This window comes from Kitasatospora sp. MAA19 (assembly GCF_029894125.1).
Taxonomy (GTDB): Bacteria; Actinomycetota; Actinomycetes; order Streptomycetales; family Streptomycetaceae; genus Kitasatospora.
This window is the reverse complement of record NZ_JARXYZ010000026.1, coordinates 1-57,068: the sequence shown is the minus strand read 5'-3', so window position 1 is coordinate 57,068 and position 57,068 is coordinate 1. Positions and strand designations below refer to the sequence as shown.

The following is a 57,068-nucleotide window of genomic DNA, read 5'->3' as shown; positions in this document are numbered from 1 at the left end:
GACTACGCGAGCGCGGCGGCGACTTGGTCGAGGCGCGCCCCGCGGGATGCCTTGACCAGTACCACATCACCGGCGGCGAGGCGGTCGCGCAGCCAGTCGACGGCCGCGTCGTTGTCGGTGAGGACCACTGACCGCTCTCCCGCACCGTCGGCGATCGGCCGGGCTCCCTCACCGACGGCGACCACCACGTCGGCCCCGGCGGCGGCGTACGCCCCGACGGCGCGGTGCTCCGCCTCGCTGTCGTCGCCGAGTTCGAGCATTTCGCCGAGTACGGCGATGCGGCGCCTGCACTCGATGGCCGCCAGTGCGTCCAGGGCGGCGCGGGTCGAGTCCGGGTTGGCGTTGTAGGAGTCGTTGATCAGCGTTGCCCCGCAGGCGAGGTCGCGCGACTCCATCCGCCACGGCGACAGCGAGGCGGTGGTCAGCGCCGCCGTGGCCAGGTCGAGGGGAACCCCGGCCGCAAGTGCTGCCGCCGCGGCAGCCGAAGCGTTGAGGGCTTGGTGGGCCCCGACGAGTGGCAGCGCAACGTGAGCCGAGGTGGCGACGGTCCGCAGCGTGCAGGACGGCCGGCCGAGCCGGTCGAGTGCCAGGTCGAGTGCCCGTACGTCGGCGTGGGCCGCCCGGCCGAAGGTCAGAACCGGACCGTCGGTGAGCGCGCGCATCGCGGCCACTCCGGGATCGTCGGCGTTGAGGATCGCGGTTCCGCCGGGCGCAAGCCCCTGTACCAGTTCGCCCTTGGTCCTGGCGATGGCGGCGCGCGACCCGAACTCGCCGAGGTGGGCCAGGCCGACGTTGAGGACGACGGCGATGTCGGGCGCGACCAGGCCGGTGAGCTTGGCGATGTCGCCGACGTGGCGGGCTCCCATCTCCAGGACGAGGAACCGGGTGGCCGCCTGGGCGCGCAGCATGGTGAGCGGCACACCGAGCTCGTTGTTGAGTGAGCCGGTCGTGGCGACCGTCGGCCCGGCGCCCGAAAGCACGGCCGCCAGCAGGTCCTTGGTGCCGGTCTTGCCCTGCGAGCCGGTCACCCCGACGACGGTCAGTCTGTCGCGCAGCCGGGCTACGACATGGGCAGCGAGCATCTGCAGCGCGGTCTGGACGTCCTCGACGACGACGGTGGGCAGCGGCGTGGGCCGGGAGCCGAGCACGGCCACCGCACCGGCCAACCCGGCCTGTTCCGCGTAGTCATGGCCGTCGGCATGCTGGCCGGCGAAGGCGACGAAGAGGCCGCCCGGCTCGGCCTGTCGGCTGTCGAGCACGGCCGGCGCGGTCACGGTCACGGAGCTGTCGCCCTCGGCCTTTCCGCCAACGATTTCGGCGATCTCGCCGAGGCTGAGAGGGATCACACCGATTCCCTGGAGGCCGTGCCTGGTGATAGGTAAGTCATGCCTCCAGTCAAGGGAGTGGGACGTATCACGGGCATATCGAAAACCACATACGCTCCGGATACCTCATGCCGCCTTGACTGGAGGCATGACCCACAGCGAAAGGACCCGTATCACCATGTACGGGTGCGGACCGGACGAAGCTGTTCTGTTCCGCGAGCTGGCGCCCGGCTTCGGTGTGCAGCCGGCCGTCACCGACGCACCGGTGTCCGAAGCCAATAGTGAATTGGCCTCCGGCAGCCGGTGCATCAGCGTCGGCCACAAGACTCCCGTCACCCGTGCCACGCTGCGTGCCCTCGGTGGAGTCGGCGTGGGCTACATCTCCACGCGGAGCATCGGGTACAACCACATCGACGTGGAATACGCGGACAGCATCGGCATCTCTGTCGAAAACGTCTCCTACTCGCCGGACAGCGTGGCCGACTACACGCTGATGCTCATGTTGATGGCGGTACGGGATGCGAAAGCCATCGTCCGTCGCACCGACGCGCACGACTACCGACTGAGTGATGTGCGCGGGAAGGAACTGCGCGATCTGACTGTCGGCGTGATCGGGATGGGTCGTATCGGCGCGGCGGTCCTGGAGCGGTTGCGGGGTTTCGGTTGCCACATCCTGGCCCATGACAATCGTCCGGTGGACCACCCCGGTGCCACTGTCGAGGACGTCTCGCTCGATGAATTGCTGCGGCGGAGCGACCTGGTCACGCTGCATGTGCCGCTCACCGTGGCCACGCACCATCTGCTGAACGGGCAACGCCTGGCGCAGATGAAGGACGGCGCGCTGATCGTCAACACCGGACGTGGTGGGCTCATCGACACCGAGGCCCTGCTGCAGGAACTGGAAAGCGGCAGGCTGGGCGGCGCGGCGCTGGATGTCGTCGAAGGCGAGGAAGGCATCTTCTACGCCGACTGCCGGGACAAACCCGTGGAAAGCAAAGCGCTGTTGCGGCTGCAGGAGCTGCCGAACGCGCTCATCAGTCCGCACACCGCCTACTACACGGATCACGCTCTGCGCGACACCGTGGAGAACTCTCTCACCAACTGCCTGGCATTCGAAAGCAGGAGTCAGCATGGCTAGGTTGAAGGTCGGCATCATCTTCGGGGGCCGTTCCGAGGAGCACCTCGTCTCCGTCAAGTCCGCGCGAGAGGTGGCCCGGAACCTGGATCTCGAGAAGTACGAACCCTTCTACATCGGGATCACGAAGAGCGGAGCCTGGAAGCTCTGCGACGGGCCTGACGGGGAGTGGGAGAACGGCAACTGCCGTCCCGTCGTGCTGTCGCCGGGCAGCGACGTGCACGGACTGCTCACTCTGGAGCAGGGGTGCTACGGAACGATCCGTCTGGACGTCGTGCTGCCCGTGCTGCACGGCAGGCTAGGAGAGGACGGCGCGATGCAGGGCCTGCTGGAACTCTCCGGCATCCCCTACATCGGCTGCGACGTCCAGAGTTCCGCTCTGTGCATGGACAAGTCCCTTGCCTATGTCGTCGCCAGAAGCGCCGGAATCGCCACGCCGAACTTCTGGACCGTCACGGCGGACGAGACCATCGATCCCGCCAAGCTCACCTATCCGGTCTTCGTGAAGCCGGCCCGATCGGGATCGTCCTTCGGCGTCACCAAGGTGTCCCGGGAAGAGGAACTTCCGAGCGCGGTGGAAACGGCACGGCAATACGACTCGAAGGCGCTGATCGAAGAGGCTGTCGTCGGCAGCGAGATCGGCTGCGCCATCCTCGGGAACGGGGCGGATCTCGTCGCGGGAGAAGTGGACCGGATTGCGCTCTCGCACGGATTCTTCAGGATCCATCAGGAAGACTCCCCCGAGACCGGTTCCGAGAACTCCGTGGCAGTCGTTCCCGCCGACATCCCCGAAAAGTCACGGCTGCTCGTCCAGGAGGCGGCCAAGGCCGTGTACCGCGCCTTGGGGTGCAGCGGTCTTGCGCGGGTGGACATGTTCCTCAAGGAGGACGGACAAGTAGTCCTCAACGAGGTCAATACCTTCCCCGGAATGACCTCGTACAGCCGTTATCCGAGAATGATGGCGGCCGCGGGCATTCCGCTCTCCGAGGTGATCGACCGGGCCGTCTCCCTCGCCTTGACGGGGAAGATTCGATGACGTCGATGATGGACGGCTTCGTCTTCGTGGACGACGTGGTGTCCGGAATACGCTGGGATGCCAAGTACGCCACGTGGGACAACTTCACCGGCAAACCGGTGGACGGATATCTGGCCAATCGAGTCGTCGGTACGAGGGCTCTGTGCACGGCTCTGGAGCGGGCGCAGGAGCAGGCCGCATCACTGGGGTTCGGCCTGCTGCTCTGGGACGGCTATCGCCCGCAGCGCGCCGTCGACTGCTTCCTGCACTGGTCGCAGCAGCCGGAGGACGGCCGGACGAAGTCGCGGCACTATCCCAATATCGGCAGGGCCGAGATGTTCGAGAAGGGATATGTGGCCGCCAGGTCGGGCCACAGCCGGGGCAGCACCGTCGACCTCACGCTCTATGACCTGGCCACGGGTGAACTCGTCTCCATGGGCGGCGACCATGACCTGATGGATCCCGTCTCGCACCATGGCGCACAAGGGATCACGTCCGTCGAAGCGCGGAACCGTCAGCACCTGCGGTCCATCATGGAGACCTGTGGTTTCAGCGCGTACGAGTGCGAGTGGTGGCATTACACGCTCGACAACGAACCCTATCCGGACACCTATTTCGATTTCCCCATCACGTAAGTACTCCAGCTGTAGATCGTGATCTTCACGTTTGGGATACCGTTCGATCACCGTACGGGCCAATTCCGGCTCGGTCGCGAAGACGGTGTCCTCGCCGAGTCCAGCTGCCAGGCAGCGATATGGGTCGCTCGTCCAGGAGCGGGGGGAGGTACTGCTCCCGGTCCACCGCCCGTGTGTCCCCGCTCGGCGGCGTCGCCAGTCTCGTCGACAGCCTGTGACCTGCGGCCACCGTCTCATCGTTACTCCACACAAGTCACGATGATCAACGGTGGCCGCACCCGTCTCCGCGCCGGCCCCGAGTAGCAAGATCACGATCTGCGGCTTGAGTACTGGTCATTCGACGATAGGTGAGTGCCTCTATTCGTGTAAGGGTGTTACGATCGCGTGACCGCGTGTCGGGGCGTGATGCTGTGACGGGGGGAGCCGAATGGCCTTGGCTGCAGGCAAGATTCTTTAGTTCAGCACGATGCCAGTGCGACGGGATTCACGAATGCCGGGTGCAAGCGACCGGCAGCGAGACGGCGTCCTGTATGGCCCCGGTTTTCCACGTAGATTCGGGTGACTGGTTCCCGAATGCCTGTCGAGCTTCCGCTCGCGCACGTGGTGGCGCCAAAGGCGTGACGCGGCGGTCGTCAAGGTCGCGAGTCGACCCGACGTGACTGTCCGATATGACGGCGTTTCCTAGTTCATGTTACGGAACGGAACGCATGCCTGATCCATCGGGGGATCTTCTGAGTGCCTTTCACAGATCCGTGTACAGGAAATCAGATCATGAGGGAGATGGCGTTGGAGCGCGAGCAGGAACACATCGATCAGCAGGCGGTCGTCGAAGTGGAGATCAGCTTGCTGTCCACAGTCGACTCACCGCGGACCTCGGGGGAGGACCCGGACCACGTGGAGGCGCTCTCCGCGGTGCAGTCTCCGCTTCCGCCCATCCTCGTGCACCGTCCGACGATGCGCGTCATCGATGGTCTCCATCGTGTGCGAGCGGCTGAACTGCGCGGGCAGGACAGGGTCGCCGTCAGCTTCTTCGAGGGCAACGAGGCCGACGCGTTCGTGCTGGCAGTCGAGTCCAACACCAAGCACGGCCTCCCCTTGTCGAAGGCCGACCGTAAACGGGCGGCCGCGCGGATCATCACCTCGCATCCGCAGTGGTCGGACCGGATGATCGCATCGGTCACCGGTATCGCCCCCGGCACGGTGGCCGACATGCGCAAGGGGCTTCCGGGTGCGTCCGCCGCCGAGGAGAGCAGGATCGGCCAGGACGGCCGGGTCCGCCCGATCGACGCCGCTGCAGGACGCAGGATCGCCGGAGAACTCATCACCGACAACCCCAACCTGTCGTTACGTCAGATCGCCCGCATGGCCGGCATATCCCCCGAGACGGCCCGTGATGTAAGAAGCCGGCTCCGCCGAGGAGAGGATCCGCTGCCCAGCAGACACGGCAGGGAACCGGAACCCGCGAACCTCGAGGTGGGAGCCTTGGCACCACCGCGCGGTATCGGCTTCGCGGCGGTGCCTGGCAGGCCGTCGGCGCAGGATCCCAGCGTCGTTGTGGAACGGCTCAAAGCGGATCCGGCGCTGCGGCTGAGCGAGACCGGACGCACCCTGCTGCGGCTGCTCAACCTCCACACGATCAACGCGAAGGAGTGGCAGCGGATCATCGACAACGTACCGCCCCACTGCAGCGGGATCGTGGCCTATCTGGCCGACGAGTACGCGGGGATGTGGTCGGAGCTGGCCCTTCGGCTGGGGCGCAGGGAGGCCGAAACCGCATAGTCCGCCGTTGCCGCGTCCAAGCGTCGAAAACGGTCAGTTGGTCGGGGACGCAAGGCGGTGACGTCGCCGAAGTCCTCCTACCAGGCGGTGGAGGGACTTCGGCGACGTATGGTCGTCAGGCAGAGACGAAGGCACGAAGCTGCCTGACCGCGGCGACACCGTCGCAGCCCGACAAGCCGAGGGCGTCGCGGAGTTCGTCGGCCAGCAGGTCGAGTACCCGACGTGCGCCGGCCTCTCCGGCCGCAGCCAGGCCCCAGATCAGCGGACGGCCCACCAGGACACCCGACGCCCCGAGAGCGAGCGCCCTGAGCACGTCAGTGCCGCTGCGGATGCCGCTGTCCAGCAGCACCTCGCATCCGTCCCCCGCGGCCGCCGCGACCTCCGGCAACGCATCGATGCTGGGTACGGCGCCGTCGAGCTGGCGGCCACCGTGGTTGGAGACCACGACTGCGTCGACCCCCAACTCGGCCGCCCGCAGCGCGTCCTCGGCTGCTAGGACGCCCTTGAGCAGCAGTGGAAGCCGGGTCTGCTTCCGTAGGGCCGCCAACGACGACCACGTCATCGCGGAAGAGAATGCCTGGCCGGTGTGGACGGCCACCGCGGAGGTATCGGCGTGCCGTTGGTGCGCGGTCGAGCCGGTGCTGACATTGGCCGCCCGCACATGGCCGGGCAGTGCGAAACGGTTGCGCATGTCGCGCAGCCGGCGCCCCATCCACGGCACGTCGACGGTGAGCATGATCGCCTGGCAGCCGGCGTCCTCGGCTCTGCGGACGAGTTCCAGGGACTGCGCGGCATCCCGGAGCCAGTAGAGCTGGAACCAGACCGTTCCGCCGATCGCCGTGATCTCTTCGATCGGGACACTGCTCAGTGTGCTCACGGTGAACGGCACTCCGGCCGCCTTGGCCGCGCGGGCGGCGGCCAACTCGCCATCGGGGTGGACCAGTTGCTGGTAGGCGACGGGCGCGATGGCAACCGGCATGGGGACGGGCCGACCGAGCAGAGTGGAATCCGCCGTGCACTGCGACACGTCCCTGAGCACCCGGGGGACGAGGAAGACGCGGTCCAGCGCGGTGCGGTTGGCATCGAGCGTGGTCTCAGCGCCGCTTCCTCCGGCCACGAAGTCCCATACGTCGGCGGGCAGGGCCGAAGCGGCGGCGCGTTCGAAGTCGGCCAGGCAGTGGGCCGTTTCGGCCGAAACCTCATCGCCGTAGCCCACGCTGCCCCGTCCTCTCCAGCTCCACGGCCTCGTAGAGTGCCTTGATGTTCGCGCTGCCGAAGGTCTCGGCGCCCTGGCGCTCGATGACCTCGAAGAACAGTGTGTGCCGCAGGTGGGTCGACGCCGTGAAGATCTGGAAGAGCTGGCCGCCGTGGTCCTCGTCGGCGAGCACGTTCGTCGCCCGAAGGTCGTCCAACCTGGACTCGCTCAGGTCGATCCGCTCGCCCAGGAGGTCGTAGTAGGCCGGGGGAGTGGTGAGGAAGCCAACGCCCCGGCCGGTCAGGGCCCGTACCGAACGGACCGCGTCCGGCGAGGAGAAGGCGAGGTGCTGGACGCCGGACCCCTGGTGGGCCTTGAGGAACTCGTCGATCTGTCCCGGGTCTGCCGATGGGTCGGGCTGGATGAGCGTCAGGGTCACCGAGCCCGAAGGGCTCTGCACCACCTTCGACTCCATGGCCTGCCTGCCGACGACGATGCGCTCCTCGAAGATGCACCGGAACCCGAGGGCCGCCAGGTAGTAGTCGACCGTGGGGTCGAGATCGCCGGTGTTCAGGCACACCGCGATGTGATCGACGTCGAGCAGGCCCACGTCGCCGGTCGGGTCATCGCCGGTCTGCGGCGTCGGGGAGAAGCCGGCGGGCAGCCCCGGCCCCTCCCCGGGAGCGCGCTGGACGAGTGTGTGGACGACGTCCCCGAAACCGCGGAGGACAGCCGTCACGGTCGGTCCGTCGCCCGTGTGCGGGGTCGGCGGGCGGTGGGCGCGGGCGCCGTTCGTGACCGCTGCGTCAAAGGCCGCGGTCACGTCTGCGGTGCGCAGGGCGATGTCGGCGACACCGTCGCCGTGGGAGGCGACGTAGGTCGAGGCCACATGGTCGTCCGACGTCGCCTCGGTGAGTACCAGGGTGATCCGTCCGTGGCGCAGCGCGACGCTTCGGTGATCGGCGAAGTCGCCGGAGCCGACCACCGTGAAGGCGTATTTGTCGACCCAGGTGCGTACAGCTGTTTCCAGCTGTTCCACGTACATCTCTACGTAGTCGACGGAGAGATCCGCCAGCGGATCCGTCACCTTTGCTGATTTGCTCATGACTGTCCCCATGCCAGGAGAAGAAGGGCCGGATTCTTCGAACTGTAATAGATGGCCCCGTGGGAATAAAGCAGGCGACCGCTCGACGGATGGACTCCCGGTCCGTCGGGTATTGCCGGCCGGGCTCGTCCAGAAATTTGACGGGCTATTCGGGTTGTGGTCGGCGGCCTTTCGAACGGGTGATGTCTCGTGATTCGCACCACGGCCGTCATCGGCACAGGTCTGATCGGTACCTCGGTCGCGCTCGCGCGGAGCCGGCAAGGGAGTGGCGGTGCATCCGTCCGACCGGAACGCGCTGCAGCCAGGACGGCCGCCGCTCTTGGACGGCGGTTGTCAGAACGCATCCGCGTGTGTGAACCTGAGTCGGTGAATCCCAACACTCATTAACTTGTTTCGCGTGGGGGGAACTCCATGACCGAACGCAGCGTGCACGGCCATGCGCATCATGCGTATGAAGGGCTCGTCTCCATGCTGCCGGATTATCCGGTGCCGCAGAAGAATTCTCCCGCGGCCCTCGCGGCGACCGAACCGGTGACATTACCGAAGGCGGACCTGCACGGCAGCGTCTCCGATCCGGTCCTGGACACGATGAACTTCCTCAACGAGGTCACGCTCCGCACCACCCGGCGGGGTGCACGAGGAACTCGCCCGAGACTGAACGCCTAGCTCCCGCGCTCCGAGGAGAGTTTGTGTCGGTACAGGTCATCCCCCGTCTACTCCTGGCACTGCCGGTTGTGATCCTCGCCTGTCGTGTCGGCGCCGCGTTGCTTCGCCGGCTGGGGCAGCCTCCCGTCGTGGGCGAGATCGTGACGGGCATCCTGCTCGGCCCCTCTCTGCTCGGCCGGCTGTGGCCTCATGCGCAGTCGTATCTCTTCCCTTCGGGGGTCACGGACCACATCGAGGTTCTGGGGCAGCTGGGGCTGCTCGCCTTCATGTTCCTGATCGGGCTCGAACTCGACCTCGGCCACTTGCGGGGCAATGGCCGCGCTGCGGCGGTCATCAGCCAAGCCAGCATCCTGCTGCCACTGTTGCTCGGTGGGCTGCTCGCCCTGGCCATGTTCGACTCATTCGCTCCACAGGGGACTGATCAAGTCGCCTTTGTGTTGTTCGTCGCCGTCGCCATGAGCATCACCGCGTTTCCGGTACTTGCCCGGATCCTCACCGATCAGGGGCTTTACCACACACCCATCGGCAGTCTGGCCATGGCGTGCGCCGCCGTGAGCGACATCATCGCGTGGTGCCTGCTCGCGCTCGTGGTGGCCTTCGTCAAGGGGGGCGCTCCGGCCGAATCGTTGACGACCGTAGCGATGGTGGCGGCGTACTTCGCGGTGATGATGCGGGTGGTGCGCCCGCTGCTCGCCCGGCTGAGCCGCTGGAAGCAGGCCACGTCGGGAGGCGAAGGGCAGGATGCATCCGTGTTGGCGCTGCTGTTCTGCGGCACATGTCTCTCCGCGCTGCTGACCGATGCCCTCGGTGTGCACGCCCTTTTCGGCGCCTTCCTGTTCGGTGTGGTGACACCGAGGCGTTCCGCCGTTGTCGAGCGGTCTGCAGCCCGCCTGCGATCAGTGGCGGTACCACTGCTTCTGCCGTTGTTCTTCGTGACGACAGGACTGCGCACCGACATCGGAATGCTTGCTGCCGACCCGGTGCAATGGCTGTGGCTCGGCGCTGTCCTCGCGGTGGCGCTGGTCGGAAAATGGGGTGGCGGTAGCGTTTCAGCGAGGCTGAGCGGACGGCCGTGGCGCGAGGCACTGTCGCTGGGCGCGCTGATGAACTGTCGAGGTCTGACCGAACTCATAGTCCTCAACATTGGGTTGGACCTCGGGGTGATCGACAAGGCTCTGTTCACGATCTTGGTCCTGATGGCCCTGATCACTACAGCAGTGACGTCGCCCGTGGTCAGGGCGCTCGGCCGACGCGAAGAGGCGCGGGAGCGGAAGGTGGAGCCGATGCACACGCCGGATTCGGTGCAGCCGTAGGGCCGGTGATGTCGGCCGGGCTGCCGCGGTGTGCACGAGCGCGACCACCAGCGGCGCCGAACTTCCTGGGCCTGAGCACCCGTTGGCGACAGGCATGGTTCGATCCGGCGATCACGTGATCCCTGCCCCGTCGGCATTGCCGACCGCCCCGTCCGTCCGTTGTCCGTTGGATATTCTTGGGAGCCGATCTTGGCTGTGCACGCGATCGCCTACGTCGAGTTGTACACGCGGGACAAGAAGCCCGTCGTCGATCACCTGGTACCGGTCCTGGGGTTCGCGCCGGCGGTGGCCCGATGACGCGGCTCAGGCCGGAGCCGGGTGCTCTGCCCACCGCGAACCTGCACGCGAGTGTCGGCGACCCGGTGCTGGACACCATGAACTTCCTCAACGAGATCACCTACCGCTACCCGGAGGCGATCTCCTTCGCGCCCGGTCGCCCCTACGACGGGTTCTTCGAGACGGAGCAGATCTTCGACCATCTCCGTCGCTACCTGGACCACCTGGAGGCCAATGGCGCCTCGCCGGGCCAGATCCGCTCCTCGCTGTTCCAGTACGGGCCGACCAGCGGACAGATCCGGGAGCTGATCGCGGACTCGTTGCGCAAGGACGAGGGCATCGACGTCCCAGCGGAGTCCGTGGTGGTCACGGTGGGGTGCCAGGAGGCCATGTTCCTCGCCGTGCGGGCTCTGATCCGGGACCCGCAGGACGTCCTCCTGGTGTCCAGCCCGTGCTACGTGGGAATCGTCGGTGTCGCGGCCCTGCTGGACGTCAATCTCACCCCGGTCGAGGAGGGCGACAAGGGGTTCCGCTGTGAGGACCTGGAGGCGGCCATCCTCGCGGAGCGGGCAAGCGGTCGTCGGCCCCGGGCCTTCTACGTGACCCCCGACCACTCGAACCCCTCGGGAACCACCATCCCGTTGGAGACCCGGCAGGAACTGCTCGACCTGGCGGCCCGGTACGACCTCCTGATCCTGGAGGACAGCCCGTACCGGCTGGTCAGCCCAGGGCAGCAACTACCCACCCTGAAGTCCCTCGACCGGGCGCGGCGGGTGGTTCATCTGGGTTCCCTCTCCAAGACACTGTTCCCCGGCGCCCGGGTGGGGTACGCCATCGCGGACCAGCCGGTGGTGGACGACGTCGGGCGGTCGGGACTCCTGGCGGCCGAGCTCACCAAGATCAAGAGCATGGTGACGGTCAACACCCCGTCTCTCAGCCAGGCCGTCGTCGCCGGCATGTTGCTCTCCGCCGGTGGGCGGGCCGCCGACCTGAACGTCGAGACCGCCGCGTACTACGGCGACGCGATGCGGACCACGTTGGCCCGACTTGCCGAGGCGTTCCCCGAGCAGGAACGGGTGGCGCTGGATGTGCGCTGGAACGAGCCGAGCGGCGGGTTCTTCCTGTCACTGACCGTCCCGTTCCACGCCGACAACGCAGCGCTGGAACGCTCGGCGGAGCAGTTCGAGGTGATCTGGACCCCGATGTCCTACTTCTACCCGCGCGGCGGTGGGGAGCGGGTCATCCGGCTCTCCGTCAGCTACCTGACCCACGCAGAGATCGCCGACGGTGTCGAGCGGCTGGCGTGCTTCATCAAGGACCAGGCGGCCAGGACCTGAGGCCGCCGCCCCGGCGCTGCGATCGGCTGGGGCAGGGCGATACCGGGCCCGCGGCGAACCGTCGCGGGCCCCTTCACGTATGGGAGGGCTCAGCACGTGTTGGCAGTAGTACGACTCGTTCGCAGCAAGACCCGGATGTGGGGGTGGACCTTCCGATGACCACGAGCCTGAGCCTTCCGGCCACCGGCACCGGCCTCCTGGACCTGGCCGGCCCCGATCCGAAGAACGGTGCGGGCGTCGCCCGCATCACGGGTGTCGGCACGGCGACCACCGAGACCTCGTACACGCAGCCCGAGCTGCTCGACATCTTCGGGATCACTGATCCCAAGGTCCGCTCGGTCTTCCTCAACAGCGCCATCGAGCGCCGCTTCCTCTCCATCCCGCCCCGTGACGCCGATGGCGCCATCCTCCCGGAGACACAAGGCGAACTGCTCGACAAGCACAAGCGGCTCGCTCTGGAGATGGGAGCCCGGGCAATCCGCTCCTGCCTCGACGACGCGGGCATCGGGCTGTCCGACATCGACTACCTCTGCTGCACGACCACCACGGGATTCCTCACTCCCGGACTGAGTGCCCTGCTGATTCGTGACATGGGGATCCTTCCCAGGACCAGCCGGGTGGATGTGGTGGGAATGGGCTGCAATGCGGGTCTCAACGCCCTCAACGCAACGGCGAGTTGGGCCCGTGCCAACCCCGGCAAGGTTGCCGTGCTGCTGTGCTCGGAAGCCTGCTCCGCCGCGTACGTGATCGACGGCACCATGCGCACTTCGGTCGTCAACAGCCTCTTCGGTGACGGTGCAGCCGCGATAGCCCTGGTTGCCGACGGCCCGGACACGGCCTACGCGTCAGCCGACGTTCCGCCGGCACCCGGCAGCCCCCGCATCCTGGGCTTCGCGAGCCATCTGATCACCGAGGCGGCCGAGGCGATGCGCTACGACTGGGACGATGATCAGGGGAAGTTCAGCTTCTACCTGGACCCGTACGTTCCCTACGTGGTGGGCGCCAACGCGGAGCAGGTCGTCGACCGCCTGCTCGGGAACGCCGGGCTGCGCCGCAGCGACATCAGTCACTGGCTGGTGCACTCCGGTGGCAAGAAGGTGATCGACGCCGTTCGGGTGAACCTGGGGCTCACCCGCCACGACGTGCGGCACACGACCGGCGTTCTGCGCGACTTCGGAAACCTGTCGAGCGGTTCCTTCCTGTTCTCCTACGAGCGGTTGCTGCGGGAGGGGGTCACCCGGGCCGGCGAGTACGGCGTCCTGATGACCATGGGACCCGGTTCGACGATCGAGACCGCACTGGTGCAATGGTGATGGGAAAGCAGATGAAGAACAGCGTCACGGCCACCTCGCTGGAGCAGGCCGACCGGACGGATCCGGACGTCCTGCTGCTGAGGATCGACGGTCGTCGGCCCATCTCGGCAGAGGCGATCTCCGCGGTGAACGGCGTCTGCGACGCCGCCGAGGACGACGCGGCGCGAGCCCGGGTGGTGGTCGAGGTGTCAGGCAGCCCCGAGGGCCAGCGGCCTGAGGGCCTGACGGTCGCGACCGTGAGCAGGTGGGAACGCGCACTCCGCCGCCTCGAACGACTCCCCGCTCCGACCGTCGCCGTCGTTGACGGCGACTGCGGCGGGATCGCCCTGGACGCCCTTCTGGCCACCGACTACCGCATCGCGACCGGCGCTGTGCGCCTTGTGGTGCCGGTCGACGGCGGAGCCACCTGGCCGGGGATGGCCATCTATCGGCTGGCTCAGCGCGGCGCCGGTGCCTCCGCGATCCGCAGGGCGGTGCTCTTCGGCACGCCGGTCGAGCTCGCCGAGGCGCTCGCACTCCAGTTGCTCGACGAGGTGGCGGCCGACCGGGTGAACGCCCATGCCCTGGCCGCTGCGCGCGCCGGTGCCGTCTCCGGGAGCGAGCTGGCCATTCGCCGCCAGCTGCTGGACGACGCCGTCACGACCGGCTTCGACGAGGCGCTCGGCGTTCACCTCGCAGCGTGCGACAGGGCGCTGCGCAGAGCAGCCGTCGAGGTCGCGTCGTGATCGGCGACAAGGCCAGGGCGGGCGTGATGGATGCCGTCCGGGCGGCGGGTGGTGTCCTGCCCGCCGCCCGGACGGTCCTGGCCGACACCGCCCGGCGCACCGACGAGCTGCTGGCTGCCCTGCCCGATCCCGAACGGCGCTCGGAGGAGCAGCGGGCAGCTGCCCTGACTGCGGTCGAGGCCGCGCGCACCGTGCGTGCCGCCTTCCTCGACGCCCACACGGACGCGGTCTACGACGAGCTGACCGATGGCCGCAGCAGTCACCTCAGGATCGAGGAACTCGTTCGGGTCGCCGCAGCGGTCTTCCCCGGGCTGGTGCCCACGGAGGCGCGGCTGGCCGCCGAACGTGACCGGCCGCAGGTGGCCAAGGAGGGGCACGAGATCGACCAAGGTCTCCTCCTCGGCCGCATCCTGGGCTCGCCCAGGTCCGGCCCCCATCTGATCGACGCGATGCTGCGCCCGACTCCGCGGGCTCTGGCCCTGCTGCCGGACTTCCGGGCGGATGGGAGGGCGGATCTCGGCTCCGTGCGCCTCGAGCGCGTGGACGGGGTGGCTCGGCTGACGATGTGCCGGGAGGACTGTCTGAACGCGGAGGACAACCGGCAGATCGACGACATGGAGACTGCTGTCGACCTCGCGCTGCTCGACCCCGGTGTCGAAGTGGGGCTTCTGCGCGGTGGTGTCATGACTCATCCGCGCTACCGCGGCCGACGGGTCTTCAGTGCCGGCATCAACCTGAAGTCCCTGCACGGTGGTGGCATCTCTCTCGTCGACTTCCTGCTGCGCCGGGAGCTCGGCTACATCCACAAGATCTGGCGGGGCCTGTTGGACGACTCCAGCGCGCACTGGTCGTCCCGAACTGTCGAGAAGCCCTGGGCGGCCGCTGTGGACACCTTCGCCATCGGAGGTGGTACCCAGCTCCTGTTGGTCTTCGACCGGGTGCTGGCCGCCTCGGACGCGTTCCTGAGCCTCCCTGCGGCAAAGGAGGGGATCGTCCCCGGGGCTTCCAACTTCCGGCTGGCTCGCCGGGCCGGCAGTCGGCTGGCCCGGCAGGTGATCCTGGACGGCCGTCGGATCTGGGCACGCGAGCCGGACGCCCGGCTCCTGGTCGACGAGGTGCACGAGCCGGAGGACCTCGACGAGGCGATCGAGCGGACACTCGGCCGTCTGCGCGGACCGGCAGTGCTGGCGAACCGGCGGATGCTGAACCTGGTGGAGGAGGACGTCGACGAGTTCCGCCGCTACATGGCCGAATTCGCCGTCCAGCAGGCCCTGCGGCTGTACGGCTCCGACGTGCTGGACAAGGTCGGCCGCTTCACGCTCGCAGCCCCGGCACGAGGTGCGGAGTGAGCGGGGACGAGAGCCCTCGTGTCCGGTACGAGAAGAAGGACCACGTCGCGCGGGTGACACTCGACCGTCCCGCTGTCCTCAACGCGATGGACCTGCGGATGCACGAGGAACTCGCGGCGGTGTGGGACGACGTCGAGGCTGACGGCGAGATCCGGGTCGCGGTGCTGACCGGTGCCGGTCAGCGCGCCTTCTCGGTCGGCCAGGACCTGCGCGAGCGGTCTCGGCTGGACGAGCAGGGCGTGCCGCGGACGAGCTTCGGCAGTCGTGACCAGCCTGGCTGGCCACGACTGACCGAGCGGTTCCGGCTGTCCAAGCCCGTGCTGGCCCGGGTCGACGGCTACGCGTTGGGCGGGGGGTTCGAACTCGCCCTCGCCTGTGACCTGATCGTCGCCTCGGACCGGGCAGTCTTCGCCCTGCCGGAGGCCCAGCTCGGCCTGGTGCCGGGTGCGGGCGGGGCCTTCCGGCTCGCCCGGCAGGTGCCGCTCAAGGCCGCGATGGGGTACCTGCTGACGGGCCGGCGGATGACCGCGGCCGAGGCACTGCGCTTCGGCCTGGTCAACCAGGTCGTACCGGCCGAGGAACTTGACGACTGCGTCGCCGAGTGGACCGCGGACCTGCTGCGCAGTGCGCCGCTGGCGGTGCGGGCGATCAAGGAGGCGGTGATGCGTTCGGTGGACATTCCGCTGGAGGAGGCGTTCTCCGCCTCGTACGAGTGGGAGCGGCGTCGCCGGCACAGCGAGGATGCGGTCGAGGGACCGAGGGCGTTCGCCGAAGGGCGCTCGCCCCGCTGGCTGGGACGCTGAGGTCGTCAGGTTCGGCCGCTGGGGGTCAAAGGGCCGCAGGTTCAAATCCTGTCGTCCCGACTGTGAAGTCGCTTGTGAGAGCGGGTACTTGGGAGGCCAAGTGCCCGCTCTCACTCGTTTGCCAGGGGTGGGTGGTCGCGGGGTGGTCGCGTCCGGCGCTTTGACCTGGCAGTTTGCGGCTGGGGTGAGTGCGAGGTGATCGCCTGACCTGACTGTACGTCAGATTAGGTGGCGGGACTTCGACGAGGTCGAGCGGGCCGTCTTCCAGTGGGTCGCGTGGTACAACAGCGAGCGCCTCCACTCCGCCCTCGGCTACATGCCGCCCGACGAGTACGAGCAGGCGTACTGGACGGGACTGGAGCAACACCCGCAAGTCGCTTGATCACACGATCGCGGACTCCACGAAAGTCGGGGCAGCTCACCCTGCAGATCATGGAGACCCCCGGCCGCACCCCGGAATCGATCAGCATCCTGGTCTTCGAGCAGCCCGACGACGCCGTCCCGTACGGCGTACTCACCGGTGACGCCCTGTTCGTCGGCGACGTCGGCCGCCCCGACCTGCTCGCCTCCGCCGGTGTCCCCGCCACCGAACTCGGCGCCATGCTCTACGACAGCGTCCACCGCAAGCTGATGGGCCTGCCCGACGAGGTCCTGGTCTTCTTCGCCCACGGCGCCGGCTCCGCCTGCGGCCGGAGCCTCTCCGTCGACCGCCAGTCCGCCACCGGCCGCGAGCGCGCCACCAACTACGCCTGCGCGCCGATGGACCAGGACGCCTTCGTCGCCCTGGTGGCCGGTGGCCAGCCCGCCGCGCCCGGGTACTTCGGCTACGACGCGGACCTCGACCGCCGGGAGCGCGGACGCTTCGACCCGGCCGCCGTCCGGACCCTCACCGCCGCCGAGTTCCTGCGCCACCGAGCTGGGGGCGCCGTCGTCCTGGACGCCCGCGACCCGCTGGAGTTCGCCGCCGGACACCTGGCGGAATCCGTCAACCTCCCCGCCGACGGCCGCTTCGCCGAGCAGTCCGGCACCGTGCTCGGGCCGGACCGGGAGATCCTGGTCATCGCCCCCGACGGGCGCGGCGAGGAACTCGTCACCCGCCTCGCCCGCATCGGCTTCGACCGCGTCGCCGGTCACCTCGCCGACCCGGCGGCGGTGTTCCTGGCCCGCCCCGAGCTGATGCGCCAGGCCCCTGGCTGACCGTCCGCGCCCTGCGCGAGGCCCTGGACGGCCCGCGGCCGTCGCTCGTCGTCGACGCCCGCGCCGCCGCGGAGCGCGAGGCCGGCGCCATCCCCGGCTCGCTCCACCTCCCGCTCGCCGAACTCCCGGCACGCCACGGCGAACTGCCCACCGACCGCCGCCTCGTACTGCACTGCGCCGGCGGGCTGCGCTCCTCCATCGCCGCGAGCGTGCTGCGCCACCACGGCCACGCCCAGGTCTGCGACCTCCTCGGCGGCTACGCGGCGTGGGCGGCGGCGTAGGGCCTGTCTTCAGGCCCCGGCTGTGTGCCGACGCTTCCCCCGCCTTCGGCCGGGAGATATCCCCGACCCCCCGCCGTGCGATGCACGCTCCCCCATGCCACCGCCCGCCCTCGGGGCGGACGACGGGGGCTTGAGGACCGGCCCCAGACCGAGTGGCCGGTCGCGCGGCGGTGCGTGGAGACGTCGTCAGTCGGTGGCCCGCTGGGCCCGGTGGGCGGCGACCCGCACGCGGGTGGCGCAGCGCGGGGTGCAGAAGCGCTGCGGGGTGCGGCGGCCGGTGTCGATGAAGAAGCGGTCGCAGCCGGGGGCGGCGCACCGGCCCCAGGCGCAGCCGCCGCGTTCGCCGAGCCACAGGCCGAGGGCCAGGGCGCAGGTGGAGAGCAGCCAGTGGGTGAGGTCGGCGGTGGCGGGCGCCTCGGTGTGCAGCGACCACGGGCGGCCGGGGAGGCGGACGAGGCGGGGGCGGGCGGGGTAGCGGTCGAGCAGGGCGTTGATCGCCTTGGCCGCCGCGTCCTCGTCCTGGAGGGCGAGGATGTCGATCAGGTGGGCGGTGGCCCGGCGCAGCTCCCGGGCGTCGGCGTCGGTGAGCCGGAAGGCCGGGCCGCCGTGGCGTTCCAGGAGCGCCTGCAGGTCGGCGGCGCTCGCCTCGGGATCCTCGCGGACGGTGTTCGCCAGCTCGGTGAGGAAGTGGAGGCCGCGGGGGTTGCCGCCGCCGTGGTCCTGGGTCATGGGTTCGCCCTTCTGATCGTCTGCGCGCTCCCCATGGTAACGTCGAAATCAAAAAGTAGACGTTACGGAGGAGTGGCATGCGATTCCCCACCACGACGTCCGTCCTGATCGTCGGCGCGGGCCCGGTCGGCCTGACCATGTCGCTCCTGCTGTCCGAGTACGGCGTGCCGCACCTGCTCGTTGAGGCGCATCCGAGCACCTCCCGGCACCCCAAGGCCCGTGGCGTGTCGGCGCGTTCGATGGAGGTCTTCCGCCGGCTCGGCCTGGAGACGGACGTCCGGCAGGCGGGGCTCCCGGCCTCGCACGTCTTCTTCTACCGCGGCCGCGACCTCGTGGACCCGGACTTCGTCCGCACCGGAGTGGCGGGTGCCCCGGAGGAGGGCGCCGAGCGCACCCCGTCGCCGGGACTGATCTGCTCCCAGGATGCCCTGGAGGCCGTGCTGCTGGGCCGCGCCCGTCAACTCGCGCCGGACGGCGTCCGGTTCGCCACCCGGCTGCTCTCCTTTACCGTGGGCACCGTGGGCACCGTGGGCACCGAGGGCGGCGAGGGCACCGAGAGCGGCGAGGGTGGGGCGGACGGGGCGGACGGGGCGGACGGCGAGGGCGTGCACGCGGTGCTGGAGGACCGGGCCACCGGCGGGCGGCACATCGTGCACGCCGACTGGCTGGTCGGCTGCGACGGCGCGGCGAGCACCGTCCGTACCGGCGCCGGGATCGCGATGGAAGGTCCGACGGGCCTGGGCCACTTCCTCAGCGTCCGCTTCGAGGCGCCGCTCGGAGCGGTCGTGGCCGACCGGGCCAGCGCGTCGTACTTCCTCACCGCGCCGGGCCGCGGCGGCTTCCTGGCCGTCGACAACGACCGCCACTGGATCTACCAGCACCCCTTCGACCCCGAGCGCGACGACGTCGACGAGCTCCGCGGCGACCACCGGCGGCTGGCCCGGCTGGTCCGGGACGCCGCCGGCCTGCCCGAGCTGGCGGTGGACGTCCGGGACACCATGACCTGGCGGCTGGACGCCCGGCTCGCCGAGGCCTACCGCAGGTCACGGGTCCTGATCGCGGGCGACGCGGCCCACGTGATCCCGCCGACCGGCGGGCACGGGATGAACACCGGCATCGGCGACGCGGACAACCTGGCCTGGAAACTCGCCGCGGTCGTCGACGGGTCGGCCGGCGAGGCGCTGCTGGACACCTACCAGGCCGAACGCCGCCCGGTGGCCCGGCAGGTCATCGACCTGTCCCTCGCCAACTCCCGTGCCCGGACCGGCTACCGGATCGACGACGAACTGCTGCTCACCGCGGTCTACCGCTCCAGCGCCGTCATCCCCGACCCCGAGGCCCCCGCCGCCCCCGCCCGCCCGCCGCTGGACCCGGCTCGCGAACACCCCGACGGCGGGCCCGGCGGCCGCGCCCCGCACCTGCGACCGGCCGGAACCGCCGGGGTCTCGTCCACCCTGGACCTCGTCGGCCCCGGCTTCACCCTGCTCACCCGCACCGGCGACGAGGCCTGGCAGCGGCAGGCGGACACCGCCACGGCGGCCGGCCTGCCCGTCGCCCTGCGCCCGATCGCCGCCGCCGGCGAGCCGGAGCGGGCGGACGGCGCGGACTGGACCCGGCTGTTCGGCCTCCCGGCCGACGGCGCGGTCCTCCTCCGCCCCGACGGCCACATCGCCTGGCAGACCCCGCGCCCGCCCGCCGACGACACGGAACTGCTCGCAGCCCTGCGCCGCATCCTCTCGTCGCCGTCGCCCCGGCGGTGAACCCCGCGTCCCGGTACCTCCTCGCCCGGACGGACAGGCGCAGCGGGCCGCGTGGGAGGTGGGGAACACCGGCGGCGGTCTGTCACACGGCTGTGACACGGCGGGGCCGAATTCCCAAGGAGTTCCTCATGACGTGCACGTAGGGTCGCGCACGTCATGGCGCAGAAGCGGGAGGCGACGGGTATGCGGAAACTGGGGCACGGGACGCGGCTGATCGGGGTGAGCGTGATCGCCGGGATCGTGGCGGCGGGGATAGCCCTGCCCGCGGTGGCAGCCGCCGGGCTCGGCGCCCAGTCGGCGGCCGACGACTTCCAGAGCCTGCCCGACGACTTCAAGACGCCGCCGCTGTCGCAGGCCTCGACGATCCTCGACGCGCAGGGCGGCACGATCGCCACGGTGTACGACCGCGACCGGACCGTGGTCCCGGCGGACCAGATCTCCCCGCTGATGAAGACCGCACTCGTGGACATCGAGGACAACCGCTTCTACGAGCACGGCGCGATCGACCTCAAGGGCGTGCTGCGCGCCCTGGACAAGAACGCCACCTCGGGCGGCACCGCGCAGGGCGCGTCCACCCTGACGCAGCAGTACGTGAAGAACGTCTTCGTCGACGAGGCGGGCGACGACCCGCAGAAGGTGGCGGAGGCGCAGCGGCAGACGATCGGCCGCAAGATCCAGGAGCTGAAGTACGCGATCAAGGTCGAGGAGACCCTGAGCAAGGACCAGATCCTCACCAACTACCTGAACATCACCTTCTTCGGCGAGAAGGCCTACGGCATCGAGTCGGCCGCGCGGCGCTACTTCGGCGTGCACGCCAAGGACCTCACCCTGCCGCAGGCCGCGATGCTGGCCGGCCTGGTGCAGTCGCCCACCGGCTACGACCCGACGGTCAACCCGACCGCGGCGAAGGACCGGCGCGACACCGTGCTGCGCAAGATGGCCGAGTACGGGCACATCACCAAGGAGCAGGCCCAGCAGGCCATCGCGACCCCGCTGGGACTGAACGTCCAGGCGCCGCAGCAGGGCTGCATCCTGGCCAAGCAGGGCGAGGGCTTCTTCTGCGACTACGTGCGCCAGACGGTGCTCACCGATCCGGCCTTCGGCAAGTCGGCGGCCGAACGGCAGGCGGTGTGGAAGCGCGGCGGCCTGCAGATCCACACCACGCTCGACCCCAAGGCCCAGGCGGCGCTCTACGCCTCCGTCACCGGCCACGTGAACGCCGGCGACCAGGCCGCGACCGCGATGAGCGTCGTCGAGCCGGGCACCGGCAGGATCCTGGCGATGGGCCAGAGCCGCCCGTACGGCGTCGACGACAAGCAGCATCAGACCCAGATCAACTACAACGTCGGCAAGGCCATGGGCGGCGGGCTCGGCTTCCCGACCGGCTCGACGTTCAAGCCGATCGTCGCCGCGGCGGCCCTGGAGAACGGGATCTCGCCGGGCCAGAGCTACACCACCGACTACAGCATCCCGTGGCCGGCGATGACGGACTGCTCGGGCGGCCGGTTCCCCTCCTCCGGGCAGGTGCACAACGACAGCCAGAGCCTCACCGGCCAGTTCGACATGAAGACGGCCATGGCACAGTCGGTCAACACCTACTTCGCGAAGCTGGAGGCCGACGCCGGGCTGTGCAACGTCGCCCGGATGACCGACAAGCTCGGCATCACCGAGCAGGCGGGCGGCGAGAAGCTCCAGGTCGTCCCGTCGATGACGCTCGGCAGCAACGACCTGACCCCGCTGGAGATGGCGGGCGTCTACGCGGCCTTCGCCGCCCACGGCACCTACTGCGCGCCGACCGCCGTCGCCTCGGTGACCGGCCCCGACGGCAGGCAACTGGCGGTGCCGCAGGCGAACTGCTCCGCCGTGATGTCACCCACCACCGCCGACACCGTCACCGCGATGCTCAAGGGCGTCGTCGAGGACGGCACGGGCCAGACCGCCGGCCTCACCAGCCGCGACAGCGCCGGCAAGACCGGCACCACCGACGCGAGCCGCCAGGTCTGGTTCGTCGGCTACACCCCCGAGATGGCCGGCGCCACCGTCGTCAGCGACACCGACAACCCCAAGCCCCTGGACGGCCAGCGCATCGGCGGCACGGTCGTGGGCCAGGCCTTCGGCGGCACCCTGGCCGGCCCGATCTGGCGCGACGCCATGGACGGCGCCCTCGCCGGCACCCCGGCCGGCACCTTCGCCCCGGTACAACTCCCCTGACGGGACGGCCCGCGCGGCCCACCGGGCCCGGGGCCACGCCGCTGGAATCCGGCGTGGCCCCGGCACCTGGAGGTGATCGTCAGGGACCGTGCCCCTCCAGCGGCTCGCGGAGGACGCGGGACACCGTCGCCCAGGAGGTCCGCGCGGGGGCGGCCTTGCCGGTGTCGTACTGGCCGGTCTTCATCAGCGCGACCATCTCATCGGAGGGCCCCGCCGCCCTGAGGTTCACCTTGCAGCCGGTCTGTCGGGTGGACGCCATCGCCCACCCGGCGAACGTCGTGGCTTTGACCGGCGCCGCCGTATCTGGCGGCGGCAGGTCTGGAACGGGCTTGTACCGCTTGGACGTTCGGTCAGCATGGTGATGATGGCGGGTCTGTTGTTCATGGCACTACTGGTGATCGTTCCGTTCACACTGGCTTCGGTCCGGCAGATGGTCCTGCGATCCGGCCGCCCGGGCTGGCTCTGCCGCCGCCTGACCGCCCGCAGGCCAGGCAGCGGGCTCGGCCTCGGCGCCACCGCTACCGAGGAGTTGCACGCCTTCTTCAACGCCAACAAACGCGTGCAGATCGAGCAGCGACAGGCTCAACTGGTCCTGCGGGACGATGACCAGGCCGGCGCCCCGCCCCGCGTAGGCGTCGACTTGGGCAACGGCACCGCCGTCATTGGCAAGCGAAGGTAGACGCACCGCACCGCACCGCCAAGCCGTGCGTGATCCCGCCCGACACGAGATCCACTTTCGCAACAGGCCCTAGCCTGCTGTGGTGACGATCGAGTTGACGATGCTGTCGACGGTCTCCTGCCGGGGGCAGGAGATCACCGCGCCGGGGGTGCGTGGGTTGCTGGCGCTGTTGGCGGGGGAGGTGCGGGGCGGGAGCAGCAGCGGGCGGTTGGTCGAGGGGCTGTGGCCGGAGGAGCAGCCGGAGAGGCCCGGGAAGGCGCTGCAGGTCCTGGTGTCGCGGGCGCGGGCGAGGCTCGGGGCCGACCTGATCGTCAGCACGCCGACCGGGTACCGGCTGGGGCTCGGTGAGGAACAGGTCGACGCCTCCGCCGTGCTGCTGTACGCGGCCGCGTGCGCCGAGAAGGCGCGGGCCGGGGACCACGCGGGGGCGCTCGCCGAGGCCGAGGCGGGGCTCGATCTCTGGGACGGCGCAGGGCCCTCGGAGCCGGCCGACGCGGACCCGGTGGCCGCGCTGCGGGCCGAACGGGCCGTCACCCACCGGGCGCTCACCCGGGCCCGGGCACTCGCGCTGGCCAGGACCGGGCGCCACGCGGAGGCCGCCGAAGCGCTCGCCGCCCTGTTCGCCGGGCAGCCCAGGGACGAGGAACTGCTGCTGGAACTGCTGCGTTGCGAGGCCCGCACCGTCGGATCGGCCGCCGCACTGGCCCGGTACGACGACTACCGTCGCGGGCTGCGGGACGCGCTCGGCACCGACCCGGGCCCGCATCTGCGCGCCCTGCACCAGGAGTTGCTGCGTGGCGAGGCGGCCCCGGTGCGGCGCGGGGTGCCGCACGAGCCGAACGCGCTGCTCGGCCGGGCCACCGACCTCGCCGCCGTGGCACGGCTGTTGGACGGCTCCCGGGTCGTCTCGGTGGTGGGCCCCGGCGGGCTCGGCAAGACCCGGCTGGCCGCCGCCGTGGCCCGGAACGCGCCACAGCGGCTGGTGTACCTGGTGGAGCTCGCCGGTGTCGCCGCCGACGCGGATGTGGCCGGGGAGGTCGCCGCGGCCCTCGGGGTGGCCCCGGTGCCCGAGCCGTCGGCCGGGATCGCCGCCGCCCTCGGCCCCGGGCCCGCCCTGCTCGTCCTGGACAATTGCGAGCAGGTGGTGCGCGGCGTGGCCGAGCTCGTCCATGCGCTGGTCGGCGCCTCCCGCGACCTGCGGGTGCTCACCACCAGCCGCGCGCCGCTCGCCATCTCCGCCGAATCCGTCTACCTGCTGCCGGAGTTGGACCAGGCCACCACCGTCGAGCTGTTCACCCAGCGGGCCCGTGCGGCCCGCCCCGGCGTCGACCTGCCCGTCGGGCCGGTCGCGGAGCTGTGCGACCGGCTGGACGGCCTGCCGCTCGCGGTGGAACTGGCCGCGGCCCGGGTGCGGGTGATGTCGGCGGCCGAGATCGCCGGACGGCTCGCGGACCGGTTCGCCCTGCTGCGCGGCGGGGCCCGGGACGCGCCGCAGCGCCACCGCACCCTGCAGGCGGTCGTCGACTGGAGCTGGAACCTGCTCGAACCGCAGGGCCGGGCGGCGCTGCGCGCCCTGTCCGTCTTCCCCGGCGGCTTCACCGCGGAGGCGGCCGAACACCTGCTGGGCGGCCCGGACCCCTTCGCCGGCCCCGACCCTTTCGCCGGCCCCGACTCCTTCGACGGCCCCGACGTGCTGGCCCTCCTGGAGGACCTGGTCGACCAGTCGCTGCTGAGGCTGGCCGACACCCCGACCGGCGGCCGGTTCCGGATGCTGGAGACGGTTCGGGAGTTCGGCGCCGTCCACCGCACCCGGGCCGGGGAGGACGAGCAGGTCGCCGTCCGCTTCCTGTCCTGGGCCCGGGAGTTCGGCCTCGCCCACCACGACGGGCCGTTCGGCCCCGGCGCGGCCGCCACCTGGCGGCTGGTCCGGGCCGAGCAGGACAACCTGGTCCGCGCACTGCGGCTGGCCCTCGCCGCCGGGGACGCGCCGACGACCGTCGCCACCGCCGCCGTGCTCGCCGCGCTGTGGACCACCGAGGGCAACTACGTCCGGCTGGTGGCCCTGGCCGAGGACACCGGCGGCCCGGTCTCCCGGCTGCGGCCCGGGCCCGACCTCGTCGGAGCGGTGCGCACCCTCGCCGCGCTGAGCACCGTCAACACCCTGCTCACGGCCGGCAGCGGCCTCGGCCCGAGCACCGGGCCGCTGCGCCTGCTCGCCATCCTGCGGCGGCTGCCGCCGGCCGCCCCCGACACCCCGGTGCGGGCGATCGCGGCCGTGATGGCGGCCGTCCCCGAGGTGCTCGGCCCGGACCGGACCCGGCTGGACGCGCTGTGCGCCGCGCCCGAGCCGCTGCTCGCGGGCGTCGCCGAGGCGGTGGCCGGCTACCGCTGGGAGGGCGCGCACGAGGTGGAACGGGCGATCGCCTCGGCGCGCCGGATGCTGGCGGTGTTCGGTCCGCTGCCGGTGCCCTGGCTGCGGGTGATGGCGCTGTCCCGGCTCGGCGAGCTGTACCTGCAGAGCGAACAGGGTGCGCGGGCGTTGCCGCTGCTGCGCGAGGCGATGGGCGCGCTGGACGAACTCGGTGACTGGAACGACATGCTGGGCCTGCGCTGGGGCATGGTGCTCGGCAGCCTGCAGGCGGGGGATCTGGACGGCGCCGAGCACTGGCTGGAGCTGGCCGTGCGGCACCGCCCGGACGACGCCGTCGACTTGCTCTCCCCGGAGCTCGGGGTGCGGGCCGAGATCGCGCTCGCCCGGGGTGAGACGGCGGCCGGCCTGGCGCTGTGGCGCCGGGCCGCAGGCCTGCTCGCCGGCGGCGCCGAGTCGGCCGCCGACCGGTCCTGGGAGCTGGAGCTGGAGGCCGTCTGCGTGGCCGCGCACGCCCGCGGCGGATGCCTCGACCTGGTCGAGCCGCTGGCCGCCGCCCTCCCGGACCGGCTCACCGGGCTGCTGCGGCCCGCGGACGCCCCGGCGCCGGAGCAGCAGCCGGCGGCGCCGCTGGTGGACGTGCCGGTCGCCGGGGCGCTGCTGCTGGCGCTCGGCCTGGCCGGACTCGACCGGGGCGCCCGGACCGGGACGGCGGAGCCGACCGCGACCGGGGTGCGGCTGGTCGCGCTGGCCGAGCGGTTCCGGTGCCTGCGCAGTTTCCAGCCGACCATGGGGTCCGTCGCGGCCCGGCGCGCCGCCGAGGAGGCCGACCCGGGGGAGTACCAGCGGGCGGTCGCCCGGTACGCGGGCCTCGACCGGGCGGCCCTGGCGGCGGAGGCGCTGGCCCTGGTCGGCGCCTGACGAGGAGACGGCGTCTGACGAGGAGACGGCGTCTGACGGGGGTCAGAGCCGTACCGGCAGCCGCAGCAGGTGGAAGCCGTCGGCCGGCCAGTGGCCGAACTCCAGCTCGTCCCGGCCGGCGCCGAGCGCCGCGCCGGGGCGCCGGATCAGCACCTGGTCCAGCACCACCGAGGTGACCAGCCGTCCGAGCGCCGCGCCCAGGCAGTAGTGGGCGCCGTGGCCGAACGCCAGGTGGCCGTCGCCGCGCCCGAACTCGCGGGCGATGTCGAGCCGTCCGGCGGACTCGCCGTACTCCTGCGGGTCGTGGTCGGCGGCGAGCAGGGCGACGGTCACCGGGTCGCCGGTGCGCAGCGCCGTCCCGGCGAACTCGAAGTCCTCGGTGGCGTACAGGGTGGCGCCGATCCGGACCATGGTGACGTAGCGGAGCAGCTCTGGGACGGCCCGCTCCAGCAGCTGTGGCTCGGCGCGCAGCCGGGCCAGCTGGTCCGGGTGGTCGAACAGGGCGAGCAGGCCGTGGGCGAGGAACAGCGCGGGCGGCGTGATGCCGGTGTTGATCAGCAGCACGACGACGGAGACCAGGTCGTCCCCGTCCAGCGGCTCCTCGCCCTCGTGGGTGCCGTGCACGAGTGCGGAGACCAGGTCCTCGGTGGGCTCGGCCCGGCGGCGGGCGACCAGCTCCTTCACGTGGTCGACGATGCCGATCAGACCTTCGGCCATCCGGCTGCCGTCGCCGAACGCGAAGTCGCGGATCCAGGCGCGGACCCGGGGCCGGTCGGCCTCCTCGACGCCGACCAGTTCGCAGATCAGGTGGGTGGTCAGCGGGTAGGCGAACTCGCCGAGCACGTCGGCCGGTTCGTCCTTGGCGGCGAGCTCGGCGAGCAGGTCGGCGGCGGTGCGCTCGACGAAGCCGCGGAGCGCGGCGATCCGGCGGGTGCTGAAGGCGCGGGTCAGCGGGGCCCGGCGGCGGGCGTGCTCGGCGCCGTCGAAGAGGGCGAGGTGGCCGGAGAGGTACTTGGCGTACTCGGCCGGGAAGGCTCCGAACACGGTGGCCATCAGCTCGTCCTGCGGGTCCGACTCCGCCTGGGCGGCGGCGATGGTGGTGCGGTCCCGGACCAGCCGGGGCTCGGTGAGCGCGGCCTTGACGTCGGCGTAGCGGGTGACCAGGCGGACCGGGGTCTCCAGTCCGGGCAGCACGACCTGGGGCAGTTCGGCCTGCCGGCGGAACCCGGCGTAGGCGCCGACCGGGTTCTCGACCTGCTCGGGGCTGAGGTGGACGGTGGTGGTGTTCATGGCCTCGGTTCCTCTCGCGACGGGCTTGCGTGCTCCGATGGCCCGGACTCTGCCGGAGCCCGCCTTCACCCCGGTTTCAGCGCGGTAGCGCCGCCCACCTCCAGCTGGGCGGCGCTGCGCATTCGACCACCCCCACTGGCCGCAGGCCGCCCGCACCCTGGTCCGCAGCATGCGGGGGCGGTGAGGCACCCCAGGAGCCACCGGCGGGCGTCACAGGGCCGTCACAGCTGCCGCCCCGCGCTTGCCCGGGTGGCGGGCGGGTGGGGATCGTGGGAGCGCGCACCGGAAGGGGGAGCGGGATGACCACGGTACGGCTGGCGTTCATGCGGCGGCGGGGGGACGCCGTCGGCCTCGGCTGCGTGCTGGCCCTGGTGACCGTGATCGCACTCGGCGAGACCGGCGCCGTCGGCACCGGGGGGTGCCTGCTGATCGCCGCCGCGATCGTCGCGGGTGCGGCCCTCGGCGGACCGCGCAGCTGTCGGCTCCAGGCGGACGACACCGGCCTCACCCTGGTACGGCTGTTGGTCCGGCGCGGCTACGGCTGGCCGGAGATCCGGGGCCTGGCCATGGAGTTCGACGAGGAGGCCGAGACCGGTGCGCACCGGGTCACCCTGCGGCTACGCCTGGCCGAGCCGCGCGGGCGGCACTGGGGGCCGTTCCTGGGCCGACTCCCGCTCACCGGGGACGACCGGCCGCGCGGCACCGAACCCCGTGCCCTCGCCGAGCTGTTCGCCCTGTTCGGGCGGCGGGGCCTGCCCGTCGACCGGCCCGAGTTCGCCGACGCCGTCCTCGCCGCCCACGGCCTGCCACCGCTCCCGGACCAGCCCGCCCCGCGGGTGCCGACCGGCCCCGTCCCCGCGCCCGGGCAGGCCTACGCCGACGCCCCGGGCATCGAGGACGAGCGCCGGCACCTCGACGCGCAGCGCCGGATCGCCACGGCCCCGCCCCGGCTGCGCCGCGAGTTCCTGCTGCGCCGGGCCGCGATGTGCGACCGGGTCGCGCTCCGGGGCGGCGACGCCGATCCGGAGCAGGTGGCCGGGGCCGTCGTGACGGCCCACCGGCTCGCGGAGCACGACCGGGTCACGGCCGACGACGACCCGCGCGGGTACGTCCGCCAGCAGTACCGGGCCTGGTGCGGCGTCACGGCGTAGGCGGTCCCGGGCCCAGGAGGCGGTCCAGCACTCGGCCGAAGACCAGCCGTCCGGCGCGGGCCACGACCGGGTCGAAGCACCCCGGCAGGCCCGCGATCCGGATCTCCTCCGTCCAGCTCACCTCCGTCCCGACGGCCGCGCCGTCCGGGGCGCGCACCCGGAGTTCGGCCCAGCCGAGGACCGGCCGGCCCCGCTTCTCCAGGCGGCACAGCCCGTCGCGCCCGGCCGCCGGGGCGGTCAGCTCGACGAGCTCCATCGGGTCGTCGAACCGGAACGGCCCGAGGGCGGTCCGGGCCAGGATGGCGTCCCCCGCCCGCCGGCCGGTGCCCCGGGCCACCGAGACCCGGGTGAACGGCACCCGCTCGCCGTGCCGCGGCCAGGCGGTCAGCCGCTCCCAGCAGACGGCCGGGGGCAGCGGCGAACGGCGGGTCAGGACGAAGCGGGCCATGCCTCAGCTTAGGGCGGGTCCGCCAGCAGGGGGGCCAGGGCGAAGAGGTCGGAGGGCCCGGCCTCCTCGGGGAGCAGCACGACCACGGGCGGGCGGGCCGGCGGGCCGAGCCGGGCGACCTCGTAGGCGGTGACGCCGCTGCCGGGTGCGGCGACCAGCGCGACCGGGGCCAGGGACTCCAGCAGCGGGGCGAGCACCGGGCGGTAGGCGCCCGGCGACGGCGGGCCGGAGGCCGGGCGGAGCACACCGAGGGCCTGCGGGCCGGGCCAGCCGCGCGCGGTGCCCGGGTAGCGGGTGTGCGGGGCGTCGGGCGGGGGCAGCAGCAGGACCCAGCCCGCGCCCGGGCGGGCGGCCCGGCGCAGTACCTCCAGCCGGACGGCCGGGCCCCGCTCCGCCGGGTCCGGGCCCGGCGGGTGGTCGGCGGGCCCGCCGGGGCGGGGCGCTGGGTGCCCGGCCAGGGTGGAGCGCAGCACCTCGGAGGTGCTGAGGCCGTTCGGCAGGTCGGGGAAGGTGCGCAGCAGGCGGGCGCTCTGGCTGAGGAGTTCGACGGCGTCCTGGTCGGCCAGCAGGGCGCGGTCGTGGGTGGTGGTGAGGACCAGCCCGCCGGTGGCGTCGTAGTGGGCCGCCAGTGTGATCGGGTACGCGGTGAAGGTGCCGGCCGGGACGGGGCTCTCCACGTGGATGCCGTGCGCGGCCAGGTCGGTCTCCAGCCGCAGGTGGTGCGGCGCGGTCGGCTGGTGCTCCAGGACGACCAGGCTGTGCGGGCGCTGCCCGCGCGGGGTGGCACTCCAGCGGTGCGCCTGCCCGGGGGAGACCCACTCGTACGCGGCGAGGTCGAGCACCTCGTCGCGCAGCGCCGCGAGCAGCTGGGGCACCGTCGTGCTCGGGTGCACCCGGACGGAGATCGGCAGCGGGTTGCGCAGCGCCCCGGGCAGCCGGTCGATGCCGTCCAGCGGGATGCCCCGGCCGGAGACCGTGACCGCGAAGCCGACCCGCACCGCCCGGGCCGGTCGGCGCTGCTCGGGCGCCTGCGCGGCGCGGTACAGCAGCAGCGCCCAGGCGGCCTGCAGCGCGCTGCTCTCGCCCGCCCCCCGGGCTGCCGCCCAGCCGCGCAGCCGGACCGCCTCGTACGGGGTGAGCCGGCGCCGGGCGCGTCCGCTGCCGCGCCGGGCGGGGTCGGGGGCGAGTGGCAGGACGGCGCGGGCGGCGGTCCGGGTGGCCCAGAACTCCCGTGCGGCGTCGCTTCCCTGGGCGGCGAGCCAGCGGGCGTGGTCGCGGACGTCGGGGCGGCGCTCGCCACCGGGCAGGACGCCGCCGGTCAGGTAGGCGCGGTAGAAGGCCTGCAGGAGCAGGCGCACGCTCCAGCCGTCCAGCATCGCGTGGTGGTAGGTGAGCAGCACCCGGGTGGCGGGCAGGTCGTCCGCGTCCTGCGGGCCGGAGTCGAGCAGGGTGGCACGCAGCAGGGCGGGCCGGCGCAGGTCGAAGCCGCGCAGCCGGTCGGCCTCCAGCAGGTCGTCCCAGCCGACCGCGCCGTGCGGGTGGCGGGTCACCTCGGGGACGGCCCGTTCGTGCAGCACCGTCCAGGGGTCGCCGCCGTCGCCGGCGGTGTCGTCCCAGTCGAAGGCGGCGCGCAGCACCGTCTCGTGGTCGAACACGGACTGCCAGGCGGCGGTGAACCGCCCGGTGTCCAGCGGCCCGTGCCAGTTCCAGGACAGCTGCTCGACGTGCCGCCCGCCGTGGTCGGCGCGCCCGATCACCTGGCGCAGCATCTCCCGTTGCAGCGCGCTGGTGGGCACCGTCACGGGCTCCGGCGGGTGCGCCAGTGCCTCCCGCAGCCGCTCCAGCAGCTCGGCGGCGCGCGCGGTGGGACCGGCGGCGAGCCCGACGAACAGGCGGCGGAGCCCGTTCCGGCGGTCCTCGGCCAGGACGGCCCGCAGCCGCGCTCCGGCGGTCAGGGCGCGTCCGAGTTCGGCCAGCACCCGGTCGAGCCCGTCGGGGCCGTCCACCGCCCGCTCCCAGAGCGGCTCCGACCCGTCCGGTACCCCGTCCGGAGAACTGCCCGGCATCCCGCCCGGCGACCCGTCCGGCATCCTGCCCGGCAACCCGGCGTCGGTCTCGTCGGGCGGCAGGACGGCGCGCAGCGCGGCGCGCAGCACCTCGGCCTCGTACCCGCCGTGGAGTTCGACCAGCAGGAACTCCGGGAGCCGTCCGCCCCCGCGCGGCGGCGACGACCGCTGCCGGCGGGGCGCGGTGCGGGCCAGCGCGGCGCTGACCGCCCCCGTGTCGAGCCGTCTCGGCGGGCGGGCGGCGGGCAGACAGGGCTCGGGCGACGTGGCGCCGGCCACCAGCAGGGTGACGGGTGCGCTGGAGAAGTGACGGTTCGTCATCGCTGATCAGCGGGCACCGGAGCCCGGTTCCTTCCCGTGGGCCGGCCAGGGTTGCGCCGGGGTTACTGGGTGGCGAGGCCGCCGCAGACGTTCAGTGCCTGCGCGGTGATGCTGGCGGCGGTCGGGGAGGTGAGGTAGCCGGCCAGCGAGGCGACCTCCTCGGGGGTGGTGTAGCGGCCGAGCGGGATGTGCGTCTGGAAGTGCTGGTGGATGGTCTCGGGGGTGGTGTTGTAGGCGGTGGCGTACTCGTGGTGGATCCGGGTGGTGTGCGGGGTGTGCACGTAGCCCGGGCAGATGGCGTTGACGGTGGTTCCGGTCGGGGCCAGTTCCTTGGCCAGCGCCCGGGTGAAGCCGATCACGGCGTGCTTGCTCGCGGTGTACGGGGCGCCGAAGGTGACGGCCTGCTTCCCGGCGGTGGACGCGATGTTGATGATCCGCGGGTGCGCGGTGCCGGTGATCCGGCCGTGCTTGAGGGTCTCCCGGGTGACCAGGAAGACGGCGTTCAGGTTGGTGTCGATGACGTCGTACCAGAGGTCGTCCGTGGTGGTGGCGGTCGGCCCGCCGCCGGTGCGGCCGGCGTTGTTGACCAGCACGGTGATCGGGCCGTGCTCGGCCACCACGTGCCGGATCAGCGCGCTGACCTGGGTGGGGTCGCGCACGTCGCAGGTGGTGCCGTCGGCCTGGTGGCCCTCCCCACGCAGGGTGGCCAGGGCCTGGGTGATGTCGTGGCCGGTGCGTGCGCAGATGAAGATCCGGTGGCCGCGGCTGCCGAGCTCGCGGGCGATGGCGAGGCCGATCCCGCGGGTTCCGCCGGTGATCAGGGCCAGGGGTTTCTCGGGTGCGGTGGTCATGACGGGTCCTGGGGGTGAGGGCGGGGTGGGAGCTCAGGCCGGGTACAGGTTGTAGGTGGTCGGGTGCGCCGTGGTCGGGGTGTTGAGCGTGGGGTCGAGGGTGAGGATCGCGTGGTGCAGGTGTTGCAGGTGCGGGGAGGGCTGGATGCCGAGCTCGGTGGTGAGGCGGTGGCGCAGGTGGTGGTAGGTGGTCAGGGCGGTGGTCTGCCGGCCGGCCCGGTAGAGCGCGACCATGGCCTGGGCGTGCAGGCCCTCGTGGTGCGGGTGCTGGTGGGTGAGGTGGGTGAGCTCGGGGATGAGCTCGTTGTGCCGGCCGAGCCGCAGGTCGGTGTCGATCCGGCGTTCCAGGGTGATCAGCCGGCTCTCCTCCAGGCGCATGATCTCGATGGCGAGGATCGGTCCGGGCCGCACGTCGACCAGCGCGGGGCCGTGCCAGAGCGCGAGGGCCTGCCGGAAGTGGGTGGCGGCCTGGTGGTCGTGGCCGTGGTTGAAGGCGTGCTGCCCCTGGGTGGTGAGCAGGCTGTAGGTGTGGACGTCGAGGTTGTCCGGGTGCGTGGTGAGCTGGTAGCCGCCGTGACGGGTGGTCAGGATGTCCTTGGCGGTGATGTGCGGGGTCGGCCCGAGGCCCTGGGTGATCCGGCGGCGCAGTTGCAGGATGTACGTCTGCATGGTGGTGAGCGCCTGTCTGGGCGGGTTGTCGCCCCAGATCTCCTCGATCAGGGTGGCGGTGGGCAGGATGCGGTTCGGGTAGAGCGCGAGCAGGGCCAGGATCTGGCGCTGCTTGGCGGCGGTGGGGACGACGGAGATGCCGTTGAGGTCGGCGGTGAGGGGGCCGAGGACCTTGAGGTGCATGGCGGTTCTCCTCTCGTGCGCGTGACGTCTGCTCGGGTGGGCGGCGTTCGGCCGCTTGTTCGGGTCAGGGGGATGGTGGGGCGGACGCGTCGCACCCTAGTTGCGTCAACGGGTGGGGGGCGGATTCCTCAAGTGCCCGTCGAGCGCGGTTCCGGGCGCTCTGGTGGGGGCTTCCGGGCAGGCCGGTGCGGCGGGGCGCCGTCGCGGACCGCGGGTGTCCCGCCGGGCGGGCCGGTTCCGGTTCCGGGTACGGGTCTTCGGACGGGACGCCGGGCACCGGGCGCTGCGACCGGGCGGTTCCCGCCGCCGTGACAGGCGGGGCGCCCGGCGCGGACGGGGCCGGGGAACGTACGATCGGCGAATGTCTGACATGACGGAAACCACGCCGGGTTGGCTCGCTCCCGAGGAACTCGAGACCACGCGGGCCAGGATGCCGATCCTGTACGTGGAGGCGGTGCCGGTGCGCGTCGACGACGCCGGCGAGGTCACCGAGATCGGCCTCCTGCTGCGCATCGGGCCGGACGGGACGGTCAGCCGCACCCTGGTGTCCGGCCGGGTGCTGTACCACGAGCGGATCCGCGACGCCCTGCTGCGGCACCTGGAGAAGGACCTCGGTCCGGTGGCGCTGCCCCGGATCCCCGCCTCGCTGCAGCCGTTCACGGTCGCCGAGTACTTCCCGACCCTGGGCATCACGGAGTTCCACGACCCGAGGCAGCACGCGGTCTCCCTGGCCTACGTCGTGCCGGTGGCCGGCGACTGCCGGCCGCGCCAGGACGCGCTCGACCTGGTCTGGTTCAGCCCGGAGGAGGCCGCCTCGCCGCTGGTGCAGCAGGACATGCCCGGCGGCCAGGGTGTGCTGCTCAAGCGGGCCCTGGCGCACGTCGGCTGCCTGGCCTGAGACCCGGTCGGCCTGCACCCGGCGAGGTGCGGGCCGACCGGGCTCCGCAGGTCGGTCGGCTCCGGGCGCGCGTCCCCGCCGACCGGCGTCGGCTCGGCGATGACGGCCCACTCGATCGGGTGACGGTCGGACCTGCCGGGAAGGCCGGGCGACGTCAAGCGGACTGTCGGACGTCCCGATAGAATCCGGCCGCTGTGGGGTGCGCAGGATCGGATGCGGGCCCGGGCGCCGGGGGATCCCGGGCGGGCGGGTGAAACCGCCGGCGCAGGCGCGGCCGGACGGCGGGTGCGTGGCATCACCCGGGTGGGCGCCCGGACCCGCCGGGGCACCGACGCCCCGCAGGCCCCGAACCGCGCGCCGGGCGGCCGTCCCGAGCCCTCGCGGGTCGCCGCGCGCGGGTTGCCGCGCGCGGGTGTCTGCCCAAGCATGGGTGAACGTGATCGGCGGTCGCGCGCAGCGGGGCCGCCCTACCGAGCGGAGCCGGACGTGGCCCCTTACCTCGAAACCGATCAGGACGCCCTGGTGGCGAGCGCACTCGCCGGATTCGCCCGGGCCCACCCATCGCTCGTCGTCCACGACCCCGACCTCGGCTTCGTCCGGGCCCGTGACCGGGCGCCCGGGCGCCGGGTCGGACTGCTCTCCGGCGGAGGCTCGGGGCACGAGCCGATGCACGTCGGATTCGTCGGCCGGGGCATGCTGGACGCCGCCTGCCCGGGCCGGATCTTCGCCTCGCCGCACAACCGGCAGATCTTCGAGGCCTCGCGCGCGGTCGCCGGCGAGGACGGCGTCCTGCACATCGTGAAGAACTACACCGGCGACCGGATCAACTTCGGCATCGCGGCCGAACGGCTGCACCGCCAGGGCATACCGTGCGCCAGAGTCCTGGTGGACGACGACCTCGCCTCCGACTCCGAGTCCGTCGCCGCCGGCCGGCGCGGGACGGCGGCCACCGTCCTGGTGCAGAAGATCCTCGGGGCGGCCGCCGACCGAGGGCTCGGCCTAACGGAACTCGCGTCGCTGGGAAGCGCGTTGGCCGGACGGTGCCGCAGCATCGCGGTGGCCGGCGCCGCGCACACCTCCCCGGCCACCGGTCGGCCGGCCTTCGACGTGCTGGAGCACCTGGTCGAGTTCGGTGTCGGCATCCACGGTGAACGGGCCGAACTCTCCCTGGAGCGCGAGCCGCTGGGCGTCCTGGTGGGGCGGATGGCGCTGCGCCTGCTGGAGTCGCTGCGGCCGGCGCGGGCCCCCCTCGTCGCGCTGGTGAACGGCCTGGGGGCGACGACCAGCCTGGAGCTGTACGCGGTCCTGAACGAACTGGCCGCCGTCCTGGACACGGGCGGACGCCGCCTGGAGCGCGCCCTGGTGGGCGACTACGTCACCGCGCTCGACATGCGGGGGTTCTCGATCACCCTGCTCGCCGCCGACGAACAGACGCTCGCGCTGCTCGACGCCCCCGCGTACACGGCGGCTTGGCCGGTCGCGGAGTCGGCGCCGGCCCCCGGTCACCAGGAGGTCAGGAGATGACGGGCACAAAGGCATTCGACGGCGTCTTCACGGCCGGCTGGATGCGGCGGTTCGCCGAGGCCGTCGCCGCCACCGAGGAGGAGCTCACCCGGTTCGACCAGGCCGCGGGGGACGGCGACTTCGGCGTCAACCTGCTCACCGGCGTCCGGTGTGCGCTGGCCGCGCTGGACCGGCTGCCGCCGGGGCGTCAGGCCGCGGCCGTACCGCTGGCCGCGGCGGCGGGCGCGTTCCTGGACGAGGTCGGCGGGACGAGCGGGCCGCTCTTCGGCCTGGTGCTCCAGGAACTGGCGGCGGCCGCCGGCACCGGCCCGCTGACCGGACCGGCCCTGGCCCGAGGGGTGACGGCGGCGCTGGAGGCCGTCCAACGGGTGGGGGAGGCGCGGCCGGGTGACAAGACACTCGTCGATGCCCTGCACCCGGCCGCGCTGGCCCTGCGCGGTTGCGCTCCCGGGGCCCGACCGGACGACTGCCTCGCGATGGCCGCCGCCGCGGCGGCCGCGGGCGTCCGCCGGACCAGGGCGCTGCGGGCCCGCCGCGGTCGGGCCAGCTACCTCGGGGAACGGGCCTCGGGGGTCCCCGACCCGGGTGCCGTGGGCATCGCGCTGCTCTTCGCCTCGGCCGGCGGGGTGCCGCGGACGCTGGACGTCGTACTGCTCGACGACACCGCGCCCACCGAGGCCCCGGCCGGCGGACCCGATCCGCTGTGGGGCCCCGAACCGGCCCCCGCGGGCCCGTGACCGCCGGGCCTTTGACGGCCGGGCCCGTGACCGCCGGGCCTTTGACGGCCGGGCCCGTGACCGCCGGGCCTTTGACGGCCGCGCCCGCAAGCGCCGGGCTGTCGACGGCCGGGCCCGTGGCCGTGGGGCCCGTGATCGCCGGGCCCGTGACCGCCCGGCCCGGCCGTACGGTGCCCGGCTTCGGCCCGGGTGGTGCTCAGCCGGTGAGGGCGAGAGCGCTCCGGCGCCGGGCCCAGTCGAGCAGCCCCGGCTCGTCCAGGGTGGCGACCCACAGGTCGACCGCCTCCCGCGCCTCGGCCGACGGGTGCGGTCCGACGCCGACGACCCGCAGCCCCGCCTGGACGGCCGAGCGGATGCCGCAGTAGGTGTCCTCCACGGCCAGGCAGTCGGTGGGCTCGGCGCCGCAGAGCCGGGCGGCGGTCAGGTAGACGTCCGGCTCCGGCTTGGGCGCCAGCCCGTCCGCCGGGACCACGATGTGCTCGAAGTACCGGAGCAGCCCGGCGCCGTCGAGCCCGGCCTCGATCACGTCGCGGGGGCAGTTGCTGGCGACCGCCAGCGGGAGGAACCCGCTGAGCCGGCCGACCAGTTCGGCCGCGCCCGGCATGGGGGTCGGGTCGGCGTCGACCAGCGCCCGGAAGCTGACCAGCAGTCGGTCGGTCATCTCCGGCGCCAGCGCGGGATCGCCGGCGGTCTCGGCCATCAGCCGCCCGCAGTCCGAGTAGTGCAGCCCGGCCGCGCGCGCGGTGAAGTCCGGTCCGGCCGCGATGCCGAAGTCCCGCAGCACCTCCGCACGGGCTCCGTGCCAGTGCGACTCGGTGTCCATGAGCGTGCCGTCGCAGTCGAAGACGACGGCTGCAGGGGTCCAGTCGTTGATGCTCTCCACGGTCATGCCTACGCCCTTCAGATGGGATTGGCTTGTGGGATTCACCGAGCGCGCGTCCGGACGGGAGACGACCACGGCGTGGGGGCGGGGTCGGCCGCGACCCGCCCGGGGCCGGAGTCGGGAGCGCGGCAGAACGACGCGCCTCGGCATCCGGGCCGGAGAAAACGACCCGGAACATAACGATCGCTACGTTACGATCGATATGTTTCGCAGTCAAACTTGATGGCGCGATATTTGTCAGGTCTTTACTTCAGTAGCCGAGCACCCCTGCTGCGGTGATATGGCCACCCTGGCGAATATGAAAAACGCACAAATGCTCGTACTCGGTGATTTCCACGACCGCGAGGGGGGCGAACTCGGTGAACCGCAGCGCTCTCATCCGGTACGCGACCGGGCGGGACAGCCGTCCTGCGCTGCGCAGCACCGCGGCCTGCCGGGCCGCCTCCAGCAGCACCATGCCGGGCAGGTGGTCGGACGGGTGGTCAAAGAAGAAGGGGTGCCCCGGATCGCCCGGGCAGACCAGGACCGTGCCGTCCGCGCGGGCCACCACGACGTCGGAGGGCAGCGCGACCCCGACCTCCTCCGGCGACGGCGGGTCGGGCGGCGGGCCGGCGTCGCCGGGTGTCCGGGCGGTACCGGCGCCGCGCAGGGTCGGGTAGGCGAGCCGGTCCACGAAGCGCGTCCCGCCCTCGATCCGGGCGAAGAGCGCGCCCCTCGCGTAGCAGTCCACCCGCAGCCGCATCCCCGTGGGCCGGTGGTTTTCGGCCGAAGTCCGAAGGCCGTGCACCTCGGCCCGGCAGAGCACCGTCGCCGGGCCGTCGCCCCTCGGCTCGGCCGCCGGATCGACCCGGCAGGACACGTCGGTGATCAAGAGGTGGGTGTCCCGCGGTACGCCGTAGTGACACAGCGGCAGGTAGATGCCCAGCTGGCGCGCGGTCTCGACGGCGATCAGCGGGTCGTGCCGCTCGCCGCGTCCGCGCGGGAAGGTGGGATGGGAGCGGGGCCACTGGGCCGCCGCCTCGAAGCGGCCGCCGCCCCGGGCCCGGACGTCGGTCAGCAGCACCTCCGCCACGGCGGCGCGGTGCACCAGTTCGCGGGGAACCGTGCGGGACCAGCTGAGCGGTCGGGCGGGATGCCGGGCCGCCGGGGAAGCAGGGAAATCCAGCATCTTCATATATACAGAAAATATCAATCCTGCTGGGTTCGCATGTCGTCAGTTGGCGTTCCCGCCCGGGATCACTACAGTGCGTGCAAAACCGGGTGATCTTGAAAAGGCAGAGGCGCTTGCAGAATCGAGCTGAGACGACTCGGAGGTCTGTCCTCGAATCAGCTGCTCGGATGTTCGACGAACGCGGATACGCGGGCACGAGCATCAGTGACATCAGCGCGGCCTCGGGACGGACGAGCGGCGCCATCTACTTCCACTACACCAGCAAGGAGAACCTGGCCCGTACCGTCATCGAGGCGCACTTCGCCTCGTGGCCGGAGCTCGTCGCGCGCCACACCGGCACCCTGGCGCCCGCGCTGGAGCAACTCGTCCGGCTGAGCTTCGCGGTGGCGCGGGCCTTCCGCGACGACGTCGTGGTCAGGGCCGGCGCCCGGCTCTGGTCCGAGCGCGCGGCCATCGACGCCGACCTCCCGGTGCCCTTCGTGGGATGGATCGACACGGTCCGCTCCCTGCTCGAACGCGCGGGCACCGAGGGCGAACTCGCCGCCCGCGTCGACCCGGCGACCGCGGCCCACGGCGTGATCTGCGCCTTCTTCGGGCTGCACACCGTCTCCGACGCGATCGACGGACGGCTCAGCATCGAGGACCGCCTGGCGGACCTGTGGCACCTGCTGCTGCCGGGTCTGCAGAAGCACCCCGACCCCGCCGCCCTCCTCGCCGTGGTGCGGCCCGGGCGGGCCTGCCGCACCAACCGGCCGGGCGGCGCGGGGGATTGACGCGGGGATCGATGCCGGGATTGACGCGGAATCGACCCCCGCGGACTCCCGGGAGGGGGCCGATCCGCCCGGCGTCGCTAGCATGGGCAGGCATCGCGCCACCACGTCCCGGGGCCGGCGGCACGACGGCGCCACGCCCCGGGCGGGGGACGGCCGCCGGCACCGTCGACAGCACGGTGGGAAGGGGGCGTCAGGAGTATGGCACCGGTTCAGTGGGCGAGCGGGCCGAGCGGGCAGGGGTGGGTCCAGGTCCTGGAGTTCCTGCTCGCCTTCCTGCTCTCCGGCCTGATCGGAGTCGAGCGGCAGCTCCGCCACAAGGCCGCCGGGCTGCGGACCTACACGACCGTCGGCGCCGGCGCGGCGCTGTTCACCCTGGTGAGCAAGTACGGCTTCACCGACGTCGTGCACACGGGCACGGTCGAGCTGGACCCCTCGCGGATGGCCGCGCAGATCGTGTCGGGGCTCGGCTTCATCGGCGCCGGTGTGATCTTCGTGCACCGGGGCTGGGTCCAGGGGCTGACGACGGCGGCCACGATCTGGCTCACGGCGGCCGTGGGCGCCGCCGCGGCCGCGGGCCTGCCGCTGCTCGCGGCGCTGACCGTCGCGGCGTACTTCGTCGTGTCCTACGCGATAAGGCCGTTGCTGAACCGGCTGCCCGCGCTGCGCCGGGCCGCGGTCTCGTACCGGATCATCTACCGCCCCGGCCAGGAGGTGCTGCGGGAGGTGCTGGACCAGTGCACCCGGGCGGGCTCCGCCGTCCTCGAACTGCGCACGCTGTCCGACGTGGCCGGGGAACTCTCCGGCGAGGCCGCCGAGAAGCCCGTCGAGGTCGCCCTGTCCGTCCAGGGACAGGGCGACGCCGGCGGGCTCACCGCGCAGATCGCCTCGGTGGCCGGAGTGCTCACCTGCATCCGCGGCCGGTCCGACGAGGAGTGACGCCGCGGGGCGGACCGGCCCTACGGCCGACAGCGGTACGACGGGGCCGGGTGCCGGGAAGCTCCACCGGCAGAAGCACGGGCTGCCGTACCTCTGCCGGTGGTGGACGGCTGACGGCCGGACGTCAGCGCGTGCCGACGGCGGGCAGGCGCTCCATGATCCGTTCCATGCCGCTGGTCCAGTTGGCCTCCAGGGCGGCGACCGCCTGCTCCATGTCGCCGTCGAGCAGGCACTGGGCGATCCGCTCGTGCTCCTCGGCGGCGCGTTCGAGGATCGCGTGGTCGCCGACGACCACCCGCTCGTAGCGGTGCAGGGTCAGCTTGAGCGAGTCGATCAGCTCGCGCAGCCGGGCGTTGGCGCAGCCGGAGAGCAACAGCGCGTGCCAGGCGTCGTCGTAGCGCTCTATGGTGCCGTGCGGAGCCTGCGGCGCGGAGAAGGCGCGGGCCTCCGCCAGCAGCCGGGGCGCGATGGCGGACAGGTGCTCCCGGTCGGAGGTCCGCAGCGCCAGGGACTCCAGGGCGATCAGGATGGCCGTGAGGTCGAGGAACTCCTGCCTTCCGGTGGGCGCGAAGCGAAAGCCCTTGCCGCGCTCGCTGGTGATGATGCCTTCGCGCTCCAGGCTGATCAGGGCCTCGCGCAACGGGGTGCGGCTGACGCCCAGTTCCTCCGCGAGGTGGACCTCGTTGATCGACTCGCCGGGGGTGAACCGGCCGTGGCCCAGCCGCTCCAGGAGTTCGTCCTTCACCTGTTCGCGCAGCGGACGCCGCTCGATCGCCATCGGGCTTCCCTTCTTCCTCGGTCCGTAGCGTACCGGCCGGGTGTTGGTCAGGCGGTCCCGGCGCCGTCCACGGCGATGATCGCGCCGCTGACGAACGTGGCGGCGTCACTGGCGAGGAAGGCGACGGTCTGGGCGATGTCCCGAGGCTGGCCGATGCGGCCGAGCGGTCGGTCGGCGGCATCCGCGTAGAAGGCGTCGGGGCTCTCGCCGAGTTGGCGGGCCTCCTCGGCGAGCATACCGGTGTCGCCCGGGCACACGCAGTTGACGCGGATGTTGTCGGGCCCGTGGTCGATGGCCATGGCCCGGGTCATGTTGACGACGGCGCCCTTGGACGCGCAGTAGGAGACGGCCCGGCCGCCGCCCCGGATGCCCCAGCCGGAGCCGGTGTTGACGATGCTGCCGCCGCCGTTCGCGGCCATCAGCGGCACGACCAGGCCGCTGAGCAGCATGATGGAGCGGACGTTGACGGCCATCACCAGGTCCCAGTCGTCGTCGCGGATGTCGCAGACGGTGGACCGGCGGATGATCCCGGCGTTGTTGAACAGCACGTCGACGCCGCCGTGCAGGTCGACGGCGGTGCGCACGACCCGCTCGCAGTCCGCTCGTTGGGAGACGTCGCAGCGTACGAAGGCGCCGCCGGTCTCCTTGGCGGCCTGCTCGCCGCGGTCGGTGTCGCGGTCGGCGAGGACGACGGCCGCGCCGAGTTCGGCCAGCAGGGCGGCGGTGGCCCGGCCGATGCCGGAGGCGGCGCCGGTGACGATGGCGCGCTTGCCGTGGAGGTCGATCACTGGGGGGCTCCTCTTCGGGGCAGGGGGTGCGGCAGGGGCGGGGATGGGGTCAGCCGGTGAGGCGGTAGACGGCGCTGGAGCGGCGGCCGGTGATCACCCGGACGTGCCCGGACAGGGCGTGGTCCAGCGCGGGATCGCCGGTGTCCAGCAGGAGCGGACGGCCGGCGAGGGCGGCGAGCTTCGCCTCGGTGGCGAGGACGAGCAGCCGCTCGGGGCCCGCGGTGCGCAGCAACTCGGGGGTGATCTGCTGGTTTCCGCGGCCGAGCAGGAAGCCCTGGCCGCCGATCGGCGACAGCGCGATCCACGGGGCGGCGGGCAGTGCCAGCAACTGGTCCGCCCGCGCGTCGCGGACCACGATCCGGGCGGTGCCGCCGGGTTCGAGGCGCAGCACGTCGACGCCGCCCGGGCAGGCGTCGGCCGCGCCGAGGGCGGCGGCGACGGCCTGGGTGGTGCCGCCGGGGCCGAGGGCGAGCAGCCCGCCGGGGCCGACCCGTTCGGCGACCTCGGCGGCGATGCCGCCCAGCGCCTCGGGGTCGGTGGCGGAGCTGCCGGTCTTGCGCTGCTGGACCCGGGAGGGCAGGACCGGGACGGTCAGCCACCCGTGGAGGCGGGCGGAGATCCGGCCGTCCCGCAGCGCCGCCTCGTCGCGGTCCATGACCTCGGCGGACACCAGCCGGACGCCCTCGCCGCCGGCCCAGGCGGCGGCCACCTCGGCGGCGGCACGGGGATGGACGGCGAAGACGGCGGAGTGCATCTTGACTCCGGCCGGGATGCCGAGGACGGGCGGGCCGGGCCCCGGCCCCAGAGCGGCGAGGACGTCGCGGGCCGTGCCGTCGCCGCCGCAGAACAGGAGCAGGTCCGTGCCGACCGCGACGAGGGCGCGGACGGCCGCGCGGGTGTCCGCGGCCGTGGTGTCCGGGCCGGCGGGCCGGTGGACCACCGTCGCGTGCAGGCCGGCCGCCTGCGCCGCGTCCGCGCCCATCGGCCCGGCCGCGGTGAGCAGGGTCAGTGACCGTGCCAGCACGTTCAACTGACGTAGTGTCACTTCTGCCCGCAGGGTCGCGGCGGGTCGGGCGCCGAGGGTGCGGGCCCGCCGCTGGACCTCGGCGCCGTCGCTGCCCTTGAGGCCGACCCGGCCGCCGAGGCCGGCGACCGGGTTGACCACGAGCCCGATCCGGATCCCGGTCGTCACGGCTGCTCGCCGAGGACCTTGCGGCGGTAGGAGCGCCAGCTGACGGACCACACCTTCGGGTCGTCCAGCGGCTCGGGCCGGATGCGGTGCACGGTGGAGTTGTGCGGGGCCGTGCGGACGGTCTCCGGCTCCTCGTAGGCCTCGCGGGCGACCTCGGCGAGGATCGCGGCGTACTCGTCCAGGTCGGCGCGGGAGTAGGACTCGGTCGGCTCCAGCGTCATCGGCTCGGGGACGACGTAGGGGTGGTGACTGGTCCAGTAGTGGGTGCCGAAGTCGGCGGCGCGGTAGCCGAGGTCCTCGCTGTGCAGGCCGGTGTCCTCGGCGAGTTGGCGCCAGCTGTAGCGGACCTGTTCGACCCGCGGCCGCCCCTCGGCGTAGGGGACGCTGACGCCGCGGATCCGTTGGACCCGGTGCATCAGGTAGTTGTTGTTGAGCACCGCGATCTCGGCCGCTTCGCGTAGCCCCTCGGCGCCCAGGGACATGATCCAGGCGTAGGCGCGGACCAGGTTCGGGACGACGCCCAGGTACGGGCGGATCTTGCCGATGGACTCCGGCCGGTCGTGGTCGAGGACGTACCGCTCGCCGTCGAACTCGACGGTGGGGCGCGGCAGGTAGGGCGCGAGCTCGGCGGTGACGCCGCAGGCGCCGGCGGCCGGGCCGCCACAGGCGTGCGGGGTGGAGAAGGTCTTGTGCAGGTTGAAGTGGCACAGGTCGAAGCCGGCCTCGCGGGCCCGGGTGATGCCGAGCACGCCGTTGGCGTTGGCCTGGTCGTAGGCGCACAGACCGCCGGCCGCGTGGACGATGCGGACGAACTCGGCGATCCGGGGGTTGTAGATCCCGGTGTCCTCGGGGTTGGTGATGAGCAGCGCGGCGGTGCGGGGGCCGACGGCGGCGCGCAGCGCCTCGATGTCGGGGTAGCCGTCCGCGTCCGGGTGGAGCGTGATCACCTTGAACCCGGCGGTCTTGGCGCAGGCGGCGTTGGAGGGGTGCGAGAAGGCGGTGGTGATGACCTCGTCGCGCTGCTCCGGTTCGCCGCGGGCGGCGAAGTGGGCGCGGATGACGGAGACGTTGGTCCAGATCGCGGCGGATCCGGCGCCGGGCTGCAGCGAGACCCGGTCCATGCCGGACACCTCTTTGAGCAACTGCTCCAGCCGGTGGACGAGTTCGAGCACGCCCTGGACGGTCGTGGCGTCCTGGGCCGGGTGCAGGGCGGCGATCCGCGGGTCGCGGACGAAGGAGTCGTTGACCTTGGGGCTGTACTTCATGGTGCAGGTGCCCTGGCCGACGTCGATGTTGAGGTCGGCGCCGAGGTTCTCCTGGGAGAGCCGCAGGTAGTGGCGGAGCACCTGCTGCTGGCCGAGTTCGGGCAGCGCGGGCGGGGTGCCGCGGCGCAGTGCGGCGGGCAGGCGGTCGGCGGGGCTGCCGACGGCGGCGGTCACGGCGGGTTCGGGCGTCGGGGGCAGGATTCCGCGCTCGCCGGGCGCGCCCAGTTCGAAGATCAGCTTCTCGTCCCAGCGGGCCTGGTGGAAGCGGCGCAGGGCGGGCTTCGGCGCGATCCGCGGGTCGGTCGTCCCGGGCCGGTCGGTGGTCTCGGGCTCGCCGGCGATCGGCTGACGGCCGGCGATCGGGTGATGGTCCGTCACTTGACGATCTCCTCAAGGGCGGCGGCGAGGCGGTCGATGTCGGCCTGGGTGTGGAGCTCGGTGACGCAGTAGCGGCCCTCGCGCTCCCCGGCCGGGGCGCCGGCGTGGAAGCCGCGGTCGAGCAGGGCGGCGGCGATCTCGGCGGCGGTGCGCTCGCCGGTGTAGCGGAGGGTGAAGTCGGCGAAGTGCACGGCCTCGGGGTCGCCCGCCTCCACGCCGGGGACCTCGGCGAGGCGCCGGCGGGCGTAGGCGGTGTGGGCGAGGATCGTCTCGCCGATCTCGCGCATGCCGTGCGGCCCCATCAGCGCGAGGTAGACCCCGGCGGCGATGCCGTGCAGGGCGGCGGCGGTGCCGACCCACTCCTTGCCCTCCTCGCGCAGCGCGAAGGAGGTGCGCTCGTAGGCGACGTCGCCGAAGCCGTACTCGCCCGGCACGTCGGTGGGGACGAGGCCGAAGAGGCGGCTCGGGTACTCGGCGACCAGGCGTTCGTCGTCCTGGCTGGCGATGAAGCCCGCGTTGCCGCCGCCGAAGCTGGGGTGGATGCCGAGCGGCTGGAGGTCGCCGCAGGTGAGGTCGGCGCCGAAGGAGGCGGGCGGGGCGAGCACGCCGAGGCTCAGCGGGTTGGCGCCGACGACGGCCAGCGCGCCCGCCCGGTGGGCGAGTTCGACGTACTGCGGCAGCTCGGGGTCGACCCGGCCGCGGTGGTCGGTCAGCTCGGCGAAGACGGCGGCGGTGTCGCCGGTGGCGAGGGCGGCGTGGACGGCCTCGGGCTCGGCGGGGACGTGCACGAGGTCGTGGATCCCGTGCACGTAGTCGCGGATCCGGGACAGCTTGTCGGGGTCGAGCTCGCCGACGAGGACCAGCCGGCGCCGCCCGGTCGCCCGGCCGGCCATCCGCAGTGCGGTCGCGGCGGCCTGGAAGCCGTCGTAGGTGGGCACGTTGACGACCTCGACCGCCAGCAGCTCGGCCATCAGGGACTGGTACTCCCACAGCGCCTGGAAGCGGCCGTGGTCCTCGTACGGCTCGCCGGCGTAGGCGGTGAGGAACTCGCTGCGGTTGACGACCTCGTCGACCACGGCGGGCACGTGGTGGCGGTAGCACCCGGCGCCGAGGAAGCTGCGGCCGGGCGGGACGGCGGCGTTGCGGGAGAGCAACTCCTCCATGTGGGCGACCAGTCGGGCCTCGGAGCCGAGCGGCTCGGGCAGCCGCAGCGGGCGGTCCAGCCGCAGCGCGGCGGGGATGTCGGCGTAGAACTCCTCGACGGTCCGCGCGCCGATCGCCGCCAGCATCGCGGTCTTGACGTCGGGGGCGGAGTTGGGGATGTACGGGTGGGTTCGGGGAACGCGTGCGGTCATCCTGGCACCTTCCGCGATTTCGGTCACAGGCCTTGACGGCACTGTGTGTGCTGAGTTCTGTATACAGCATTCGGCATTCACTCTTCAGGAGGCAAGATGTCGGGAGGAACGATCTCAACCGGCAGTCGTCGCAGACACGTTGACGGCCCCGGCGGTGGACGGTGCGGGCCCGGCTCGGGCCCCTCCCGCCGCCGTGTCCTCGGCGCCGGGCTGGCCGGCGGCGCGCTGCTGCTGGCCGGGGCGGCGGGCTGCGCCACCGGCGGCGCCGGGACCCCGGACGCCAAGCGGCTGGACGCCGGCTCCGGCGGCAAACTCGCCGGGAAGATCACCGTCTGGTCCTGGGACGTGGCCGCCAAGGCCATGCAGCGGCTCGGCAAGGCCTTCGAACAGGCCCACCCCGGCACCACCATCGACGTCGTCGACATCGGCTACGACAACGCCTACGACAAGATCACCGTCGGACTCAGTGCCGGCAGCGGGCTGCCGGACGTGCTGACCGTCGAGGGCCACCGACTGCCCACCTACATCGGCAACTTCCCCAACGCGCTGGTCGACCTGACCGGCCGGGCCGCCGGCCTCGCCCCGGACTTCGCGCAGGCGGCCTGGCGCACCGTCACCAACGCGGCCGGCCGGGTCTTCGCACTGCCCTGGGACAGCGGCCCCTGCGCCCTCTTCTACCGCCGCGACCACTTCCAGCAGGCCGGCGTCGATCCGGCCGGCCTCGCCACCTGGGACGACTACCTCGCCGCCGGGACCACCCTCAAGGCCCGCACCGGCAAGAAGCTGCTCATCATGGACACCAAGCAGGACAGCACGTTCTCCCTGCTGCTCCAACAGCAGGGCCAGGGCTGGTTCGTGGACGGCAAGGTCGCCGTCGCCTCACCCGCCGCCGAGCAGGCGCTCACCCTGATGAAACAGCTGGTCGACCGGGGCCTCGTCGACTTCGAGGACGGCTGGGACGGCCTGGTCTCCGGCACCCACGACGGCAAGGTCGCCACCACCCCCACCGCCGCCTGGTGGGACGGCACCCTCACCAGCGAGATGGCCGACCTGACCGGCAAGTTCGGCGTCGTGCCGCTGCCCGCGTTCACCCCCGGCGGCTGTCGCACCTCCAACAACGGCGGCTCCACCCTCTCCGTCACCGCACAGAGCAAGAACCCGGAACTGGCCTGGGCGTTCATCTCCGCCCTGCTCGCCGACAAGGCCAACCAGGCCTCGATGATGGAGCACGAGGGACTCTTCCCCGCCTACCTCCCGGCGCTGGACCACCCGTACTTCCAGCAGCCCGACGCCTACTACGCGAACCAGCCGGCCATGCGGCTGTTCGCCGACCTCGCCAGGTCCATCCCCACCGTCGAGGTCACCGCCGACGACTCCAAGGCCGGCGACATCGTCAACACCGCCGTCAACCAGGTGCTGCACGGCGGAGCCGATCCCGGCACCGTGCTGCGCTCCGCCGCCCGCCAGATCGCCACCGCGACCAGTCGCCAGCCGGCCCCGTAGGGACACGCGCCATGACCAGTCTCCAGGCCCCCGCCCCCGAGGTGGCCGCCGTACCCGTGCGGACCGCGCGCACCCGGCGACGACGGCTGCCGCGCTCCGCGGCCTGGCTCTTCGCCGGGCCCACGGCCGTGCTCTTCATCCTCTTCTTCGCCTATCCGCTCGGCGCCAGCCTCTACCAGAGCTTCACCGCCCGCCGCGACGGCGTCACCGTCTGGGTCGGGCTGGACCAGTACCGGCGGATGCTGGACGACCCGGCCTTCCTGCACTCCCTGGTCAACACCGCGATGATCCTGGCCGTCCAGGTGCCCGTGATGATCGGGCTGGCGCTGGTGCTGGCCGTCCTGCTGAACCAGTCCTGGCTGCGGTTCCGGGCCGGCTGGCGGGCGGTCTTCTTCCTGCCCGCGGTCACCACGCTGGTCGCCTACGCCGTCGTCTTCCAGGTCCTGCTGCGCACCGACGGCGGCCTGGCCAACCAGCTCCTGCACGCGCTCGGCGCCGGCCCGGTCGACTGGCTGAACTCGCCCACCTGGGCCCGGATCTCCCTGATCGGCTCGGTCACCTGGCGCTGGACCGGCTACAACGCCGTCATCCTGCTCGCCGGCCTGCACGCCATTGGCCGGGACCAGTACGAGGCCGCCGCCCTCGACGGCGCGGGCACGCTGCGCACCTACACCAGTGTGATCCTGCCGCAGCTGCGGCCGGTGGTGCTGTTCTGCGTCATCACCTCCACCATCGGCACGCTCCAACTCTTCGACGAGAACTACGTGCTGACGCGCGGCGGCCCCGGCGACGCGACCCTCACCCCGGTGGTCTACCTGTACAAGGTCGGCTTCCAGCAGCTCGACTTCGGCTACGCGGCCGCGATCGCCTGGGTCGTGGTGCTGGTCATCGCCGCGGTCTCCCTCCTCCAGTTCCGGCTCTACGGAAGGGAACGCCGCCGGTGAGCCCCACCTCCGCCCCCACCCCTGCCGCCGCCCGTACCCGTCCCCGTACCCGGCCGTTGCCCGCCCGGCTCGGCCGCGGCGCCGTGCTGCTCGCGCTCGCCCTCGGAGCCGTCGTCAGCCTGGTGCCCTTCGTCTGGATGCTGATCGCGAGCACCCACAGCAGCTCCGAGCTCTTCCACTCCCCGCCGCCGTTCCTGCCCGGCGGGGACCTGCTGCGCAACCTGGCCCACCTGCAGCAGAGCATCGGCTTCGGCCGGGTGCTGCTCAACAGCCTGGGCATCGCCGTCGTCTACACCGCGCTGAGCTCGGTGCTGTCGGCGATGTGCGGCTACGGGCTGGCCAAGTACCGTTTCCGGGGCCGCGGGCTGCTGCTCGGGCTGGTGCTGGCGACCATGATGATCCCGCTGCAGGTGCTGCTCGTCCCGCTGTTCCAGATGATGGCCAGCGTCGGCTGGATCGACAGCTACCAGGCGGTCATCCTGCCCTTCCTGGCCAACTCCTTCGGCATCCTGCTGATGCGCCAGGGCTTCCTGGACTTCCCCGACGAACTGCTGGAGTCCGCGCGCATCGACGGCTCCGGCGAACTGCGCACCTTCTACCAGGTGGTCCTGCCCTGCGTGCGGCCGCAGCTGGGCGCGCTGGTGATCTTCACCTTCATGGGCCAGTGGAACAGCTTCATCTGGCCGCTGCTGATGCTCAACACCGAGGACAAGTACACCGTGCCGGTCGCGCTCAACACACTGACCGGGCTCACCCACGTCGACTACTCCGGCCTCATGCTCGGCTCCCTGCTGGCCACCCTCCCGCTGGTGCTGCTCTTCCTGCTCTTCCAGCGGCAGTTCGTGGCCGGCCTGCTCGGCGGAGCGCTGAAAGGATGACCGCCCGCATGAACGCACTCACCCGTGTGTCCGGCCTCCTCTACGGCGGGGACTGGAACCCCGAGCAGTGGCCCGAGGAGGTGTGGGCGGAGGACGTGAAGCTGATGGCCGAGGCCGGGGTCAACCTGGTCACCGTCGGCGTCTTCTCCTGGGCCCGCCTCCAACCGGCCGCCGACGTCTGGGACTTCGGCTGGCTGGACCGGCTGCTCGACCTCGTCCACGGCCACGGCATCGCCGTCGACCTGGCCACCGCCACCGCCTCGCCGCCGGCGTGGCTGGTGCGGGCCCACCCGGAGCTGCTGCCCGTCACCGCCGACGGCGTCCGGCTGGAGTTCGGCTCGCGTCAGCACTACTGTCCCTCCTCCGCCGTCTACCGGGCCGCCGCCGCCCGGCTCACCCGGGCCCTGGCCGAGCGCTACCGCGACCACCCGGCGCTGGCCCTGTGGCACATCCACAACGAGTACGGCGACCACGTCCAGGAGTGCTTCTGCCCCGCCTCCGCCGCCGACTTCCGGCGCTGGCTGCGCGAGCGCCACGGCACCGTCGAGGAGCTCAACCGGTCCTGGGGGACGGCCTTCTGGTCCCAGCGGTACGGGTCGTTCGACGAGATCGAGCCGCCGCGCACCGCGCCCGGACCGGTCAACCCGACCCAACTGCTGGACTGGCGCCGGTTCTGCTCGGACGCGCTGCTGGCCCTCCACCGCACCGAGAAGGCCGTCCTCGACGAGGTCTCGCCCGGCGTGCCGGTCACCACCAACTTCATGTCGATGCTCAAGTCGCTGGACTACTGGGAGTGGAGCCGCCACGAGGACCTCGTCTCCGACGACGCCTACCCCGACCCGGCGGACCCCCGCGCGCACGTCAACGCGGCCATGAACTACGACCTGATGCGCTCGCTCAAGGGCGGCAAGCCGTGGCTGCTGATGGAGCAGGCCCCCTCGGCCGTCAGCTGGCGTCCCGTCAACCTGCCGAAGCGGCCCGGACTGTACCGGCTCTGGTCACTGCAGGCCCTGGCCCGGGGCGCGGACGGGATACTGCACTTCCAGTGGCGGGCCTCGGTGGCCGGGGCCGAGAAGTTCCACAGCGCGATGCTGCCGCACCGCGGCACGGCCTCGCGCGGCTGGCGCGAGACCGTCCGGTTCGGCGCCGACCTGCGCCGGCTGGGGGAGCTCGCGGGTACCCGGATGCGCGGGCAGGCGGCCGTCCTGCTCGACTGGGACAGCTGGTGGGCACTGGAGCTGGACGACCACCCCTCCGCGCGGATGCGCTGGCCCGACCTGCTCCGGCCCTGGTACGCGGCGCTCCACGACCGCGGCGTGACCGTGGACTTCGTCCCGCCCACCGGAGCGTTCGACGGCTACCGGCTGCTGCTCGCCCCCAACCTGTACCTGCTCGACACCGCCACCGCCGACCGGCTCACCGCCTTCGTCACGGCGGGCGGCCACCTGGTCTGCGGCCCGTTCAGCGGCATCAGCGACCGGCACGACCACATCCACCCCGGCGGCCACCCGGGGCCGTTGCGGCCGCTGTTCGGCGTCGTCGTCGACGAGCACTGGCCGATCCCCGACGGGGCGGCGACCGCCGTCCGGCTCGACCAGGGCGGGGCGGAGCTCCGGGCGGAGCACTGGAGCGAGTGGATCGACACCGAGGGCGCCGAGACCGTCGCCCGCTACGCCTCCGGAGAACTGGCCGGCCTCCCGGCCGTCACCCGGCACCGGCACGGCACGGGCAGCGCCTGGTACCTCGGCTGCCACCTCGGCGCGGACGTCGGCCGGGTGCTCGACCTGCCGCTCGCCGAGGCCGGGGTGGCCGCCGAGGTGGCGGACCTGCCGACGGGCGTGGAGGCCACCCGCCGCCGCGCCGAGGACGGCACCGGCTACCTGTTCCTGCTCAACCACGGCTCCGCCGCGTGCCGGGTGACGCTGGGCGAGCCCGGCACCGACCTGCTCACCGGCACCGACGTCGCCGAGGGCGTCACCCTCGCACCGCTGGGCGCCGCCGTCGTCCGGGTCCGCCCGGTGCCCCGCACCTCTGCCTCCCCGTCCCCCTCCACCCCTGCCGAGGAGCGCGCATGAAGCCGCTGACCCGCCGCCACGTCCTGGCCACCACGGTCGCCGCCGGCACCGCCCTCGCCGCGGGTGGCGTCGCGCCGGCGGCCGTCGCCGACGAGCGCCCCACCTCCCCGGCCGACGACGGCACCGCGGGCCCGGCCGGCAACGGCACCGCAGCCCTGCTCGACCGCTACGCCGACGTCCTCGACCTGCACGGCACACCCGCGCAGGCGTACCCCGGCGACGCCGGGGGCAACAACCCGATCAACGTCTTCGCCGACCTGGGCGCCTGGCACGCCTACGCCCTGCCGCGCCCGCAGGAGCCGCTCGGCGGTTTCACCGGCCCTCTCCACGTGGCCCAGGAGTACCCGTGGTGGCTCAGCGACGGCCTCAGCCGGATCCACCTGAGCGAGCAGGGCCGGGCGCTGGACCTCGCAGGCGGCGCAGCCCCCCGGCTCACCTCGCTGCCCGGCCTGCTGCGGCAGTCCTACGAGCTCGGCGGCGGACTGGAGCTCACCCTGGAACTGCGCTTCGCGGGCAACCGCACCGCCCTGGTCCGGGCGCGGCTGGCCAACGACGGCGCGGGCGAGCGGACCCTGCGGGTCGCCTGGACCGGGACGCTGCTCCGCCCGGCCGACGCCCCGCAGCGTGACGCCCCCCACCTGGTCGCCGCCGAGCGCGGCGTAGCCGTCCGGTTCGCGCGCGTGCGGCGGACGTGGGACTACCTCACCGACGGCACCGAGCGCTTCGAGGTCCGCCACGCCGCGCCGGTCCGCACCATCGTCAGCGGCGACAGCCACCGCACCGAACTGGCCGACGCCGTACGGCTGGCACCGGGCGCGGCCCGCACCCTGGCCTGGACCGAGAGCTACACGTTCACCGAGGCCGAGTACGCCCGCGCCGCCGCCGAGGCGGACGCCGCGCTGCGCGCCCCGGACCGGGTCGCGGCGGCGGGCGCCGCCCGTTGGGCCGGGTACGTCGCCCGGGCGACCGAGGGCGTCCCGGCCGCGCGCCGCCGGGCGGCCGTCAAGTGCGTACAGACCCTCGTCACCAACTGGCGCAGCCCGGCCGGGCGGATCCGGCACGACGCGATCACGCCCTCGCTCTCGTACAAGTGGTTCAGCGGGGTCTGGGCCTGGGACACCTGGAAGCAGGCCGCCGGCACCGCCGTCTTCGCCCCCGGCCTCGCCGCCGACCAGATCCGGGCGATGTTCGACCACCAGATCCGACCCGACTCCGCCGACCGCCCGCAGGACGCCGGGATGATCCCGGACTGCGTCTTCTACAACGACCCGAGCACCGGCGGCGGCAACTGGAACGAGCGCAACTCCAAGCCCCCGCTGGCCGCCTGGGCGGTCTGGGAGGTCTACCGGCACGGCGGCGACCGCGCGTTCCTGCGCGAGATGCTGCCCAAGCTGACCGCCTACCAGGAGTGGTGGTACCGCAACCGGGACCACGAGGGCGAGGGCCTGTGCGAGTACGGCGCCACGGTCGACCCGGGCAACGCCGCCCCGCAGGACTGCGTCCTGGCGGCGGCCTGGGAGTCCGGCATGGACAACGCGCCGCGCTTCGACGCCGCGCTCGGCACCACGGTCGTCGCCAACCACGGCGCGCAGGGGGCCCTGCTGGGCTGGTCCCTGACCCAGCGGTCCGTCGACCTGAACGCCTACCTGGCCGCCGACCACCGCTCGCTGGCCGCCATCGCCGCCGAACTGGGCGACCGTGCCACCGCCCAGCGGCTGCGCGGCCGGGCCGACGCGATCGACCGGGCCGTGCGCGACACCATGTTCGACCCGGCCACGGGCTGGTTCCACGACACGGACCTGGCCACCGGGGCCCGGCTCACCGGCCGCGGACGCGGCATCGAGGGTGCGATCCCGCTCTGGTCCGGCACCGCCACCCCCGCCCAGGCCCGGGCGGTGCGCAGGCTGCTGCTCGACCCGGCGGAGTTCGGCACCGCGCTGCCGTTCCCGACGGTGGCCCGCAGTTCCGCGTACTTCGATCCGGCCGGGTACTGGCGCGGGCTGGCCTGGCTCGACCAGACCTACTTCGCCATCGAGGGCCTGCGCCGGTACGGCTGGAACCAGGACGCCCGGCAGGCGACGGACCGGCTGCTGGCGACGGCCGCCGGCCTCGGCGGTGACGGGCCGCTGCGGGAGAACTACGACCCGCTGACGGGGGAGGGGCGGAACTCCACCAACTTCAGCTGGTCCGCCGCCCTGCTCCTGCTGCTCCTGCGCAGCTGACCGGCGCTTCGAGGTACCCGCCCGGCCCTGGCATGATCGGTGCATGAACGAACGACTCATCGCAGCCTGTGACGGAGCGGCCAAGGGCAACCCCGGGCCGGCGGCCTGGGCCTACGTGGTCGCGGACGCCGCCGGGGTGCCGCAGCGCTGGCAGGCCGGTCCGCTCGGGCACAGCACCAACAACGTGGGCGAGCTGACGGCGTTGGAGCAGCTGCTGGTCGCGACGGACCCCGCCGTACCGCTGGAGGTCCGTCTCGACAGCACGTACACCCGCGACGCGGTGACGAAGTGGCTGGTCGGCTGGAAGCGCAACGGCTGGAAGACCGCCGCCGGCAAGCCGGTGGCCAACCAGGCGCTGATCCAGCACATCGACGCGCTCCTGGAGGGGCGGGACGTCACCTTCGTGTACGTGCCCGCCCACCAGGTGAACGGCGACCCGCTGAACGCCATCGCCGACAAGGCCGCCAGCGACGCCGCCCGCCGCCAGGAGGCCGCGGGCGGGACGGGCGCCGACCTCCCCGAGCCGGAACCGGCCCGGACCTCCCCCTCGCGCGGCGCCCGCACCGCCTCCTCGGCCGGGTCGAAGCCGAAGCGGGCCTCCTCGGGAGGCTCGCGGACCCTGTCCGCCCGATTCGCCGGCACCTGCCCGTGCACCCGTCCCTACGCCAAGGGCGACACGATCACCAAGGTGGGCGGTAGCTGGGGACACCCGGAGTGCGTGGGCGCCCACGCCTGAGCCTCGGGTCCGGGTGCGTTCGGGCTGCCGGCCTCGAGGGCCGTCGCTGTGGCGGTGGCCGTCGCGGCCCGGCCCCGTCCGCCGGCCTGGGACACGCCGCTGCCGGAGCCCGGCGGCGCCTGGACCCGGAGGCCGAGTGCCCGGCGGCGCCTGAATCCGGAGGCCGAGTGCCCCGAGGCCGGGCGCCCGACGGCTCGCTACCTCTCGGCCGGCTCGACGGCGCTCAGCGGGGTGGCCAGCGACTCCAGGCTGCGCCCCTCCGCCCGGATGCCGATCGCGGCCTCCACCAGCCCCGCGGCCGTCATCAGCGCCGCCCCGATGCAGAACGCCAGCGTGGTCTGCGAGACCTTCCCGCTGCTCACCAGGCCGTTGAAGAGCAGCGGTCCGCTGATGCCGCCGACCGCCGTGCCGACGGCGTAGAAGAAGGCGATGGACATCGCCCTGGTCTCCAGCGGGAAGATCTCGCTGACCGTCAGGTAGGCCGCGCTGGCCCCGGCGGAGGCCAGGAAGAGCACGGCCGTCCAACAGGCCGTCATGCCGGTGGCGGAGAGGGCGCCGCGCTGGAAGAGCGCGGCGGTGCCGAACAGGAGCAGCCCGGAGCCGATGTACGTGCCGGCGATCATCGGCACCCGCCCGACCGAGTCGAAGAGGTGGCCGAGCAGCAGTGGGCCGAGGAAGTTGCCGACCGCGATCACCGCGAAGTAGTAGCCGGTGTCGCCCTCCGGCACGTCGAAGTACGTGGTCAGGATGACGGCGTAGCCGAAGGTCACCGAGTTGTAGAGGAACGCCTGGCCGATGAACAGCGCGAGACCGAGCACCGTGCGGCGTGGGTAGCGGCGGATGACGGTGCGGGCGAGGGTGACGAAGCCGAGCGGGCCGCGCTCCCGGATCCTGATCGGCTTCCCGGTGACCGGCGGCAGCGGTCGGCCGGTCTCCCGCTCCACGATCTCCTCGGCCCCGGCCACCACCGTCTCGGCCTCCTCGGCCCGCCCGTGGGTGAACAGCCAGCGCGGACTCTCCGGAACGTGCCGGCGGACCAGCAGGATCGCCAGCCCCAGCACCACGCCCATCCCGAAGGCGAGCCGCCAGCCCACGTCCGTCGCGAAGAGCGAGGTGTCGAGCAGCGCGACGGACGCGAAGGCGCCGATCGCGGCGCCGACCCAGAAACTGCCGTTGATGATCAGGTCGATTCGGCCGCGCACCCGGGCCGGGATCAGCTCGTCGATCGCCGAGTTGATCGCCGCGTACTCGCCGCCGATGCCGAAGCCGGTGAAGAAGCGGCAGAGGAAGAAGAACCAGGCCGTCCAGGAGAGCGAGGTGATGGCGGTCGCCGCCAGGTACACGGCGAGCGTCAGCATGAACAGTTTCTTGCGCCCGAGCCGGTCGGTCAGCCAGCCGAAGAACAGCGCCCCGCTGCAGGCGCCCGCCACGTAGGTCGCGGCGGCGACGGTGGTCACCTGGGCCGTCGTGATGCTGATGCCGCTGCCGGGCTGCGCGAGCCGGGCCGCCATGTTGCCGACGATGGTGACCTCCAGGCCGTCCAGGATCCAGACGGTGCCCAGGCCGATGACGATCCGCCAGTGCCAGCGGGACCACGGCAACCGGTCCAGCCTCGCCGGCACGTCGGTCTCGACGACCAGGGATCCACCGGCGGGATCGGCCGGTGTCCGTGGTGCGGACGGCTTCGCGTGATCGGCCACGACGGGCCTCCTTCGCTCCTCGAAACGGAAGGCCCCGCGTCTGCCCGCTTCGCCCGCGACCACACCGGGGCACGTTCGTCACGCTCGGTGATCGGTGACGCCCTCTCCGTCATTCTGCCCGGGGGTCGGAGGGGACGCGGGGACGATGCGGTCCTCTCGTGTCGCCGGGGTACCGGGAGGCCGGTGCCCGTCGTGCGGCGGGTGGCGCGCTCCCGGGCACAGCCGTGGCGGCTGCGCCCGGCGGGCCGGGGCCAGGGAGCGGGCCTACTGCTCGACGTACTTGCGCAACACCTGCTGGTAGTCCGCGAACTCGGGCTCAGTGTGCAGCTTGGAGACGTCCTTCTTCAGGTAGGCCATGCCCGGGTAGCTGGGCTTCGCACTGCCGAGCAGCTGCTCGGTGCCGACCTTCCTGCCGGTCCTGGTCTCGTACACGCTCACCTCGTACGTGCCCCGGTAGAGCTTGAGGGAGTCCGAGGTGAACGTGCAGTCGGTCAGGAACTCGGCCTCGCCGGGCGAGTCCAGACAGGCGATCAGCTGGACGCGGTACGGGTCCAGGTGCGTCCCGCTCCAGTGGTCCGGAGAGCCGCCGGCCGGGGCGGCGGGGTGCCGGACCGGATTCCGCCGGGATTTCCAGGCTGCCTCCCCTGCTCCCTTTCCGGCGCCTTTCCCGGTGATTTCCCGGGGAGGTCGAGGAGGGGTCGAGAGGCGGTGGAAAGGTCTTTCCGGCGGGGGTGGGCTGTGTTGTGGTGGGTGGTGGTGGAACCCTGGCCGCGGCCTCGTGGGCGGCCTCGTGGGCGGCCTTGCACGGGCGGACAGCCGCTGGTGGGCGGTGTAGACGCTCGCGCATGGACGTGAGTGCGGTGGCTATGGTTCGCCGACTCGGGGTGGATTTGAATGGTGCCATGACGACGAACCGAACGGGCTCGCAGATCGGACGGAGCCCCCGGATCGCGTCGGACCGGCCGGACGCCCTCGGCGTCTTCGGCGGGTCGGTCCCGTCGGTTTTCTCCGTTTCTTCGAATGAGGTGGTTGTGATGACGCGTAAGGGTGTTGTGGATCTCCCGGTCGATGCCGGTGTGGTGCTCGTGGTGGGTGGCACGGGTAAGACGGGTCGGCGGGTGGCGGAGCGGTTGTCGGTGCTGGGGTACGGGGTGCGGGTGGGGTCGCGGTCGGGGGCGGTGCCGTTCGACTGGCATGACGAGGGGACGTGGGGTGCGGCGTTGGAGGGGGTGAGTG

General features: G+C 72.5%; 48 protein-coding genes and 2 pseudogenes. 30 read left to right on the top strand and 20 right to left on the bottom strand.

Features of this window, described 5'->3' with window-relative positions:
• Window positions 1–2 precede the first annotated feature (2 nt).
• A complete protein-coding gene (gene murF / locus P3T27_RS30340) occupies window positions 3–1,346 on the bottom strand; it encodes a UDP-N-acetylmuramoyl-tripeptide--D-alanyl-D-alanine ligase (protein ID WP_280684244.1) in 1,344 nt (447 codons plus the stop codon).
• 127 nt (window positions 1,347–1,473) lie between these two features.
• Between murF and P3T27_RS30335 the strand changes: the two genes are divergently transcribed.
• From P3T27_RS30335 to vanX, 3 genes are read left to right on the top strand one after another with little or no spacing between them, the layout of a single operon-like run.
• A complete protein-coding gene (locus P3T27_RS30335; RefSeq protein WP_280684242.1) occupies window positions 1,474–2,463 on the top strand; it encodes a D-isomer specific 2-hydroxyacid dehydrogenase family protein in 990 nt (329 codons plus the stop codon).
• Window positions 2,456–3,496 carry a D-alanine--(R)-lactate ligase VanA-Sc gene (gene vanA-Sc, locus P3T27_RS30330; protein ID WP_280684240.1) on the top strand — a complete coding sequence of 347 codons (1,041 nt, stop codon included), beginning with the start codon at window positions 2,456–2,458 and terminating at the stop codon, window positions 3,494–3,496. Before P3T27_RS30335 ends, vanA-Sc begins: the two co-directional genes overlap by 8 nt.
• A gap of 5 nt (window positions 3,497–3,501) precedes the next feature.
• The gene (gene vanX, locus P3T27_RS30325) at window positions 3,502–4,110 is read left to right on the top strand and encodes a D-Ala-D-Ala dipeptidase VanX (protein ID WP_280684292.1); all 609 of its coding nucleotides are present in this window, start codon (window positions 3,502–3,504) and stop codon (window positions 4,108–4,110) included.
• A gap of 39 nt (window positions 4,111–4,149) precedes the next feature.
• Here vanX and P3T27_RS30320 read toward each other — a convergent pair.
• Window positions 4,150–4,276 (bottom strand): annotated as a pseudogene (locus P3T27_RS30320) (IS701 family transposase); the annotation flags it as partial.
• Between the two features lie 605 nt (window positions 4,277–4,881).
• Here P3T27_RS30320 and P3T27_RS30315 point away from each other — a divergent pair.
• The gene (locus tag P3T27_RS30315; protein WP_280684238.1) at window positions 4,882–5,889 is read left to right on the top strand and encodes a ParB/RepB/Spo0J family partition protein; all 1,008 of its coding nucleotides are present in this window, start codon (window positions 4,882–4,884) and stop codon (window positions 5,887–5,889) included.
• Between the two features lie 115 nt (window positions 5,890–6,004).
• Here P3T27_RS30315 and P3T27_RS30310 read toward each other — a convergent pair whose 3' ends face one another.
• A complete protein-coding gene (locus tag P3T27_RS30310; protein ID WP_280684236.1) occupies window positions 6,005–7,105 on the bottom strand; it encodes an alpha-hydroxy acid oxidase in 1,101 nt (366 codons plus the stop codon).
• Window positions 7,089–8,189: a 4-hydroxyphenylpyruvate dioxygenase gene (gene hppD / locus P3T27_RS30305; protein ID WP_280684234.1), complete on the bottom strand. Its 1,101-nt coding sequence runs from the start codon at window positions 8,187–8,189 to the stop codon at window positions 7,089–7,091. Before hppD ends, P3T27_RS30310 begins: the two co-directional genes overlap by 17 nt.
• Before the next feature lie 411 nt (window positions 8,190–8,600).
• Here hppD and P3T27_RS30300 point away from each other — a divergent pair, with 411 nt between their 5' ends.
• The 9 genes from P3T27_RS30300 to P3T27_RS41060 all read left to right on the top strand — a co-directional run bounded on the left by P3T27_RS30300 (window position 8,601) and on the right by P3T27_RS41060 (window position 17,449).
• A complete protein-coding gene (locus P3T27_RS30300) occupies window positions 8,601–8,855 on the top strand; it encodes a hypothetical protein (RefSeq protein WP_280684232.1) in 255 nt (84 codons plus the stop codon).
• Between the two features lie 23 nt (window positions 8,856–8,878).
• Entirely contained in the window at window positions 8,879–10,168 is a 1,290-nt protein-coding gene (locus P3T27_RS30295) for a cation:proton antiporter (protein WP_280684230.1), read from the top strand.
• 293 nt (window positions 10,169–10,461) lie between these two features.
• Entirely contained in the window at window positions 10,462–11,781 is a 1,320-nt protein-coding gene (locus tag P3T27_RS30290) for a PLP-dependent aminotransferase family protein (protein ID WP_280684228.1), read from the top strand.
• Between the two features lie 155 nt (window positions 11,782–11,936).
• The gene (dpgA, locus tag P3T27_RS30285; RefSeq protein ID WP_280684226.1) at window positions 11,937–13,094 is read left to right on the top strand and encodes a 3,5-dihydroxyphenylacetyl-CoA synthase DpgA; all 1,158 of its coding nucleotides are present in this window, start codon (window positions 11,937–11,939) and stop codon (window positions 13,092–13,094) included.
• An 11-nt stretch (window positions 13,095–13,105) separates the two neighbouring features.
• On the top strand, window positions 13,106–13,819 hold the full coding sequence (gene dpgB, locus P3T27_RS30280) for an enoyl-CoA-hydratase DpgB (RefSeq protein WP_280684224.1): 714 nt from the start codon (window positions 13,106–13,108) through the stop codon (window positions 13,817–13,819).
• On the top strand, window positions 13,816–15,168 hold the full coding sequence (gene dpgC / locus P3T27_RS30275) for a (3,5-dihydroxyphenyl)acetyl-CoA 1,2-dioxygenase DpgC (RefSeq protein WP_280684222.1): 1,353 nt from the start codon (window positions 13,816–13,818) through the stop codon (window positions 15,166–15,168). Before dpgB ends, dpgC begins: the two co-directional genes overlap by 4 nt.
• Window positions 15,165–15,971, top strand: coding sequence for an enoyl-CoA-hydratase DpgD (dpgD, locus tag P3T27_RS30270; protein WP_280684221.1), 807 nt, complete (start codon window positions 15,165–15,167; stop codon window positions 15,969–15,971). The genes dpgC and dpgD overlap by 4 nt, the downstream gene beginning before the upstream one ends.
• 432 nt (window positions 15,972–16,403) lie before the next feature.
• Window positions 16,404–17,168: a rhodanese-like domain-containing protein gene (locus P3T27_RS30265; RefSeq protein ID WP_348534151.1), complete on the top strand. Its 765-nt coding sequence runs from the start codon at window positions 16,404–16,406 to the stop codon at window positions 17,166–17,168.
• Window positions 17,165–17,449: a rhodanese-like domain-containing protein gene (locus tag P3T27_RS41060; RefSeq protein ID WP_348534153.1), complete on the top strand. Its 285-nt coding sequence runs from the start codon at window positions 17,165–17,167 to the stop codon at window positions 17,447–17,449. Before P3T27_RS30265 ends, P3T27_RS41060 begins: the two co-directional genes overlap by 4 nt.
• Before the next feature lie 186 nt (window positions 17,450–17,635).
• Here P3T27_RS41060 and P3T27_RS30260 read toward each other — a convergent pair whose 3' ends face one another.
• Complete coding sequence (locus tag P3T27_RS30260) at window positions 17,636–18,178, bottom strand: CGNR zinc finger domain-containing protein (protein WP_280684219.1); 543 nt, start codon at window positions 18,176–18,178, stop codon at window positions 17,636–17,638.
• 77 nt (window positions 18,179–18,255) lie between these two features.
• Between P3T27_RS30260 and P3T27_RS30255 the strand changes: the two genes are divergently transcribed.
• Both P3T27_RS30255 and P3T27_RS30250 read left to right on the top strand, forming a co-directional pair.
• Window positions 18,256–19,938, top strand: coding sequence for an FAD-dependent monooxygenase (locus P3T27_RS30255; protein WP_280684217.1), 1,683 nt, complete (start codon window positions 18,256–18,258; stop codon window positions 19,936–19,938).
• Window positions 19,939–20,094: 156 nt separating this feature from the next.
• On the top strand, window positions 20,095–22,149 hold the full coding sequence (locus P3T27_RS30250; protein ID WP_280684215.1) for a transglycosylase domain-containing protein: 2,055 nt from the start codon (window positions 20,095–20,097) through the stop codon (window positions 22,147–22,149).
• A gap of 79 nt (window positions 22,150–22,228) precedes the next feature.
• Here the strand turns inward: P3T27_RS30250 and P3T27_RS30245 are convergent, their stop codons facing one another.
• Entirely contained in the window at window positions 22,229–22,408 is a 180-nt protein-coding gene (locus P3T27_RS30245; protein ID WP_280684213.1) for a hypothetical protein, read from the bottom strand.
• Between the two features lie 96 nt (window positions 22,409–22,504).
• Here P3T27_RS30245 and P3T27_RS30240 point away from each other — a divergent pair, with 96 nt between their 5' ends.
• On the top strand, window positions 22,505–22,828 hold the full coding sequence (locus tag P3T27_RS30240; protein ID WP_280684207.1) for a DUF6191 domain-containing protein: 324 nt from the start codon (window positions 22,505–22,507) through the stop codon (window positions 22,826–22,828).
• Window positions 22,829–22,910: 82 nt separating this feature from the next.
• Window positions 22,911–26,117: a BTAD domain-containing putative transcriptional regulator gene (locus P3T27_RS30235; protein ID WP_280684205.1), complete on the top strand. Its 3,207-nt coding sequence runs from the start codon at window positions 22,911–22,913 to the stop codon at window positions 26,115–26,117.
• Between the two features lie 42 nt (window positions 26,118–26,159).
• Here the strand turns inward: P3T27_RS30235 and P3T27_RS30230 are convergent, their stop codons facing one another.
• Window positions 26,160–27,407, bottom strand: coding sequence for a cytochrome P450 (locus tag P3T27_RS30230; protein WP_280684203.1), 1,248 nt, complete (start codon window positions 27,405–27,407; stop codon window positions 26,160–26,162).
• 299 nt (window positions 27,408–27,706) lie between these two features.
• Between P3T27_RS30230 and P3T27_RS30225 the strand changes: the two genes are divergently transcribed.
• Window positions 27,707–28,558: a hypothetical protein gene (locus P3T27_RS30225; RefSeq protein ID WP_280684201.1), complete on the top strand. Its 852-nt coding sequence runs from the start codon at window positions 27,707–27,709 to the stop codon at window positions 28,556–28,558.
• On the opposite strand, the gene P3T27_RS30220 is transcribed toward P3T27_RS30225, so the two are convergent.
• From P3T27_RS30220 to P3T27_RS30205, 4 genes are all read right to left on the bottom strand, one after another.
• Window positions 28,548–29,006 (bottom strand): SRPBCC family protein, encoded by a 459-nt coding sequence (locus tag P3T27_RS30220; RefSeq protein ID WP_280684199.1) that lies wholly within the window; start codon window positions 29,004–29,006, stop codon window positions 28,548–28,550. The genes P3T27_RS30225 and P3T27_RS30220 overlap by 11 nt on opposite strands.
• An 8-nt stretch (window positions 29,007–29,014) precedes the next feature.
• On the bottom strand, window positions 29,015–31,393 hold the full coding sequence (locus P3T27_RS30215) for a condensation domain-containing protein (RefSeq protein WP_280684197.1): 2,379 nt from the start codon (window positions 31,391–31,393) through the stop codon (window positions 29,015–29,017).
• A gap of 62 nt (window positions 31,394–31,455) precedes the next feature.
• Window positions 31,456–32,244, bottom strand: a complete 789-nt coding sequence (locus P3T27_RS30210; protein WP_280684196.1) for an SDR family NAD(P)-dependent oxidoreductase — start codon at window positions 32,242–32,244, stop codon at window positions 31,456–31,458.
• A 33-nt stretch (window positions 32,245–32,277) separates the two neighbouring features.
• Window positions 32,278–33,096 (bottom strand): AfsR/SARP family transcriptional regulator, encoded by an 819-nt coding sequence (locus P3T27_RS30205; RefSeq protein WP_280684194.1) that lies wholly within the window; start codon window positions 33,094–33,096, stop codon window positions 32,278–32,280.
• A 370-nt stretch (window positions 33,097–33,466) separates the two neighbouring features.
• On the opposite strand from P3T27_RS30205, the gene P3T27_RS30200 reads away from it, so the two are divergent.
• The 3 genes from P3T27_RS30200 to P3T27_RS30190 all read left to right on the top strand — a co-directional run bounded on the left by P3T27_RS30200 (window position 33,467) and on the right by P3T27_RS30190 (window position 36,255).
• The gene (locus P3T27_RS30200) at window positions 33,467–33,994 is read left to right on the top strand and encodes an NUDIX hydrolase family protein (RefSeq protein WP_280684290.1); all 528 of its coding nucleotides are present in this window, start codon (window positions 33,467–33,469) and stop codon (window positions 33,992–33,994) included.
• Window positions 33,995–34,480: 486 nt separating this feature from the next.
• Entirely contained in the window at window positions 34,481–35,518 is a 1,038-nt protein-coding gene (locus P3T27_RS30195) for a dihydroxyacetone kinase subunit DhaK (protein WP_280684193.1), read from the top strand.
• Window positions 35,515–36,255, top strand: coding sequence for a DAK2 domain-containing protein (locus tag P3T27_RS30190; RefSeq protein WP_280684191.1), 741 nt, complete (start codon window positions 35,515–35,517; stop codon window positions 36,253–36,255). Before P3T27_RS30195 ends, P3T27_RS30190 begins: the two co-directional genes overlap by 4 nt.
• A gap of 196 nt (window positions 36,256–36,451) precedes the next feature.
• On the opposite strand, the gene P3T27_RS30185 is transcribed toward P3T27_RS30190, so the two are convergent.
• Window positions 36,452–37,144 (bottom strand): HAD family phosphatase, encoded by a 693-nt coding sequence (locus tag P3T27_RS30185; protein WP_280684189.1) that lies wholly within the window; start codon window positions 37,142–37,144, stop codon window positions 36,452–36,454.
• Window positions 37,145–37,388: 244 nt separating this feature from the next.
• The gene (locus P3T27_RS30180; protein WP_280684187.1) at window positions 37,389–38,312 is read right to left on the bottom strand and encodes a ScbA/BarX family gamma-butyrolactone biosynthesis protein; all 924 of its coding nucleotides are present in this window, start codon (window positions 38,310–38,312) and stop codon (window positions 37,389–37,391) included.
• Between the two features lie 110 nt (window positions 38,313–38,422).
• On the opposite strand from P3T27_RS30180, the gene P3T27_RS30175 reads away from it, so the two are divergent.
• Together P3T27_RS30175 and P3T27_RS30170 are read left to right on the top strand one after the other, a co-directional pair.
• The gene (locus P3T27_RS30175) at window positions 38,423–39,082 is read left to right on the top strand and encodes a ScbR family autoregulator-binding transcription factor (protein WP_280684184.1); all 660 of its coding nucleotides are present in this window, start codon (window positions 38,423–38,425) and stop codon (window positions 39,080–39,082) included.
• A 198-nt stretch (window positions 39,083–39,280) separates the two neighbouring features.
• Complete coding sequence (locus P3T27_RS30170; protein ID WP_280684172.1) at window positions 39,281–40,018, top strand: MgtC/SapB family protein; 738 nt, start codon at window positions 39,281–39,283, stop codon at window positions 40,016–40,018.
• Between the two features lie 124 nt (window positions 40,019–40,142).
• On the opposite strand, the gene P3T27_RS30165 is transcribed toward P3T27_RS30170, so the two are convergent.
• The 5 genes from P3T27_RS30165 to gcvPA are packed head-to-tail and all read right to left on the bottom strand — an operon-like array spanning window position 40,143 to window position 45,774.
• Entirely contained in the window at window positions 40,143–40,796 is a 654-nt protein-coding gene (locus P3T27_RS30165) for a GntR family transcriptional regulator (RefSeq protein ID WP_280684170.1), read from the bottom strand.
• Window positions 40,797–40,843: 47 nt separating this feature from the next.
• Window positions 40,844–41,584: a glucose 1-dehydrogenase gene (locus tag P3T27_RS30160; protein ID WP_280684168.1), complete on the bottom strand. Its 741-nt coding sequence runs from the start codon at window positions 41,582–41,584 to the stop codon at window positions 40,844–40,846.
• Window positions 41,585–41,633: 49 nt separating this feature from the next.
• On the bottom strand, window positions 41,634–42,776 hold the full coding sequence (locus tag P3T27_RS30155; protein ID WP_280684166.1) for an NAD(+)/NADH kinase: 1,143 nt from the start codon (window positions 42,774–42,776) through the stop codon (window positions 41,634–41,636).
• A complete protein-coding gene (gcvPB, locus tag P3T27_RS30150) occupies window positions 42,773–44,419 on the bottom strand; it encodes an aminomethyl-transferring glycine dehydrogenase subunit GcvPB (RefSeq protein ID WP_280684164.1) in 1,647 nt (548 codons plus the stop codon). The genes P3T27_RS30155 and gcvPB overlap by 4 nt, the downstream gene beginning before the upstream one ends.
• Entirely contained in the window at window positions 44,416–45,774 is a 1,359-nt protein-coding gene (gcvPA, locus tag P3T27_RS30145) for an aminomethyl-transferring glycine dehydrogenase subunit GcvPA (RefSeq protein WP_280684162.1), read from the bottom strand. The genes gcvPB and gcvPA overlap by 4 nt, the downstream gene beginning before the upstream one ends.
• Window positions 45,775–45,870: 96 nt before the next feature.
• Here gcvPA and P3T27_RS30140 point away from each other — a divergent pair, with 96 nt between their 5' ends.
• Genes P3T27_RS30140 through P3T27_RS30115 form a run of 6 tightly spaced genes read left to right on the top strand, consistent with a single transcriptional unit; the run spans window position 45,871 to window position 54,132 of the window.
• Window positions 45,871–47,277 carry a sugar ABC transporter substrate-binding protein gene (locus tag P3T27_RS30140; RefSeq protein ID WP_280684160.1) on the top strand — a complete coding sequence of 469 codons (1,407 nt, stop codon included), beginning with the start codon at window positions 45,871–45,873 and terminating at the stop codon, window positions 47,275–47,277.
• An 11-nt stretch (window positions 47,278–47,288) separates the two neighbouring features.
• Complete coding sequence (locus P3T27_RS30135) at window positions 47,289–48,221, top strand: sugar ABC transporter permease (RefSeq protein ID WP_280684158.1); 933 nt, start codon at window positions 47,289–47,291, stop codon at window positions 48,219–48,221.
• Window positions 48,218–49,099, top strand: a complete 882-nt coding sequence (locus P3T27_RS30130) for a carbohydrate ABC transporter permease (protein WP_280684156.1) — start codon at window positions 48,218–48,220, stop codon at window positions 49,097–49,099. Before P3T27_RS30135 ends, P3T27_RS30130 begins: the two co-directional genes overlap by 4 nt.
• An 8-nt stretch (window positions 49,100–49,107) precedes the next feature.
• Window positions 49,108–51,174, top strand: a complete 2,067-nt coding sequence (locus P3T27_RS30125; protein WP_280684154.1) for a beta-galactosidase — start codon at window positions 49,108–49,110, stop codon at window positions 51,172–51,174.
• Entirely contained in the window at window positions 51,171–53,396 is a 2,226-nt protein-coding gene (locus P3T27_RS30120; RefSeq protein WP_280684151.1) for a trehalase family glycosidase, read from the top strand. Before P3T27_RS30125 ends, P3T27_RS30120 begins: the two co-directional genes overlap by 4 nt.
• Window positions 53,397–53,439: 43 nt before the next feature.
• Window positions 53,440–54,132, top strand: coding sequence for a ribonuclease H (locus P3T27_RS30115; RefSeq protein ID WP_280684150.1), 693 nt, complete (start codon window positions 53,440–53,442; stop codon window positions 54,130–54,132).
• A 197-nt stretch (window positions 54,133–54,329) separates the two neighbouring features.
• On the opposite strand, the gene P3T27_RS30110 is transcribed toward P3T27_RS30115, so the two are convergent.
• Entirely contained in the window at window positions 54,330–55,772 is a 1,443-nt protein-coding gene (locus tag P3T27_RS30110; protein WP_280684288.1) for an MFS transporter, read from the bottom strand.
• A 324-nt stretch (window positions 55,773–56,096) separates the two neighbouring features.
• On the bottom strand, window positions 56,097–56,264 hold the full coding sequence (locus P3T27_RS30105; protein ID WP_280684148.1) for a hypothetical protein: 168 nt from the start codon (window positions 56,262–56,264) through the stop codon (window positions 56,097–56,099).
• Window positions 56,265–56,734: 470 nt separating this feature from the next.
• Here P3T27_RS30105 and P3T27_RS30100 point away from each other — a divergent pair.
• Window positions 56,735–57,068: pseudogene (locus P3T27_RS30100) on the top strand (hypothetical protein); the annotation flags it as partial.

Coding starts and splice junctions, on each gene's coding strand:
- P3T27_RS30260 (WP_280684219.1), bottom strand. CDS start 18,178: ATGACCCAGGACCACGGCGGCGGCAACCCCCGCGGCCTCCACTTCCTC.
- P3T27_RS30205 (WP_280684194.1), bottom strand. CDS start 33,096: ATGCACCTCAAGGTCCTCGGCCCCCTCACCGCCGACCTCAACGGCATC.
- P3T27_RS30200 (WP_280684290.1), top strand. CDS start 33,467: ATGACGGAAACCACGCCGGGTTGGCTCGCTCCCGAGGAACTCGAGACC.
- P3T27_RS30250 (WP_280684215.1), top strand. CDS start 20,095: ATGGCGCAGAAGCGGGAGGCGACGGGTATGCGGAAACTGGGGCACGGG.
- P3T27_RS30220 (WP_280684199.1), bottom strand. CDS start 29,006: ATGGCCCGCTTCGTCCTGACCCGCCGTTCGCCGCTGCCCCCGGCCGTC.
- P3T27_RS30125 (WP_280684154.1), top strand. CDS start 49,108: ATGAACGCACTCACCCGTGTGTCCGGCCTCCTCTACGGCGGGGACTGG.
- P3T27_RS30265 (WP_348534151.1), top strand. CDS start 16,404: ATGGAGACCCCCGGCCGCACCCCGGAATCGATCAGCATCCTGGTCTTC.
- P3T27_RS30120 (WP_280684151.1), top strand. CDS start 51,171: ATGAAGCCGCTGACCCGCCGCCACGTCCTGGCCACCACGGTCGCCGCC.
- hppD (WP_280684234.1), bottom strand. CDS start 8,189: ATGAGCAAATCAGCAAAGGTGACGGATCCGCTGGCGGATCTCTCCGTC.
- vanX (WP_280684292.1), top strand. CDS start 3,502: ATGATGGACGGCTTCGTCTTCGTGGACGACGTGGTGTCCGGAATACGC.
- P3T27_RS30300 (WP_280684232.1), top strand. CDS start 8,601: ATGACCGAACGCAGCGTGCACGGCCATGCGCATCATGCGTATGAAGGG.
- P3T27_RS30165 (WP_280684170.1), bottom strand. CDS start 40,796: ATGGCGATCGAGCGGCGTCCGCTGCGCGAACAGGTGAAGGACGAACTC.
- P3T27_RS30245 (WP_280684213.1), bottom strand. CDS start 22,408: ATGGCGTCCACCCGACAGACCGGCTGCAAGGTGAACCTCAGGGCGGCG.
- P3T27_RS30230 (WP_280684203.1), bottom strand. CDS start 27,407: ATGAACACCACCACCGTCCACCTCAGCCCCGAGCAGGTCGAGAACCCG.
- vanA-Sc (WP_280684240.1), top strand. CDS start 2,456: ATGGCTAGGTTGAAGGTCGGCATCATCTTCGGGGGCCGTTCCGAGGAG.
- P3T27_RS30135 (WP_280684158.1), top strand. CDS start 47,289: ATGACCAGTCTCCAGGCCCCCGCCCCCGAGGTGGCCGCCGTACCCGTG.
- P3T27_RS30335 (WP_280684242.1), top strand. CDS start 1,474: ATGACCCACAGCGAAAGGACCCGTATCACCATGTACGGGTGCGGACCG.
- P3T27_RS30115 (WP_280684150.1), top strand. CDS start 53,440: ATGAACGAACGACTCATCGCAGCCTGTGACGGAGCGGCCAAGGGCAAC.
- P3T27_RS30210 (WP_280684196.1), bottom strand. CDS start 32,244: ATGACCACCGCACCCGAGAAACCCCTGGCCCTGATCACCGGCGGAACC.
- P3T27_RS30255 (WP_280684217.1), top strand. CDS start 18,256: ATGCGATTCCCCACCACGACGTCCGTCCTGATCGTCGGCGCGGGCCCG.
- P3T27_RS30290 (WP_280684228.1), top strand. CDS start 10,462: ATGACGCGGCTCAGGCCGGAGCCGGGTGCTCTGCCCACCGCGAACCTG.
- P3T27_RS30140 (WP_280684160.1), top strand. CDS start 45,871: ATGTCGGGAGGAACGATCTCAACCGGCAGTCGTCGCAGACACGTTGAC.
- dpgA (WP_280684226.1), top strand. CDS start 11,937: ATGACCACGAGCCTGAGCCTTCCGGCCACCGGCACCGGCCTCCTGGAC.
- dpgB (WP_280684224.1), top strand. CDS start 13,106: ATGAAGAACAGCGTCACGGCCACCTCGCTGGAGCAGGCCGACCGGACG.
- P3T27_RS30190 (WP_280684191.1), top strand. CDS start 35,515: ATGACGGGCACAAAGGCATTCGACGGCGTCTTCACGGCCGGCTGGATG.
- P3T27_RS30315 (WP_280684238.1), top strand. CDS start 4,882: ATGAGGGAGATGGCGTTGGAGCGCGAGCAGGAACACATCGATCAGCAG.
- P3T27_RS30215 (WP_280684197.1), bottom strand. CDS start 31,393: ATGACGAACCGTCACTTCTCCAGCGCACCCGTCACCCTGCTGGTGGCC.
- P3T27_RS30225 (WP_280684201.1), top strand. CDS start 27,707: ATGACCACGGTACGGCTGGCGTTCATGCGGCGGCGGGGGGACGCCGTC.
- gcvPA (WP_280684162.1), bottom strand. CDS start 45,774: ATGACCGCACGCGTTCCCCGAACCCACCCGTACATCCCCAACTCCGCC.
- P3T27_RS30180 (WP_280684187.1), bottom strand. CDS start 38,312: ATGAAGATGCTGGATTTCCCTGCTTCCCCGGCGGCCCGGCATCCCGCC.
- P3T27_RS30170 (WP_280684172.1), top strand. CDS start 39,281: ATGGCACCGGTTCAGTGGGCGAGCGGGCCGAGCGGGCAGGGGTGGGTC.
- P3T27_RS30240 (WP_280684207.1), top strand. CDS start 22,505: ATGGTGATGATGGCGGGTCTGTTGTTCATGGCACTACTGGTGATCGTT.
- P3T27_RS30185 (WP_280684189.1), bottom strand. CDS start 37,144: ATGACCGTGGAGAGCATCAACGACTGGACCCCTGCAGCCGTCGTCTTC.